The 57,671-nt window shown below is 24.7% G+C and carries 53 protein-coding genes, 4 tRNA genes and 2 pseudogenes (1 of these 59 running past the window's edge); 32 read left to right on the top strand and 27 right to left on the bottom strand.

The window, feature by feature from the left end; genetic code table 4:
• The first annotated feature begins 4 nt into the window (after positions 1-4).
• Positions 5-469, top strand: coding sequence for a hypothetical protein (locus AAHM79_RS06980; RefSeq protein WP_342257472.1), 465 nt, complete (start codon positions 5-7; stop codon positions 467-469).
• 73 nt (positions 470-542) lie between these two features.
• Here the strand turns inward: AAHM79_RS06980 and AAHM79_RS06975 are convergent, their stop codons facing one another.
• Both AAHM79_RS06975 and mnmA read right to left on the bottom strand, forming a co-directional pair.
• Positions 543-815, bottom strand: a complete 273-nt coding sequence (locus AAHM79_RS06975; RefSeq protein ID WP_342257471.1) for a hypothetical protein — start codon at positions 813-815, stop codon at positions 543-545.
• Positions 816-1,113: 298 nt separating this feature from the next.
• The gene (gene mnmA / locus AAHM79_RS06970; protein ID WP_342257470.1) at positions 1,114-2,229 is read right to left on the bottom strand and encodes a tRNA 2-thiouridine(34) synthase MnmA; all 1,116 of its coding nucleotides are present in this window, start codon (positions 2,227-2,229) and stop codon (positions 1,114-1,116) included.
• Positions 2,230-2,468: 239 nt separating this feature from the next.
• On the opposite strand from mnmA, the gene AAHM79_RS06965 reads away from it, so the two are divergent.
• Both AAHM79_RS06965 and AAHM79_RS06960 read left to right on the top strand, forming a co-directional pair.
• Positions 2,469-3,269 carry a hypothetical protein gene (locus tag AAHM79_RS06965; RefSeq protein ID WP_342257469.1) on the top strand — a complete coding sequence of 267 codons (801 nt, stop codon included), beginning with the start codon at positions 2,469-2,471 and terminating at the stop codon, positions 3,267-3,269.
• Complete coding sequence (locus AAHM79_RS06960; RefSeq protein ID WP_339039993.1) at positions 3,235-3,492, top strand: hypothetical protein; 258 nt, start codon at positions 3,235-3,237, stop codon at positions 3,490-3,492. Before AAHM79_RS06965 ends, AAHM79_RS06960 begins: the two co-directional genes overlap by 35 nt.
• A 37-nt stretch (positions 3,493-3,529) precedes the next feature.
• Here AAHM79_RS06960 and AAHM79_RS06955 read toward each other — a convergent pair whose 3' ends face one another.
• The 4 genes from AAHM79_RS06955 to AAHM79_RS06940 all read right to left on the bottom strand — a co-directional run bounded on the left by AAHM79_RS06955 (position 3,530) and on the right by AAHM79_RS06940 (position 8,420).
• Positions 3,530-4,906, bottom strand: coding sequence for a Sapep family Mn(2+)-dependent dipeptidase (locus AAHM79_RS06955; protein ID WP_342257468.1), 1,377 nt, complete (start codon positions 4,904-4,906; stop codon positions 3,530-3,532).
• A gap of 229 nt (positions 4,907-5,135) precedes the next feature.
• On the bottom strand, positions 5,136-5,429 hold the full coding sequence (locus AAHM79_RS06950) for a hypothetical protein (RefSeq protein WP_342257467.1): 294 nt from the start codon (positions 5,427-5,429) through the stop codon (positions 5,136-5,138).
• Between the two features lie 405 nt (positions 5,430-5,834).
• Positions 5,835-6,785: an IS30 family transposase gene (locus AAHM79_RS06945; RefSeq protein ID WP_342257466.1), complete on the bottom strand. Its 951-nt coding sequence runs from the start codon at positions 6,783-6,785 to the stop codon at positions 5,835-5,837.
• A 111-nt stretch (positions 6,786-6,896) separates the two neighbouring features.
• A complete protein-coding gene (locus tag AAHM79_RS06940; protein ID WP_342257465.1) occupies positions 6,897-8,420 on the bottom strand; it encodes a hypothetical protein in 1,524 nt (507 codons plus the stop codon).
• A 540-nt stretch (positions 8,421-8,960) separates the two neighbouring features.
• Between AAHM79_RS06940 and AAHM79_RS06935 the strand changes: the two genes are divergently transcribed.
• The 13 genes and pseudogenes from AAHM79_RS06935 (at position 8,961) to AAHM79_RS06875 (ending at position 23,933) form a co-directional block, all read left to right on the top strand.
• Positions 8,961-9,545, top strand: a complete 585-nt coding sequence (locus AAHM79_RS06935; protein ID WP_342257464.1) for a hypothetical protein — start codon at positions 8,961-8,963, stop codon at positions 9,543-9,545.
• A 571-nt stretch (positions 9,546-10,116) separates the two neighbouring features.
• Positions 10,117-11,226, top strand: a complete 1,110-nt coding sequence (locus AAHM79_RS06930) for an AEC family transporter (protein WP_342257463.1) — start codon at positions 10,117-10,119, stop codon at positions 11,224-11,226.
• A gap of 148 nt (positions 11,227-11,374) precedes the next feature.
• Positions 11,375-12,360 (top strand): annotated as a pseudogene (locus tag AAHM79_RS06925) (NAD(P)-dependent oxidoreductase).
• A 182-nt stretch (positions 12,361-12,542) separates the two neighbouring features.
• Positions 12,543-13,049, top strand: a complete 507-nt coding sequence (locus AAHM79_RS06920; protein WP_342257461.1) for a hypothetical protein — start codon at positions 12,543-12,545, stop codon at positions 13,047-13,049.
• Between the two features lie 287 nt (positions 13,050-13,336).
• Complete coding sequence (locus AAHM79_RS06915) at positions 13,337-13,870, top strand: helix-turn-helix domain-containing protein (protein ID WP_342257460.1); 534 nt, start codon at positions 13,337-13,339, stop codon at positions 13,868-13,870.
• A gap of 20 nt (positions 13,871-13,890) precedes the next feature.
• Positions 13,891-14,943, top strand: coding sequence for a spermidine/putrescine ABC transporter ATP-binding protein (gene potA, locus AAHM79_RS06910; protein ID WP_342257459.1), 1,053 nt, complete (start codon positions 13,891-13,893; stop codon positions 14,941-14,943).
• 1 nt (position 14,944) lies between these two features.
• Positions 14,945-16,048, top strand: coding sequence for a spermidine/putrescine ABC transporter permease (gene potB / locus AAHM79_RS06905; protein ID WP_338957161.1), 1,104 nt, complete (start codon positions 14,945-14,947; stop codon positions 16,046-16,048).
• Positions 16,048-18,450, top strand: a complete 2,403-nt coding sequence (locus AAHM79_RS06900; protein ID WP_342257458.1) for an extracellular solute-binding protein — start codon at positions 16,048-16,050, stop codon at positions 18,448-18,450. Before potB ends, AAHM79_RS06900 begins: the two co-directional genes overlap by 1 nt.
• Positions 18,451-18,538: 88 nt before the next feature.
• Positions 18,539-18,823: an HNH endonuclease signature motif containing protein gene (locus tag AAHM79_RS06895; RefSeq protein WP_252319983.1), complete on the top strand. Its 285-nt coding sequence runs from the start codon at positions 18,539-18,541 to the stop codon at positions 18,821-18,823.
• A gap of 197 nt (positions 18,824-19,020) precedes the next feature.
• Positions 19,021-19,971, top strand: coding sequence for an IS30 family transposase (locus AAHM79_RS06890; RefSeq protein WP_342257457.1), 951 nt, complete (start codon positions 19,021-19,023; stop codon positions 19,969-19,971).
• Between the two features lie 100 nt (positions 19,972-20,071).
• A complete protein-coding gene (gene yihA / locus AAHM79_RS06885) occupies positions 20,072-20,686 on the top strand; it encodes a ribosome biogenesis GTP-binding protein YihA/YsxC (protein ID WP_338959507.1) in 615 nt (204 codons plus the stop codon).
• Positions 20,687-20,933: 247 nt separating this feature from the next.
• The gene (locus tag AAHM79_RS06880; RefSeq protein WP_342257456.1) at positions 20,934-21,332 is read left to right on the top strand and encodes a hypothetical protein; all 399 of its coding nucleotides are present in this window, start codon (positions 20,934-20,936) and stop codon (positions 21,330-21,332) included.
• Between the two features lie 303 nt (positions 21,333-21,635).
• Complete coding sequence (locus tag AAHM79_RS06875) at positions 21,636-23,933, top strand: cation-translocating P-type ATPase (protein WP_342257455.1); 2,298 nt, start codon at positions 21,636-21,638, stop codon at positions 23,931-23,933.
• A gap of 39 nt (positions 23,934-23,972) precedes the next feature.
• Here AAHM79_RS06875 and AAHM79_RS06870 read toward each other — a convergent pair whose 3' ends face one another.
• Positions 23,973-24,923: an IS30 family transposase gene (locus AAHM79_RS06870; protein WP_338979395.1), complete on the bottom strand. Its 951-nt coding sequence runs from the start codon at positions 24,921-24,923 to the stop codon at positions 23,973-23,975.
• 154 nt (positions 24,924-25,077) lie between these two features.
• Between AAHM79_RS06870 and AAHM79_RS06865 the strand changes: the two genes are divergently transcribed.
• Positions 25,078-25,350, top strand: a complete 273-nt coding sequence (locus AAHM79_RS06865; protein ID WP_342257454.1) for a hypothetical protein — start codon at positions 25,078-25,080, stop codon at positions 25,348-25,350.
• A 165-nt stretch (positions 25,351-25,515) separates the two neighbouring features.
• Here the strand turns inward: AAHM79_RS06865 and AAHM79_RS06860 are convergent, their stop codons facing one another.
• From AAHM79_RS06860 to AAHM79_RS06835, 6 genes are all read right to left on the bottom strand, one after another.
• Positions 25,516-25,668 carry a hypothetical protein gene (locus tag AAHM79_RS06860; RefSeq protein ID WP_281749279.1) on the bottom strand — a complete coding sequence of 51 codons (153 nt, stop codon included), beginning with the start codon at positions 25,666-25,668 and terminating at the stop codon, positions 25,516-25,518.
• Between the two features lie 103 nt (positions 25,669-25,771).
• Complete coding sequence (locus AAHM79_RS06855) at positions 25,772-26,590, bottom strand: Cof-type HAD-IIB family hydrolase (RefSeq protein ID WP_342257453.1); 819 nt, start codon at positions 26,588-26,590, stop codon at positions 25,772-25,774.
• 213 nt (positions 26,591-26,803) lie between these two features.
• A tRNA-Leu gene (locus tag AAHM79_RS06850) sits at positions 26,804-26,888 on the bottom strand.
• A gap of 4 nt (positions 26,889-26,892) precedes the next feature.
• A tRNA-Lys gene (locus tag AAHM79_RS06845) sits at positions 26,893-26,968 on the bottom strand.
• Between the two features lie 56 nt (positions 26,969-27,024).
• A tRNA-Glu gene (locus AAHM79_RS06840) sits at positions 27,025-27,099 on the bottom strand.
• Between the two features lie 24 nt (positions 27,100-27,123).
• Positions 27,124-27,198, bottom strand: a tRNA-Asn gene (locus tag AAHM79_RS06835).
• A gap of 217 nt (positions 27,199-27,415) precedes the next feature.
• Between AAHM79_RS06835 and AAHM79_RS06830 the strand changes: the two genes are divergently transcribed.
• From AAHM79_RS06830 to AAHM79_RS06820, 3 genes are read left to right on the top strand one after another with little or no spacing between them, the layout of a single operon-like run.
• Positions 27,416-28,366 (top strand): IS30 family transposase, encoded by a 951-nt coding sequence (locus AAHM79_RS06830; RefSeq protein WP_338979395.1) that lies wholly within the window; start codon positions 27,416-27,418, stop codon positions 28,364-28,366.
• A 33-nt stretch (positions 28,367-28,399) separates the two neighbouring features.
• The gene (locus AAHM79_RS06825; RefSeq protein WP_342257452.1) at positions 28,400-29,026 is read left to right on the top strand and encodes a hypothetical protein; all 627 of its coding nucleotides are present in this window, start codon (positions 28,400-28,402) and stop codon (positions 29,024-29,026) included.
• 8 nt (positions 29,027-29,034) lie between these two features.
• Positions 29,035-29,523: a hypothetical protein gene (locus tag AAHM79_RS06820; protein WP_342257451.1), complete on the top strand. Its 489-nt coding sequence runs from the start codon at positions 29,035-29,037 to the stop codon at positions 29,521-29,523.
• 416 nt (positions 29,524-29,939) lie between these two features.
• Here AAHM79_RS06820 and AAHM79_RS06815 read toward each other — a convergent pair whose 3' ends face one another.
• Positions 29,940-30,890, bottom strand: coding sequence for an IS30 family transposase (locus AAHM79_RS06815; protein WP_342257450.1), 951 nt, complete (start codon positions 30,888-30,890; stop codon positions 29,940-29,942).
• 106 nt (positions 30,891-30,996) lie between these two features.
• Here AAHM79_RS06815 and AAHM79_RS06810 point away from each other — a divergent pair, with 106 nt between their 5' ends.
• The 5 genes from AAHM79_RS06810 (at position 30,997) to AAHM79_RS06790 (ending at position 35,134) form a co-directional block, all read left to right on the top strand.
• Positions 30,997-31,281 (top strand): hypothetical protein, encoded by a 285-nt coding sequence (locus AAHM79_RS06810; RefSeq protein ID WP_342257449.1) that lies wholly within the window; start codon positions 30,997-30,999, stop codon positions 31,279-31,281.
• A 17-nt stretch (positions 31,282-31,298) separates the two neighbouring features.
• Positions 31,299-31,934 carry a zonular occludens toxin domain-containing protein gene (locus AAHM79_RS06805; protein ID WP_342257448.1) on the top strand — a complete coding sequence of 212 codons (636 nt, stop codon included), beginning with the start codon at positions 31,299-31,301 and terminating at the stop codon, positions 31,932-31,934.
• Between the two features lie 127 nt (positions 31,935-32,061).
• On the top strand, positions 32,062-32,799 hold the full coding sequence (locus AAHM79_RS06800) for a hypothetical protein (protein WP_342257447.1): 738 nt from the start codon (positions 32,062-32,064) through the stop codon (positions 32,797-32,799).
• A gap of 623 nt (positions 32,800-33,422) precedes the next feature.
• A complete protein-coding gene (locus AAHM79_RS06795; protein WP_342257446.1) occupies positions 33,423-33,809 on the top strand; it encodes a hypothetical protein in 387 nt (128 codons plus the stop codon).
• A gap of 149 nt (positions 33,810-33,958) precedes the next feature.
• Positions 33,959-35,134 carry a TIR domain-containing protein gene (locus AAHM79_RS06790; RefSeq protein WP_342257445.1) on the top strand — a complete coding sequence of 392 codons (1,176 nt, stop codon included), beginning with the start codon at positions 33,959-33,961 and terminating at the stop codon, positions 35,132-35,134.
• Positions 35,135-35,210: 76 nt separating this feature from the next.
• Here AAHM79_RS06790 and rpoC read toward each other — a convergent pair whose 3' ends face one another.
• The 7 genes and pseudogenes from rpoC to AAHM79_RS06755 form a co-directional block, all read right to left on the bottom strand.
• A complete protein-coding gene (gene rpoC / locus AAHM79_RS06785; protein WP_342258246.1) occupies positions 35,211-38,963 on the bottom strand; it encodes a DNA-directed RNA polymerase subunit beta' in 3,753 nt (1,250 codons plus the stop codon).
• A gap of 36 nt (positions 38,964-38,999) precedes the next feature.
• Positions 39,000-42,698: pseudogene (locus AAHM79_RS06780) on the bottom strand (DNA-directed RNA polymerase subunit beta); the annotation flags it as partial.
• 182 nt (positions 42,699-42,880) lie between these two features.
• Complete coding sequence (gene rplL / locus AAHM79_RS06775; protein WP_342257443.1) at positions 42,881-43,261, bottom strand: 50S ribosomal protein L7/L12; 381 nt, start codon at positions 43,259-43,261, stop codon at positions 42,881-42,883.
• 40 nt (positions 43,262-43,301) lie between these two features.
• Positions 43,302-43,793 (bottom strand): 50S ribosomal protein L10, encoded by a 492-nt coding sequence (gene rplJ, locus AAHM79_RS06770; RefSeq protein WP_252320296.1) that lies wholly within the window; start codon positions 43,791-43,793, stop codon positions 43,302-43,304.
• A 364-nt stretch (positions 43,794-44,157) separates the two neighbouring features.
• Positions 44,158-44,370 carry a hypothetical protein gene (locus AAHM79_RS06765; RefSeq protein ID WP_252320294.1) on the bottom strand — a complete coding sequence of 71 codons (213 nt, stop codon included), beginning with the start codon at positions 44,368-44,370 and terminating at the stop codon, positions 44,158-44,160.
• 152 nt (positions 44,371-44,522) lie between these two features.
• Positions 44,523-46,115 carry a hypothetical protein gene (locus AAHM79_RS06760; protein ID WP_342257442.1) on the bottom strand — a complete coding sequence of 531 codons (1,593 nt, stop codon included), beginning with the start codon at positions 46,113-46,115 and terminating at the stop codon, positions 44,523-44,525.
• A 543-nt stretch (positions 46,116-46,658) separates the two neighbouring features.
• Positions 46,659-47,609, bottom strand: a complete 951-nt coding sequence (locus tag AAHM79_RS06755; protein WP_338979395.1) for an IS30 family transposase — start codon at positions 47,607-47,609, stop codon at positions 46,659-46,661.
• A gap of 404 nt (positions 47,610-48,013) precedes the next feature.
• Here AAHM79_RS06755 and alaS point away from each other — a divergent pair, with 404 nt between their 5' ends.
• Positions 48,014-50,740 (top strand): alanine--tRNA ligase, encoded by a 2,727-nt coding sequence (gene alaS / locus AAHM79_RS06750; protein ID WP_342257441.1) that lies wholly within the window; start codon positions 48,014-48,016, stop codon positions 50,738-50,740.
• 330 nt (positions 50,741-51,070) lie between these two features.
• The gene (locus AAHM79_RS06745; protein WP_342257440.1) at positions 51,071-51,937 is read left to right on the top strand and encodes a hypothetical protein; all 867 of its coding nucleotides are present in this window, start codon (positions 51,071-51,073) and stop codon (positions 51,935-51,937) included.
• A gap of 12 nt (positions 51,938-51,949) precedes the next feature.
• Here AAHM79_RS06745 and AAHM79_RS06740 read toward each other — a convergent pair whose 3' ends face one another.
• A complete protein-coding gene (locus tag AAHM79_RS06740; RefSeq protein ID WP_342257439.1) occupies positions 51,950-52,900 on the bottom strand; it encodes an IS30 family transposase in 951 nt (316 codons plus the stop codon).
• A gap of 111 nt (positions 52,901-53,011) precedes the next feature.
• On the opposite strand from AAHM79_RS06740, the gene AAHM79_RS06735 reads away from it, so the two are divergent.
• Together AAHM79_RS06735 and AAHM79_RS06730 are read left to right on the top strand one after the other, a co-directional pair.
• Positions 53,012-53,311, top strand: coding sequence for a hypothetical protein (locus AAHM79_RS06735; RefSeq protein WP_342257438.1), 300 nt, complete (start codon positions 53,012-53,014; stop codon positions 53,309-53,311).
• 168 nt (positions 53,312-53,479) lie between these two features.
• On the top strand, positions 53,480-53,755 hold the full coding sequence (locus AAHM79_RS06730) for a hypothetical protein (protein WP_342257437.1): 276 nt from the start codon (positions 53,480-53,482) through the stop codon (positions 53,753-53,755).
• 251 nt (positions 53,756-54,006) lie between these two features.
• On the opposite strand, the gene AAHM79_RS06725 is transcribed toward AAHM79_RS06730, so the two are convergent.
• From AAHM79_RS06725 to thyA, 3 genes are read right to left on the bottom strand one after another with little or no spacing between them, the layout of a single operon-like run.
• The gene (locus tag AAHM79_RS06725) at positions 54,007-54,744 is read right to left on the bottom strand and encodes a lysophospholipid acyltransferase family protein (protein ID WP_342257436.1); all 738 of its coding nucleotides are present in this window, start codon (positions 54,742-54,744) and stop codon (positions 54,007-54,009) included.
• A 5-nt stretch (positions 54,745-54,749) separates the two neighbouring features.
• On the bottom strand, positions 54,750-55,238 hold the full coding sequence (locus tag AAHM79_RS06720; RefSeq protein ID WP_338959497.1) for a dihydrofolate reductase: 489 nt from the start codon (positions 55,236-55,238) through the stop codon (positions 54,750-54,752).
• Positions 55,238-56,107, bottom strand: coding sequence for a thymidylate synthase (gene thyA / locus AAHM79_RS06715; protein ID WP_342258245.1), 870 nt, complete (start codon positions 56,105-56,107; stop codon positions 55,238-55,240). The genes AAHM79_RS06720 and thyA overlap by 1 nt, the downstream gene beginning before the upstream one ends.
• A 227-nt stretch (positions 56,108-56,334) precedes the next feature.
• On the opposite strand from thyA, the gene AAHM79_RS09670 reads away from it, so the two are divergent.
• The 3 genes from AAHM79_RS09670 (at position 56,335) to AAHM79_RS06705 (ending at position 57,245) form a co-directional block, all read left to right on the top strand.
• Positions 56,335-56,574: a hypothetical protein gene (locus AAHM79_RS09670; RefSeq protein ID WP_425289543.1), complete on the top strand. Its 240-nt coding sequence runs from the start codon at positions 56,335-56,337 to the stop codon at positions 56,572-56,574.
• Positions 56,550-56,684, top strand: a complete 135-nt coding sequence (locus AAHM79_RS09665) for an IS3 family transposase (protein WP_425289558.1) — start codon at positions 56,550-56,552, stop codon at positions 56,682-56,684. The genes AAHM79_RS09670 and AAHM79_RS09665 overlap by 25 nt, the downstream gene beginning before the upstream one ends.
• A gap of 108 nt (positions 56,685-56,792) precedes the next feature.
• Positions 56,793-57,245: a GNAT family N-acetyltransferase gene (locus AAHM79_RS06705; protein WP_342257435.1), complete on the top strand. Its 453-nt coding sequence runs from the start codon at positions 56,793-56,795 to the stop codon at positions 57,243-57,245.
• Between the two features lie 70 nt (positions 57,246-57,315).
• Here the strand turns inward: AAHM79_RS06705 and AAHM79_RS06700 are convergent, their stop codons facing one another.
• Positions 57,316-57,618, bottom strand: a complete 303-nt coding sequence (locus tag AAHM79_RS06700; protein WP_342257434.1) for an integrase core domain-containing protein — start codon at positions 57,616-57,618, stop codon at positions 57,316-57,318.
• Between the two features lie 51 nt (positions 57,619-57,669).
• Positions 57,670-57,671 carry a 2-nt sliver of a hypothetical protein gene (locus AAHM79_RS06695; protein WP_342257433.1) on the bottom strand. 298 nt of this gene lie beyond the right edge of the window, so just 2 of its 300 coding nucleotides fall inside the window; its start codon lies off the right edge, out of view — the gene reads right to left on this strand; its stop codon straddles the right edge of the window (only 2 of its three bases are visible, at positions 57,670-57,671).

Raw genomic sequence — 57,671 nt, 5'->3', positions numbered from 1 at the left:
TCAAATGGCAAACAAATCATATTATGTTAATGATAACAATCAATTAAAAAATTATAAATTAGAAAAATATAAAATTGATAATGATTTAAAAATTTTATATAAAGTAACAACAACTTATAATGATACTGAACCTAAAATTTTAAAAGCATTACCAATTGAAGAGTTGGATAATAATACTATTAATTCTTTTTTTATGTTGATCAAACAAAATCAATGTGATAATTTTGCTTTGTATTATGAAAATAATTATGATATTAAAAAAATTAATGATTTGATTACTAATCAAGAACTAAATTTTACATTTGAACAATTAGATTTTTTAAAGCAATTTTTTATTAGTATTAAAAATGTTGCTATTACTATATTTGATATGCGTATTAAGCCAATTATAAATAATACTGTTGATAGTAATAGTAGTAATAATGGTATTAGTAATACTTTTCAATCTAAACCACGAATTTTAAATTAATATTTTTTTAAAATTTAATTTTAGAAAAAAATATCAAAATAAAAACTAAATATTGCTTAATTATAATTAGGTTTTACTGATTAAATATTCCCATATTATCATTTTTATTGACTAGACATTTATAAATGTCATTAATTTTTAAAGCATTAATCTTATCTTTTGCATCAAATTTTAAACTTATTATTAATCCATTTATGCCTTTCATTTTTATGAATGTATTTTTATCATTAGTATATTTATAAATACCATCATTAGTTATTACATATATTTTGCCTTTATTATTTTTATATAAATCAGAAAAAATAAAATCATTATTGCTTTGATGAACATTATTTTTTTTAAACAATCATTTTGTAATGTGATTGTGCTTAAGTTAAAATTACTAATACAATTTTCAATAGTTATTGTAAATGCTAAGGTAGTTAATATTGTTAATATTTTTTTTCATTAAAATCTCTTTTTGTTTTTTTCTATAACTTTTATAATAATAGGTTATTTTATATTTTAAAAACGTAAAAAAGAAAATGCAATAAAAGTATCTAAAAACTAAAAAAATAGTTTAATAGTAATTTTTGAATCTTGAAAATTATAAAAAAATATGCAATTAAAAATTTTATCATTTATATTAGTTTTTTAATAATTGATTAGCGAAATATTTGATCAATAACTCCACCACCAAGACAAATATCACCATCATAAAAAACAGCGGTTTGACCGGGCGTAATAGCGCGTATCTTTTCTGAAAATTCAACCTTAATTTCATCGTTATTAATAAAATTAATAATAACAGCAATATCAGATTGACGATAGCGAAATTTTGCATTACATTTTAAAGAGTTTTTTAATGTACTATTATTAATTCAATTCAATGATTTAACAGTACAACCGCTATTCATTAGTCATTTATTTTCATTATCATTAGCAACATAAAGGATATTATTAGTAACATCTTTTTCAACAACAAAATACGGAACTTTCATTCCTGAAAGATTAATACCTTTTCTTTGACCAAGTGTATAGTAGTAAACACCATTGTGATTACCAATAGTAGTTTTGGTATTAATATCAACAATTTTGCCAGGATTAGCTGGTAAATAATTTGTTAAAAATGTCTGAAAATTACGATTACCAATAAAACATATGCCAGTAGAATCTTTTTTTGTTGCTGTTGGTAAATTATATTTTTTTGCTAATTCCCTAACTTCGGTTTTAGTTTTATTACCTAAAGGAAATAAACTATATTTTAATTTTTTTTGTGTTAATTGACATAAAAAATAACTTTGATCTTTATTATCATCAATTCCTTTTAATAACTGATATTGTTTAGTAATTGGATTGTAGTTAATTCGTGCATAGTGCCCCATTGCAATATAATCTGCTTGTAAATTTTTTTTTGCATATTTTAAAAAAGCATCAAATTTAATATATTGGTTACATAGAATATCGGGATTAGGAGTACGACTTTTTTTAAATTCTTCAAGAAAATAAGTAAAAACATTATCTCAATATTCCTTAACAAAATCAATTCTTTCTAATTTAATATTTAATTTTTGGCAAACAGCTAAAGCATCAAGATAATCTTGTTCTTGTGGACAAATATCTTGATTATTGTTACCTTGTAAATCATTATTTAAAAGTGAATCTCAATTACGCATAAAAAGACCAATAACTTCATGGCCTTCTGCTTGTAAAAGTGCTGCTGTTACTGATGAATCAACACCACCACTCATACCAACAACAATGCGTTTTTTTTCTGTCATTTTTTACTCCTTAATACTTTTCATAAATGCTTAATAATTGTAACAAATATATAATAAATACCCAAATAAATATTTTTAAATTATTGAATTTATATATTGATTATTAAGTGATAATCCTTTATACTAATGTTAAAAAACATAAAAGCAATTTAACAAAATATGGTTTATAACCACTTTTGTAAAGTTTGTTACTAATGTGTTTTTTATGTTTTAATAAAGAAATAGAGAGAAGAGAAAAAATGCCACAAGAAGAAGAGTTATTAATAAATAATGATATAGATAGCAATATAGAAGCAAATACTATTAATAATAGTTGAAGTAGTTTAATATGATCAGATACTAAAAAAATAATTGGAACAGCTAGTTTATTAACAGCAGCAGTTGGTTTGAAAACTGTACAACGAGTATTTCAGGTAGCAGTTACTAGTATTGGATCATTTGATTGAAATAAAGTAAATCCTTTAAATAATTTAGTTGATTTTGGAGTAACTCCAGTACAATTGGTAATTAGTACACAAGCAATGAATTTATGAAAATGGAGCGCAGAAAAAATTTGACAAGAGGGAAGAACAATATTTAATAGAACTGCTGATCAAGAAATGAGTCCGCTTTTATCTTTATATCCCGAAATTGGTGTTGAAGAAGGTTATTCATGTCTTTCAAAAACAGCTATCTTTGGAAAAATGCTAATAGCAAAAGCTGGATATTGAATTTCTAATCATTTTATGATTACGGCTTCTAGTATGTATTCAGTTGGTTCTTTAACTAGTTTAGCTGAATATTGAAGTAAAATTATTTATGGCCCAAATATTTTATCAACAATTATACGAGCAGAAGTTTTATGTTATACTTCTATCTTAATAGATAAGGGTATAGAATATTTAACAAAAACACATATGTGGTTTGCTTTCAAAAGATATTTTAATTGTTTAAATAATAATAATGAAAATGATGAGTTAGAATCATTACTTTCTCAACAATCAAAATGTATGAGTCTTTTAAATTATGTTTGGTTTAATTATCAATGATACTATTGGTAATAAAGTATTAAATAAATATGCTAAAAAACAATGACAGAAATTTTTTACGTCTACTCCAAATAATGAATTAGAGGAAATAGTAACTAATAGTAATTATATGAGTATTAATAGTAGTGATGAACGACAATTAAGTAATAACTTTAATGATGAATTGGTAAGTGTTATTAATAGTATTAATGGTCCTGCTTTTGTTGGTTGTCCTAGAACTCTTTCAATTGCATAAAATTTATTTGAATGAAAATATAAAAAGTCAGAATAAACTATTCTAACTTTTTATATAATTTACCAATTTCTAAACTTCCCAGTGTACTAATAGCACGTACATAAATTAAAATTGATTTTCATAATTCGTCAACTTTAATACATTCATTATATTGATGTTCAGTTGAGTTAGTATGATCAAATATCGCACCAAATGCTACACAATTTGGCATTGCTCTAGCATAAGTTCCACCACCAATTGCAATTGGTTTTGCTTTTTTATCACCAGTAACTTCTTGATAAATTTCCATTAATTTAATAACAATTGTTGATTCTTGTGGCATATATAATGGTTTATCATAATGTTGTTGTTTTATTGTTAAATTATAAGGTTTTAATATTTTTGTTAATCTATTTAAAATTTCTTGTAAATCAGTTTTAACTGGAATACGGATATTACATCCTAATTTTGAACTTTTGCTATTAATTTCAACAATGCCAACATTAATAGTAAAACTTCCAGATTCATCATCTAAATCACCAAAATATTTTGTTAAAGCAGTATCTTCTTGTAAAATATCACCAACAAATTTAATTAGATTATGTTCAACTTTAAGTTCATTTAAAATTAATAAACTTCTTAATCCTGCATTAATTCCTTCATCTGGTCGTGACCCATGTGCTGGTTTACCATGAATGGTAATTTGTTGATTATTATTTTCAATTCGATATTTCTTATTTTTCCCAATTTTAACAAATGATTCAATATCAACACCATTAATATTACTAGTAGAACAAGTGACATTGTAAGCATCACCTGCATTAATAACAATGGATTTATGACCTGTACCAATAATATCTAAGTTAATAATTCCTTTTTCAGCATATACTAGCGGAAACATACCATCAGGAGTAAAACCAAAAGTTGGAGTACCTTCTTGCTTCATATATGTGTTAATTGAATCTCATGTTGTTTCTTCAGTTAAAACAAAGATAACTCTAATTCGACGATTTGGTTGATAGCCATGATCTTTTAAATATTTTAAACAGTATAGAATAATAATTGTTGGACCTTTATCATCTAATACACCTCGTCCATATAAAATATCATTAATAATTTCTGGCGAAAAAGGTGGAATTTTTCATTCTTCTAAATTACCTGGTGGTACAACATCAAGATGACCTAACATGGCAAATATTTCTTTACCATCACCATATTCTAAATATCCATACTTATTGTTTTTATCACGATAAGTTTTAAAACCTAATTCTTGTCCTAAATTAATAGCATAATCTAATACTTCCTTAACACCAGGCCCATAAGGTGCTGCTGTTGTGGGTGGTTGAGCATATGATTGAATTTTAACAATTTCTTTTATTTTTGTTAGTGCTTGTGGAAAATATTTTTCTTTTAGCAATTTTTCATTGAATTCCATATTTATTCACTCCTTGATATATAAATTTAAATAGTAGTATTAGTTATAATATCAACTATTAAATCATTTAACAATAATCAGGAACTATTTGTGCAAGATAAATGATTATTTTTTATTTTTATTTGTTTATTTTTGATTAATTTACTAATCAGTGGCTGCTCTAGAATATTATCATTTTTGTTAAATTTTATTCCCTTTTTTAGTAATAAACCTTGTATTAATTTTTGGATTAAAACTTCATTTGTTGATAAAATACTATTTTTTTGATTGTTATTATTAATGTTATTGCTTTATCTTCTTTTTTAATATATGAAACAGCATTTGGACCAATTCCATAATAGTTTTCTAATAAACAATATGCAATAATATATTTTGATTGATTATTAGTATTTTTACTATAACTATAGTATTCATAGTTATCATATTTGTGCTTTTTTAAGAAATTATTAATATATCTTTTAATAGTAAGATTTTGTTTGTGATTATAACTATCATAGCTAATGTGAGGTGTTTTTAATTGCATACATATTTGTAAATCATTATTAACATCAATTACTGTTTGATGAGGAAGATTATATTTTAAATCAATTGAGAAATTATTAATTTTTAAGTTAATAGCATCATTAATAATTTTTGGCGGTTGTCAAAAATCCGGAATAAATTAAATCGTTGTAGTCTTATTATAAATTTAGACAAGAAATAATTTGGATTTTTATGAAATTGTAAATTTATCTTACTACTAATTTAAAAATATTACAATTAAAATACTCAATTTTATAAATTATAAAAACATTTTAATAATTTAATTAACATAAATATATAACAAAAATTCTTATTAACTTTTAATTTAATAAGTTTTTTTAATTTTTTATTTTAAAATAAGTAAAATTATGTTTTTAAATTTGCTAAATTGTAAAGGTAAGTGCAACTAAATTATTTTTCTATCCAAATATTCGATTGGTGAAAGATAATTTAGTATTTTTCTCGGTCTTTGATTTAAAGACAATATAAATTTATGAACTTCATTTTTATTAGTTTTTGAAAAAATAAATTTTTTAGGAAATTTTTCTCTAATTAAACCATTAGTATTTTCATTAGTACCTCTTTGTCAAGGTGAATATGGATTGGCAAAATAAATTTTTACATCTAAATTTTTTTCAAGTTGTTGTCAATTTGAAAATTCTTTGCCACGATCAAAAGTAATAGTTTTAACAATGTTTTTAGGAAGAATTGATAAATAATAACTGACATTTTTATTAATAACTTTAGTAGTTCTGTTTTTAACTAATATTGCTAAAGTAAATCGTGATACTCTTTCAACTAAAGTTATTAAACATGATTTGCTTTTACCTCGTGATGATACTATAGTATCTCCTTCTCAATGACCAAGTGTTATACGATCATTAACATTTATATCTCGTTCTTTAATTGATTTACCATTAAACTTGCCACGATTTTCTTTAGATTTTCGTTTTTTACCTTTTCTGCTTAAATTTTTACTAGTAACTTTATCAAGCATTCCAAAATAAATTCAAGTATAAATTGTTTTAAAACTAATAACTCACTCTTTATGAAAATTTTTAATTCTGCCATAAATTTGTTCAGGTGATCAACCTAATAGTAATTTTTGTTGTACATATTTTACTAAATTCTTATTTTTAAACTTATGAAAACTAATATGTGATTGTTTTCGATTTTCAGCTTTATTTTGTGCAATTAATGAAAAATAATGATTATTATCTTTATTTCTATTAATTTCTCGAATAATAGTACTAATACTTCGATTAAGATTTTTAGCTATTTCACTAATTTTAAATTTAAATTTCAATTGATTCTCAATATAAATCCTTTCATCTATACCAAGATGTTTATAACTCATATAAAAACTCCTTACTTTTTTCTAAACTAAATTTAGCATTATGAAATTTTTATATGAGAATTTTTTGCAATTTTATTTACTTGCACTTACAAGTATAATTCAGCATTATATTTATGTTCGTGCTTTTCAATGTTGTTCTTTTGCAATATTTTTATTTCCTTTTGAAGAAATTTTAGTTTTTCAAGAAGGGTAATTTTCACCTTTACTTTTTGCATTAACAATATTCATTGGATCTAGATTATATAATTCAGTTGTTCCTTGTTGACTAGTAGGACGATGTAGAACAATAGTTCAAGAGTAAGTTTCTAAGTTATCTGCTGCGCTATAATCAGTGGTAAATGAATCACGAAACATTCAAGCACCACCATAATCTTTACGATATAATTTATCACTAACACCATCAATTATTTCCGCTTTTTCTCAAACAGCTTCAATTTGTTCTAATGTTCAATGGTGAGTAGTAACTTTTTGCACTTCGATTGTTTCTTTTTTTGTATTTGTATTTGTTTTCTCTATTATTGGTTGTGTTTCTTCAACAGTTATTGTTGTTGCTTGTTCATTAAAATTAGATGTTTCAGATTCAGAATAACTACTGTCTTTAACATCAAAACCACCTTGATTTTTTGGTTGGTAATTAGTTTCGCTATTAATATTACTTTCTGTTGTTGGTGATTTTGAATATATTGTTGTATCTTCTACACTTGTTTTTTCAACTGTTGGTTCTGAATATATTGTTGCATTTTCGATATTATCATTAATTTCTTCTTCATTTGTAATAGATTCGGATTTAAGATTAGTAAGAGTACCTGGTGTTGGTGAAACAGTTTCGGCATGATAAGCACCTTGCGTTGGTGTTTGTGATAGTTCATGATTAGTATAATGGACAGTTGCTGTTGAAGGGTTAGTGATTATTTTTTCTTGTGTTAGATCTTGCTTAAGAACAGTATTGTTAGTTTCTTGGTTTGCTACTTGTTGTTCTTCATTATTTTGAGGTACTGGTATTGGTACGACGTTAGGAAGCGTTATCGTATCATCAACTTCTTGTTTTGCTATTACTGTTTCTTGTTTTGCTTTTGGTTTAGCAATAGGCATTAATAGTGTATTTGATTTGTATTTAGAGGTAATATTAATAATTAATCAGAGACTGTGGATTAATAAAAGTATTGCAAATAGTTCAGCCAACATTCATGGTAAAAAAGCTATTAGAAAGTTACCAGTTGTATTGATTATTTCGCCGTCTTTTTTATTAGCTAAGAAAGTAAAAGTTTTAAATCTAAAAATAAAAAATACAATAAGAAAGATAACAAATATTGCTGAAAAAATAAAACTTATTAAACAAAAAAGTGCTGATACACTATTTTTAGTTTTTAAAAAAATAAAAGGTACGACTACTAATGCTAAAGATAAACCAGAGACTATGAAAACAATAATACTTATTATATTGAAACTAATTTGTAAATTAGAATTAGGTTGTTGTGGATTATTGAATCATTTAATATAGTTATCAATTGCATCTCGACCAATAGTTGCTCATAAAGCCCAACCTATCATTAAACTCGTAGTAATTAGAAGGCCATTAATAAGAATTGTTAATTTGCTATATAGACCAATACGATAAATTTTTGGTTCTTTCATTGAACTAGAATTTATTTCCTCTATCATAAAAATACCCCAATCTATTTTTAATATACTTACTCTTTTTATAATTATATCAAATTAAAAATTAAGATAGTGTCGTGTAATTAATTGGACTGGAAAAATTAATAATATTAATATATTATTGACTATTAATATTAGTTTTTAAATAAAATGAAAGTCTTTTTATTAAGATGATAATATTTACTTACATTTTATAGTGTTAATAAAATTAGTAATAAGCATATTTATTGATAGACTAAAAAAATAAACTATAATCTTAATTACTAATTTAATAAAGTTAATTCCTAATATAGAAATTTATCTATATTAGGAATTTTTATTAAATTAAAGTTTTAGAGAAAAGGAAGATAAAAAGATATGTTAAATAAAACAGTAAAATAAATAAAAATAATAATTTTCGAATAACTATGTTATTTAAATAATGAATTTATTAATAGTTAAAATATTAGGTATTAATGGAGAACTTGGTCATATAATAAAATTAAATAAGATTATTAATTTGAATGGAGAAAATTTATGAATAAAGAAAAAAGTCAAACAAAGATTAGTCATTTAGATAGATTAAAGTTAAAAACATCACCTAATAAAAAAGCGGCTGCGTTAAAAATACTTTGAGTAGCAGCAACACAAGTATTTCGTAAAGAATTAACAACAGAAATAACTATTTCAAAGCAATTATTAGGATTAGAAAAAGAATGTTTACAATCAGTAGTATTGAACTGTATTAATAAAGATTATAAGCAAATAATTTGAACTAAAAATATTTCTTTACCCCTTGATGAACTATGTTTATCATTTGGTATGTATAAATTAAGTGTTACTTTGAAAAATCCAAATAAAGAGGAATCTAATTATTCTGGTTTATTAAATACAAATGATAAATCTGAAGAAACAATAGTATATGAATTATTATTTGATGGAAAATGATTTAAAATAAATGATATTGAAAGTTCCAATATGAATTTGGCAGAAAGATTAAAATACAAAATTAATGAATTAGAAAGTAATTTAGAATGTGATAGTGATTTTGATGACATCGAAAAAAAGAAATTAGTGCAATTGATTTACAAACTCAATAATCAACAGTTAAATCTAAATTAAACTTACCAAACTTGTAAAAAATATTATATGAAAAAAAGATTTCAATTGAAATCTTTTTTTCTATATTTGTAAAATATTAAAAAGTTTATTGCATAATTTTAAAACTTTAGCAAAAATAAGTGTAAACTAAATAAACCTATTGTTTTTTATTTTCAGGCTGAATTATACTTGTAAGTGCAAGTATAATTCAGCCTGAAAATAAAAAAGAAAAGTATCAAATTGAATCCGAAGAAAAAACAAAAGAAATATGATCAGAATTTCAAGAATGAAAAAATAAACTAAAAGAATTAGAAAAAGAAGCTAGTGAAACTAGAGTAAATGGATTTATTCCAGAAGAAGATAATAGACAAAAATCACCAGCTAGAACTATGAAAAGAATGGGTCTATAACTTTAAAAAAAATATTATAATTTTAATTTACCAAATTTATTACTCTATACACAATATTGAAAATTTGGTAAATTAGTTTTATTTTTTATTTGAAAGTTATATAATAACACATAAGTAGTTACAAAATACTTAGATTTTAGAGAAAGGAGAAAGTATTAAAGAAGGGAGAAATAGAAAGAAATATGCAATTTTATTTACAAGCTGATGTTGGTCAAGCTGTTATAAATACATTAAAAGCTTGAGGATTTTGAAGTGCAATTTTAGCAACGATATTTGTAATTTTTTTAGGTTGATTTTTAACGAAGAGAGGGACATTTAAAAAAGACTGAGAAGCAGTTTTAATTAAAATTGTTATGGTTGTTGGTTTACCATCTTTAGCTTTTGATGGTTTTATGACAAATACAACAACAGAGCAAGTTAAAAAGCAAGTTGCAATTTTACTAGTTGGTTTTTTATTCTATATGATACTGGGAATAGTTGCTAAATATTTTTATATTAAATATGATAAGGATATTCAAGATACATTAGCAATGTGTACTGTATTTGATTCAACAACATTTTTTGGAATTCCTGTAGTAACAGCACTATTTGATAATGGAGCTGCCACCTTACCAGCTAATATTTTTAATATTCCATATCGAATATTTTTATATTCATTAGGGTTTATTGTAATGAGCAAACCTATTAAAGCAGCAGTAGTAACAAAAGGACAAACTGGTGCTGATTTTATTGTTGATACAAAACTAAATACTGATGGATATGCACAAATTAAATCAGAAATGAAAGTAATAAAAAGAGAAAATTTAATAAAGAATGTAAAGCAGATTTTTTTAAATCCAATTTTAATTGCAACTATGGTTGGATTTATTTTTTGAGTTACACAATTAATTCCTGGAATTGCTATTGTTCCTGATCAAAATGATATTACTAGTGGTCAACATTTTTTACCATTACGATTAGATAATACATTTCCACCATTGTTTAAAGTAACAAAAACTTTAGAGGCATTATGTACGCCATTAGCATGATTGGCAATTGGAATTACTTTAGCAAAAGGTAATTTTAAAGATGCTGCACAAGATAAAAAAGTATGATTTGGAATGGTAATGAAAATTATTTTTGCACCATTATTTGGATTAGCATTAGTTTGTGCAGTTGCGGCAATTGGAAAAGAAACCGGAGCATGAAAATTAGATACTGTTGGATTAGGCGTTATTGTAATTATGTTAGCAGCCCCCCAGCATCAGTTATTGTTGCCTATTCAATTGCTTACAAAAAACAGCCATTGTTAACAAGTAATTTAACATTAATTGCTACATTATTTTCAATTATTTCATTACCATTTTGAGTAATTATTACTACAGCGATTGGCACAACACCGTTATTTAGTTAAAATATAAACAAAAGAAAGGGAATAAAAATATTGCAAAAAAAATTAAAATGGTTTGTTATGGTGTTCGTAAAACAGAAAAGCTTTTTTTTGAAACATTAAATAAAAATTATGGATATGATTTAAAGTTAATTGAAGAGTATTTAACAAAGGATAATATTGAAACGGCAAAGGGACATGAAGCAGTAATGGTTCGTGCTAATTGTGACTGTTATGAGCAAAATTTATTAAAAATGAAAGAATATGGCGTTAAATATTTATTAACTAGAACTGTTGGTTATAATCATATTGATTTAAAAAAAGCTCATGAATTAGGTTTTAAAATGGCATATGTACCTGGTTATTCGCCCAATGCTGTTAGTGAATTAGCAGTAAGTATGGGAAACGGCTTACTTCGAAATTTATTTTATAGTGCTAATCATCAACAAAATCATAATTTTAAAATTGATGATTTTATGTTTGCCAAAGAAATTCGTAATTCAACAATAGGAATTATTGGAACTGGCCGCATTGGTTATCAAGCAGCTAAGGCATGACATGGAATGGGAGCAAAGGTATTAGGATATGATATTTATGAAAGTGATCAAGCAAAAAGTATTCTAACTTATTGTGATTTAAAAACTTTACTTAAAGAATCGGATTTAATTTCATTACATTGTCCATATATTAAAGAAGAAAATTACCATTTAGTTGACAAGAATTTTTTAGCAAAAATGAAACCTGGATCAGTTTTAATTAATGTAGCTCGTGGTGAATTAATGGATTTACAAGCAGTTTATGATGCAGTTAAAAGCGGTCATTTAAAAGGTGTTGGTTTGGATGTTTTAGAAAATGAAAGCAAAGTTTTTTTAAAGATTTTGCTGGAAAACCAACTCCCGATAATATTACAAATAAATTATTATCATTATATCCACGTGTTATTGTGACACCACATATTGGATCGTATACTGATGAAGCTGTTAAAAATATGATTGAAATTACTTATGAAAATTTAAAAGTAATTTTATCTGGTCAAGAATGTAAAAATAAAATTTAATTTAATAATTGATTATAGTTATTTTACATATTGTATATGAAAAAAATAATATGAATATTAATATATACTAATGTATTATGTTATAATAACATCAAACTTAATATAAGTTTTTTACCTATTTACTTTATTTTAAAGTAAATAGGTTTTTTATTCTAAATTTCAAATAAGGAAGATTAAAAGATATGCCCATTATGGAAAAAAGAGAAAAATTAAATAATAAAGTAAAAAATAATGTTACTCCCATTGAACTTATTGCAGCGGGTGTTGCAGCGGGTAGTACTATTGGAGTTGTTACTGGCGCTGCAAAAGTTGTTGGTATTGGTGTTGCGGCTGTTAATTTAGTTGCCTCTACGGTTGCTAATGCTGCTACTATTGTTACTGGTGATGATGGGGGTGATGTTGCTAATATTGTTACTAATGTAGCCTCTATTACTTGTGCAGCCGGAGGGGTTGCTATTCTTGGTACTCCTACTATTATTGGTTTAGTTGCTGGTGGAGCTGCTGTTGGTGCCATTAGTGGTGCTATCGATGGTGGTTTTGAAATAACTCAAATGTTAGCAAAAAAAGATGATGAAAAACAAGAAGAGCAAAAATTAGATTTTGAAGGTTCAAAAAAAATTATAAATTCAAATTTAGAAAATTTATATTATTCAACAAGTGTATACAATTCTAATACATCAACAATGTAAAAGGTAATTTATTAAAACACATCAATTTCTTCTTTACTAAAAAAATAAAATATATTTTTTAAATTTATTACTTTAAAATAAAGTAATAAATTTTATTTTAATTTTATAGTAGAAAAATGAAAAAAATATTCTTTTTATTACACATTTTTACACTAATAATTTTATATTTATTTTATTTATTAAAAATAAAATAAATAATTGTTTTTTTTTTAAAATATTATATAATTTTATTTTTATTATTTAACTTAAAGTTTAGTATAAATAAACAAAAGGAGAAAATAATCAATATGCAAATTGGAAGAAAGTTAAAAACTTTAAGATTGAAACACAATTTAACTATGGAAGAGTTAGGGAAACGTTGTGATTTATCAAAGGGATTTATTAGTCAGTTAGAGCATGATGTTTCTTCACCTAGTATTGAAACACTAAAAAGTATTTTAGACATTTTTGATTGTCCATTATCAACCTTTTTTGCTGGTGAAGTAAAAGAAAAAATAGTTTTTAAATCACAAGATGTTACTGTTAGTGACGAAGAATATTATCAAATAAAATGAATTATTCCTAATGCTCAAAAATTAACATTAGAACCAGTAATTTTAAGTTTAAAACCATTTGGTAATTCAAATAAAATTCCGCCATTTCAAGGTCAGATCTTTGGATATGTATTAAGTGGAACAGTATTTGTTCATTATGGTGCAACTAGAGTAAAAGCAGTAGCTAATGAAGCATTTTATATTAAAGGTAATGAAAAACATTATTTAGAAAATCCCAATAATTCAATTGCAACTATTTTATGAGTTTCAAATCCACCAATTTTTTAAACCATTTAAAGGAGGAAATTATGAGTGTAAATATTTTAGAATTACGTAATATTACCAAAGAATATGATGGTAAAGTTGTTTTAAAAGGAATTAGTTTAAATATTCATGAAGGTGAATTTCTTACCATTCTTGGTCCTAGTGGTTGTGGTAAAACAACATTATTAAGGATTATTGCTGGTTTTGAACAACCAAACAATGGTCAATTATTGTTTAAAGGTAAGGATTTAACTAAAATTCCAATTCATAAAAGAGAAATAAATACTATTTTTCAAAATTATGCTTTATTTCCGCATTTAAATGTTTTTGATAATATTGCTTATGGTTTAAAGTTAAGAAAAATTGATCGTGAAAAAATCAAAAAAGAAGTTAAAAAAGCTTTAGATTTGGTTAAATTAAATGGTATGGAAGATAAAGATGTTAATGATTTATCTGGTGGTCAAAAACAAAGAGTAGCAGTAGCTAGAGCATTAGTTCTTAATCCTAAAATTTTATTATTAGATGAACCTTTTGCTGCTTTGGATTTGAAATTACGTCAACAAATGCAAGTAGAATTAAAAAAAATTCAAGAAGAAATTAATATTACTTTTATCTTTATTACTCATGATCAAGAAGAAGCATTTATTATGTCAGATCGGGTAGTTGTTTTAAATCAAGGTCAAATTCAACAAATTGGGACACCACAAGATATTTACAATGAGCCTGAAAATAAATGAACATCACAGTTTGTTGGTAGCTCGAATGTTATTGAAAATGGTGTATTTGTTAATGATTATTGTGTTCGTTTTGACGGTAAAAAATTTGAATGCTCTGATACTGGTTTTGGTGAACAAGAACGTAATATTGATATTGTTATTCGACCAGAAGATATTGATTTAGTTAATGCAGGTAGTGGTTTTTTTGATGGAACTATTAAAACTATTGCTTTTAAAGGATTATTATGAGAAATTGAAATTATTGCTAATAAACGCAAATGGATAGTTCATACTACTGATAATTTTGAAGTAGGTAACCGTGTTGGTTTAAAATGAAATGTTGAAGATATTCATGTTATGTGAAAGGAAATTGAAGAGTAAAATGAAAAATTTGTTTAAACGTAATATTAAAACACAAATTTTAAAATCACAAGATATGTTAGTTAATAATTCAAATCCAGAAAAAATTATTGATAATCAAAATAAAAAAAAGTATAGATTTAAAAAATGGTTTAAGCTTAAAAAAAATAATGTTTCTTTACAAGAAGTAGCAAAAAATAAATCGAAAATGAAACGAGTAAAAAAGAAAAAAGCATTGTTATGTTGAAAAAAAACAAACCAAAAAATAAGTTTTATTAAAAATAAAATCAAAGATAAATCAGTAAATTTTGGTTTTAAATCATGAGTTACGCTTGCTTATCCATATTTATTGGTGATGGTAATTTTAATTGTATTGCCATTATTAATTGTAATTTTATATTCAATTATTAAAGCAACTAATAATGCTTGAATATTTCGTTTTACATTTAGTAATTTTAATGTTTTTTTTAAAGAAAATAGTTATGTTATGGTTTTATTACGTTCAATTGGTTATTCATTTGTTGCCACTTTAATTGCTGTTATTTTTGGTTATCCCATTGCTTATATTATGGCTTTTATGTCAACAAAAATTGCTTCAAAAAATATTTGAGTTTTAGTTACTTTACCAATTTGAATTAACATTTTATTACGTACAATTGGATTACAAATTATTTTTAGTATTTTAGGTCCTAATGTTTTATTAGGAACTCCAATTGGTATTATTTTAGCAATGGTTTATATGTTTATGCCTTTCGTTATTTTACCAATTTATAATTCTTTAGAAAAAACAGATCGCAATTTATTAGAAGCAAGTCAAGATTTAGGAGCTTCTAAGATGAAAACATTTTGAAAAGTTACCTTTCGTTTTTCAGTGCCTGGTATTGTTTCTGGTTTTACTTTAATGATGTTAAGTGCTATGACTTCACTAGTAGTAGTTAAATATATTGGTGAAGGAAAAACTATTTTAATTGCAAATATTATTGAATCATATTTTTATCGTGGTGCTAATTTTGCTTATGGTGCTGCTATTTCTGTTATTTTAGGTATTATTGTTTTAATTATTATTTTTACTTTAAAAGCGATTGGTAGTTGAGCTACTGGTAAAAAAATAGGAGGTATTAATTAATGAGATCTTTTTTTAAAAATAGTTATTTAGCTATTATCTTTTTATTATTTTATACTCCAATTTTAGTTTTAATGATATTCTCTTTTAATGGTGGCGATTCAGTTCGTAGTTGAAATTCTTGATCATTGCAACCTTATTACGATTTATTTCAACAAAGTGAACTTTGAGAATCGGTTAGTGTAACATTAATTGTTGCTTTTATTTCTACTTTTGTTGCTGTTATTATTGGTACGTTTGCTGCTTTGGGTTTAAGTAAAACAAAAAAAATAACACGTAATATTACTTTAGGGATTACTAATATTCCTTTAGTTAATGCTGATATTGTTACTGCTGTTTCTTTAATGTTATTATTTATGGCATTTGGTTTTAGTTTTGGTCTTGGAACATTAATTTTCGCTCATATTTCTTTTAATATTCCTTATGTTATTATTACTGTTTTACCAAAAATTAGATCAATAAATATGTCACAATTAGAAGCAAGTCAAGATTTAGGTGCGACACCTTGATATACGTTACGCAAAATTGTATTACCAACAATTAAACCAGCAATTATTGCTGGAGCAGCTATTGCGTTTGCTATGAGTTTTGATGATTTTTTAATTTCTTATTTTACTGGCGGTAATACTTCTAACGTTTCAACTTTTATTTATTCTTTAAAACGAATTAAGCCTTATATTAATGCTTTTTCAACAATAATTATTTTATTAATTGCAGTACTTATTATTTCTTGAAATACTTATGTTCTTTGCAAAAAACAAATTAAACAACGTAATGAAAAAATTGATAAAGGTATTTATCATGATAAAAAAATTATTAAAACTGAGAAGTTGTTAACTAAATATTATTTACAATTAAATGGTTTTAACTATAAAAAGGTTAAGAGTAAAGGTAGAAAACGTAAATCATTATATAGTGATGGTAATTTTGAAATTGTAACTGAGCAAGATATTATTAAAATTCAGGATTATATTAAAAATCACCCGAAACTTATTCATCAAATTTCTAAACTTGAAGCAAAACTTGAGATGGAATCAATTTGAATTGAACATATAAAGAATAAGATTAAAAAAAAGAAAGAGTTAAAAGAAGAACGCTCAAAATCAAGAAGAGAGAAATATCGTTTTTTACTATGACCGTGAAAATTAATTATGATTAGTATCATCTTATTATCAAGTTTTATTAGTTTGGGTGCTTTCTACATTTATACTAATGTTTATGATTTATCAATTGCTAATTGAGGCGAATATATGAATCCCAATATTTTAAAAGAATTTGAAAATAAATATCAAGTTAAAATAAAATATTCAACTTTTGATGATAATGAATCATTGTATGCTAAATTGTATACTACTAGTTATGATGTAATGGTTCCTAGTGATTATATGGTGGCTAAATTAGCAAGTGAAGATAGACTTTTTCCAATTGCATCAAAAAATTATGTAGGTGATATTGAGTATGATAGTAGAATTGATTTTAATCCCAAAGAAGATATTAATCATGATTTATATGAATTAATGAATAATTATCGAGTTGAAAATAGTGATGGAATTTTAAATGAATTTGGTTTAAATAGTTATAGTATTCCTTATTTTTGAGGTGATGTTGTATTAGTAATTAATACTACTAATACAAATAATCTTAGTGATCTTGGTATTAAAGCTGATGGTTCAAATGTTCAATGAAGTGTTTTAACAGATGCTGCAAAATTAGGTAAACGTATCGTTTTAAATGATGATATGCATAACTTATTTATGACTGCGCTTACTGATTTACACTATAAAAATAAATGAGGAGAAAATAACGGTTCAGGTCAATATAATCAAGTAGGAAATGAATTTAGTGATAATATTAATGCTCATAGTCCAATTGAAATTAAAGATGCAAGTGACTGGTTAGAACCAGTTATCAAACATAAAAATACAAAATTATTAAATGATGATATTGTTGATGAAATTAGTAATGAAAATAAGTGGGATGTAGCAATGATGTATAACGGTGATTTATTATCTGCAATTGCTGATGATCCTGATTCTTATAATGGTAAGTACCTTGTTGTTAGACCATATATGGGGACTAATGTTTGAAATGATGATATGGTAATTAGTAAAGATTCTCCTCATAAAGATTTAGCTTTTAAATTTATTAATTATATAATGGAAAAACAAACACAAGTTGATTTAAGTAGTGAATTTGGTTATACCTCACCTTTACAAGCAGCCATGGATGAAGTTAGTACTAATTTTTCAGCAGAAATTTGAAAGCATGTATATATTCCAAAAAATGGCCAATTACCCAATCCATTAGATCCAAGTAAGCATCATGAAGGATATTTTAACGGTTTATATACTCGTAGTTTTGACCCACAAATGCAAACTGCTTATAATAGATTATTAGCACGTTAATAAAATAAATTGTAATATTAAGTTTAAAAAAATATAAAAAAATATTGTAACTTATAGTATAATTTAATACGAAAGGGGTTAATTCATTGTGGCACGTCGTAAAAAGTGAGAAAAAGAAGACAAAGAAAAAATATGAAACTATTCTATTCAAAAAATGGAGAAATATTTTAAAGGATTATCTGAATTTTGAACATTGAATGTGCAAGCTCCTTGTCCGTGGTGTTGTTTGCCAATGATAAAAGGTGCTTATCAAGGTGAACAACCAACTTCAGCATTTGCTTGAAATATTGATCACATTGATGGTGATCCAAATAATAATAGTTTAGAAAATTTACAACCAATGCATGTTGAATGTAATATTAAAAAAAATTAATCATAATTTAAAAATTCAATGACTATTTAATTTAATTTTTATCTTAATTAAGAAAAATTAATCATAATTTAAAAATTCAATGACTATTTAATTGCTGAATTATACTTGTAAGTGCAAGTAAATAAAATTGCAAAAAATTCTCATATAAAAATTTCATAATGCTAAATTTAGTTTAGAAAAAAGTAAGGAGTTTTTATATGAGTTATAAACATCTTGGCATAGATGAAAGGATTTATATTGAGAATCAATTGAAATTTAAATTTAAAATTAGTGAAATAGCTAAAAATCTTAATCGAAGTATTAGTACTATTATTCGAGAAATTAATAGAAATAAAGATAATAATCATTATTTTTCATTAATTGCACAAAATAAAGCTGAAAATCGAAAACAATCACATATTAGTTTTCATAAGTTTAAAAATAAGAATTTAGTAAAATATGTACAACAAAAATTACTATTAGGTTGATCATCTGAAAAAATTTATGGCAGAATTAAAAATTTTCATAAAGAGTGAGTTATTAGTTTTAAAACAATTTATACTTGAATTTATTTTGGAATGCTTGATAAAGTTACTAGTAAAAATTTAAGAAGAAAAGGTAAAAAACGAAAATCTAAAGAAAATCGTGGCAAGTTTAATGGTAAATCAATTAAAGAACGAGATATAAATGTTAATGATCGTATAACACTTGGTCATTGAGAAGGAGATACTATAGTATCATCACGAGGTAAAAGCAAATCATGTTTAATAACTTTAGTTGAAAGAGTATCACGATTTACTTTAGCAATATTAGTTAAAAACAGAACTACTAAAGTTATTAATAAAAATGTCAGTTATTATTTATCAATTCTTCCTAAAAAAATTGTTAAAACTATTACTTTTGATCGTGGCAAAGAATTTTCAAATTGACAACAACTTGAAAAAAATTTAGATGTAAAAATTTATTTTGCCAATCCATATTCACCTTGACAAAGAGGTACTAATGAAAATACTAATGGTTTAATTAGAGAAAAATTTCCTAAAAAATTTATTTTTTCAAAAACTAATAAAAATGAAGTTCATAAATTTATATTGTCTTTAAATCAAAGACCGAGAAAAATATTAAATTATCTTTCACCAATCGAATATTTGGATAGAAAAATAATTTAGTTGCACTTACCTTTACAATTTAGCAAATGAAAATAATAAATAATAATTAGTTTAAATTTTAACTATTGACTATAATATATTTTTGAATAAGAGGTAAAAAATGGAACGAATTAAGCAAGCACAATTTTTAACTAGTGCTATTAAAGAAGAACAATGGCCGCAGGATGAAATTCCTGAATTTTGTTTTGTTGGTCGCAGTAATGTTGGTAAATCAACATTTTTAAATACAATTTGTAATAATGGTAAGTTAGCTAGAGTTTCACAAACACCTGGTAAAACACAAATGCTAAATTTTTTTACAATTAATAATAATATTTGTCGCTTTGTTGATGTTCCTGGCTATGGTTTTGCTAAAGTATCAAATGAAAAAAAAATCCAATTTGCGACAATGATGGATGAATATTTTCAGTCACGAAAAAATTTAAAAGCAGTTTTTTTATTATTAGATTTAAGACATGCACCCAGTAAAGATGATATTGATATGTTGGAATATTTACAACATTATCATTTAAAAATTCATTTAATTGCTACTAAAGTTGATAAAGTGAAAAATAGTCAATTAGTAAAAAATAAAAAATTAATATTATCAACTTTAAAACTTAGCACTAATACTCCTATTATTTTATTTTCTAGTATTAGTAAACAAGGAATTGATTTAGTAATTAGTAAATTAACAGATGATGTTAATACTGATGAAGTTGAAGTAGAAACTTAATAGTATAATATTTGTTGCTATAAAAAAGATAAAAGTTGTTTAATATGTATATATTCTTATCTATTTTTTATTTATATTGATTATAAACCAGTATATCTATAAATTGTATATGATAGTTTGCAATTATTAAAAATATCAATATTCAGTATAGAAAATAATATAATAATAATTAAACTTAATATAAGTTTTTAACTCATTATTTTGATAAAAATAAATGAGTTTTTATTTGAAAGGAAGATTAAAAGAAATGCCTATAAAAAATGAAATTTTACAAAATCTTGAAGCAAAATCAGAAGAAAATGTAGAACAAAAACCTACAAAATGAAAAAAATTTAAAACAAAACATCGAACAACCGCAAAAATTATAAAAGTGACTAAAGGTGCTGCTGTTGGTGCTTTGTATATTAATCCTATTGCTCAAATAAGCGCTTTAGTTACTGCTACTGTTGCGGGTGGTGTTAGTGTTGTTAGTGACCGTTCTGAAGAACAATTAAAAACTGATATAATAACTGCTGCTGCTAGTGCTGGTGCTGTTGGTGGGATTGCCAATGCTGTAATATTACCTGTTTGTATTCCTGTTGGTGCTATTACTTTTGGCATAGATGCAGCAAAAAAATTTGATGAAAAACAAAGAAGACAAATTTAAGTTGACAATGATAAGTTTGCAGATAAAAAAACCGCTATAAATAATATAGATTCACAAATTGAAGTAAAAATAGAATCAAAGAAAATGGCCAGTTTATAATTAATTTTTAGATTTAAGATAGTCTATGTTATAATATAAATATATTACTTTTGAAGGTAATAAATCCCCAATCATGTTATTGGGGATTTAGTTTTTTTAATATTTTTTAACATTAAAATGTGTATAATTTATTTTTGTATATATTGTGTGTTAAAAAATAATAAAAAAGATTAAAATATTAAAATTTGAGGAGATGAAGTTAATATGAATAATACAAGTGATATAAATGATAATTTTGTTATTAGTAGAGCAGTACTGTCAGATGTTTCATGTACCTCTTGTGCTAGTGTCATCGAAAGACATTTTACCAAAGAAGATGGTATTACTGTTAGTATCAATTTTGCTACTAAAAAAGCACAATTTAGTTATGATCCTAAGTTTTGAAATGAAAAAAAAATTAAAAAAGCAATGTATCATTTAGGATATGAAATTTGTAAGTTTGAAACTGAGATTAAAGATATAAAAACGAGTCACCAAGTTGATATGAAAGATATTACAGATGATCATAGTAGTCATAGTCATATTAGTGAACAACATCAATCTCATATGTCAGAACAACATCATAATCATCAACATAATGTTAAATTACGTGATTTAATTGAACTTATTATTGGTTGAATATTGTTACTACCATTATTATTAATTATGATACCTAATACTTCATTTTTTGATAGTTTACGTAATCCTTATGTCCAACTTGCACTAGCACTTCCAATTCAATTTTATTTTGGTCGTAAATTTTATATTGGTATTTATCGAGAATTAATTAAACAAAAATGACCCGGTATGCATACTTTAGTAGCACTAGGAACAACAACGGCATTTATTTTTTCTATTTATTTAATGATAATTAATAAAACCGAACACTTATATTTTGAAGTTAGTGCTTCAATTATTATGATTGTTTTACTTGGTGATTTAATTAGTGCTGTTGCACAGAAAAGATCTACTAGTGGCTTAGAAAGTTTAATGTCATTAAAGCCAAAATCAATCTTAAAATATGATTATAATACCAAAACAGAAACTTTTATTAATATTGAAGATGTACAATTAAATGATATTTTAATTATTCGAAAAGGTGAAAATATTCCTACTGATGGTCAATTAATTAGTGAAGAAGCATTTATTAATGAATCAATGTTAACTGGTGAATCGCAAGTTATTACGAAACAAGTTAACCAAAATTTAATTGGTGGAACTAATAATGTTGGTGATAGTTTTAGAATGAAAGCAACTAAAATTGGTAAAGACACAGTATTAGCAAGTATGATTAAGGCAGTTGAAGATGCACAATCTCAGAAACCAAAATTACAAAAATTGGCTGATAAAATTTCTGGGTGATTTACACCAACTGTTATTTTAATTGCCATTTTAGTTTTTCTTATTCGTTATTTTGCAGTAGGTAATGGTGTGCAAGAATCATTAGAAATTGCAATTGCAACTTTAATAATTGCTTGTCCTTGTGCATTAGGGATTGCAACACCATTAGCAGTTGCTGTTGGAATTAATAAAGCAGCAAAAATAGGAATTATTTATAATAAGGCTAGTGCTTTTGAAAAAATTACTAAGATTGATACCATTTGTTTTGATAAAACAGGAACATTAACTACTGGTAATTTGGTTATTACTAAAATTTATGGTCAAGAAAAACATGTTAATAAGGCAATTGCTATGGAAAAACATTCAACACATCCTTTGGCTTTAGCTTTTTCTTTATATGCTAATACTAATAATGTTGGACAATCATTGACAATTACCGAAGTTAAAGAACAAATTGGTTTTGGTATTAAAGCAAAATATCAAACTGAAGAATTACAAATTTCATCACTTGAAAATTTACAAAAAGCAAAAATGCCATTTAGTCCATTTCTAAAAACATTTGATTTTGAAACAGTTACTCCTAGCCAGAAAGTATTGGCATTGGCAATTAATAAAGTTTTTACTAATATTTTTATTTTAGAAGATGAATTACAAACAAATGCATTATTAACAATTGAAAAAGTTAAAAAACAGGGAATTGAGGTTATTTTAATTAGTGGTGATAATGAATCACAAACACTTGCTATTGCTAATCGTGTTGGGATAGAAACATACTTTGCTAATGTTACACCACAAGGTAAATCACAAATTGTTGCTGATTTACAAGCAAAAGGGAAAAAAGTAGCGTTTGTTGGTGATGGTATTAATGATGTTATTGCCTTAGAACAATCTGATTTAGCAATTGCAATGGGCTCTGGTAGTGATATTGCTAAAAAAATTGGTGATATTACTATTCTTGATAATGATATTAGTATTATTTATAAGGCTATTGTTTTAACTAAAAAAACTAAAAATAATATTTGAATGAATTTTATTTGAGCATTTAGTTATAATATTATCATTATTCCATTAGCTGCTGCCGGATTTATTATTCCACCGTTGGCTGCAATTGCGATGGCTCTTTCTGATATAACTGTTGTTGGAAATTCATTAATTTTTAAATGAAGAAAATATAAATATTAGATAATATATAAATTAGCTAAATTGTAAAGGTAAGTGCAACTAAATTATTTTTCTATCCAAATATTCGATTGGTGAAAGATAATTTAGTATTTTTCTCGGTCTTTGATTTAAAGACAATATAAATTTATGAACTTCATTTTTATTAGTTTTTGAAAAAATAAATTTTTTAGGAAATTTTTCTCTAATTAAACCATTAGTATTTTCATTAGTACCTCTTTGTCAAGGTGAATATGGATTGGCAAAATAAATTTTTACATCTAAATTTTTTTCAAGTTGTTGTCAATTTGAAAATTCTTTGCCACGATCAAAAGTAATAGTTTTAACAATGTTTTTAGGAAGAATTGATAAATAATAACTGACATTTTTATTAATAACTTTAGTAGTTCTGTTTTTAACTAATATTGCTAAAGTAAATCGTGATACTCTTTCAACTAAAGTTATTAAACATGATTTGCTTTTACCTCGTGATGATACTATAGTATCTCCTTCTCAATGACCAAGTGTTATACGATCATTAACATTTATATCTCGTTCTTTAATTGATTTACCATTAAACTTGCCACGATTTTCTTTAGATTTTCGTTTTTTACCTTTTCTTCTTAAATTTTTACTAGTAACTTTATCAAGCATTCCAAAATAAATTCAAGTATAAATGGTTTTAAAACTAATAACTCACTCTTTATGAAAATTTTTAATTCTGCCATAAATTTGTTCAGGTGATCAACCTAATAGTAATTTTTGTTGTACATATTTTACTAAATTCTTATTTTTAAACTTATGAAAACTAATATGTGATTGTTTTCGATTTTCAGCTTTATTTTGTGCAATTAATGAAAAATAATGATTATTATCTTTATTTCTATTAATTTCTCGAATAATAGTACTAATACTTCGATTAAGATTTTTAGCTATTTCACTAATTTTAAATTTAAATTTCAATTGATTCTCAATATAAATCCTTTCATCTATGCCAAGATGTTTATAACTCATATAAAAACTCCTTACTTTTTTCTAAACTAAATTTAGCATTATGAAATTTTTATATGAGAATTTTTTGCAATTTTATTTACTTGCACTTACAAGTATAATTCAGCATTAATAATAAATAAAAAAGTACTTTATTTTTTTGAAAGGGGAAATTTAAATGGCTAGAAAAAATGAAGAAAAAAGAGCAGAGCTTGATCAAAAGATATCTATTTTACAGGAAATGATACGTATTATAGAAGAAAAAAATAATGTTGAACCAAACCCTGATGAAAAGTTGATTAGAATTAATCAACTGATAATTGATGATTATAAGAACAAACTTTCTCTATTAGTAAAAGAAAGAGAAAATAATGATTGAGAAACAATTAATTTAGAAGATATTGATAAACCATCTACAAGTCAAAATAAATGAAGTTTATCAAAAATATAAAAAAAGTTACCTTTCTCTATAACCCTACTAGGTAAGTATTTTGATTATACTTTATCATTGTTGATTTGTATAGCAATTTTAGTGTTTTTTTAAAATTTCAATATTTTTTTATATTTAAAAGAGTCAGATTTTAAATCTGACTCTTTTAAGGAATTATCTTTTTATCTATTTGTTTTTAGGATTTTCTTCAGCATTAGCTCATAATGCTGCTGCTTTTCCAAAAGCCTCAGTATGTTTTAATTCTGGGTGTTCTGCTTTAACTTTTGGCAATGTAGTTTTCATAAAAATATTAAAAACAGTAGGTTTTTTTGCTGCCATATTTTCCTTCTCCTTTCACTTTTCTTATATTATTATTATAATATATTTTAATTATTAGTGTGTTAATAAACTATAAGAGTATATTTTTAAAAATATTAAGTTTTTATTTTTTAAAAACATAATTATTAATAATATATCCAACTCCATGTTCATCATTATTTGGAGCAATAGTTTTACCATATGGTTTTAAAGCAATATTAGCATTTTCCATTACTATTGGATGACCAGATACTTCAAACATTGGTAAATCATTAAATCCATCACCAATCGTTAATGCATCTTTAGTGTCAATATTTAAATGATTACATAATCATTGTAGTGCTGAACCTTTATTAATGTTTTTATTACCAATTGAAAAAACATTTGTATAATATTGAACAATTGTTAAATCCGGAAAGTTAGTTTCAAAATTATTAATGAATTTTGTAATTTCATTAGCCTTTCAATATTTTTCTCAAATAACCATTACTTTTGAAATTGGCATTTTAATATCAGTACTATTAGTTAACTTAATAATTTTAATTTGCAGATTTTCAACTCATGTACTTCAACTATTAGCCGCATGGTTAACATACAAAGTATCAATACTATTAAAATGTAAAATCATTTGTTTATTATATTTGGTTAATCATTCATAAAGTTTAATTGTTGTTTCTGAATTTAATTGTTGTAAATAAATTCATTTTTGTTTAGTATATGATCAAATTTCAGCGCCATCATTACCAATAATATAACCATCATATTTTTCAGCATTAATCATTTTACCAACACGAATAGCATTTTCACCATATCTACCTGTATTAATTACAACTTTAATATTATTTTTTTGAGCTTTTAAACAAGCATTAAGATTAATTTCACTTAAGGCACTGCCACTATCAAATAAAGTACCATCTACATCAGTAAAAATTATTTTTACCATCAATCATTTCCTGCTTTCTTTTTTCTATTATTTTATTAATATTATAAAGATAAAATAATAAAATACTATATATTTCCATAGAATAAAATTTCTTAAATTAAAATAAAATATTATGTTTAAAATATAATATTTTATTTTAATTTTTATATAATAAAAATTTCAAAAAAGAAAAAAACCTTTAATGAAAAACATAAAGGTTAATAAAATAATGTATGGTGCGGAACAAGGGACTTGAACCCTCATGCCTTTCGGCGCCAGAGCCTAAATCTGGTGCGTCTGCCAGTTTCGCCAATTCCGCATTTTGGTGTCCCGTATAGGCCTCGAACCTACAACCCTCAGATTAAGAGTCTGATGCTCTGCCAATTGAGCTAACGAGACATCTAGGGGAATAAAAAACAAGTAATTATAATACTTGCAGTCTAAATATTAATTAATGGTGACTCGTACGGGGATCGAACCCGTAATGTAGGAATGAAAATCCTATGTGTTTACCAATTCACCAACGAGCCGTAGAAAACAAGAGTTTAGAATGATGGCGCCCAGTATAGGATTTGAACCTATGACACTTCGATTAACAGTCGAATGCTCTGCCGCTGAGCTAACCGGGCATTTACTAAACCTTAATTATTATATTGAAGAAAAGTATAATTTGCAATAACTAATAAAGTTTTTTTTATTTTTTTCTTGATTACGGCAATGTATATGCTTTATTAATCATTTTGCTGAATTATACTTGTAAGTGCAAGTAAATAAAATTGCAAAAAATTCTCATATAAAAATTTCATAATGCTAAATTTAGTTTAGAAAAAAGTAAGGAGTTTTTATATGAGTTATAAACATCTTGGCATAGATGAAAGGATTTATATTGAGAATCAATTGAAATTTAAATTTAAAATTAGTGAAATAGCTAAAAATCTTAATCGAAGTATTAGTACTATTATTCGAGAAATTAATAGAAATAAAGATAATAATCATTATTTTTCATTAATTGCACAAAATAAAGCTGAAAATCGAAAACAATCACATATTAGTTTTCATAAGTTTAAAAATAAGAATTTAGTAAAATATGTACAACAAAAATTACTATTAGGTTGATCACCTGAACAAATTTATGGCAGAATTAAAAATTTTCATAAAGAGTGAGTTATTAGTTTTAAAACAATTTATACTTGAATTTATTTTGGAATGCTTGATAAAGTTACTAGTAAAAATTTAAGAAGAAAAGGTAAAAAACGAAAATCTAAAGAAAATCGTGGCAAGTTTAATGGTAAATCAATTAAAGAACGAGATATAAATGTTAATGATCGTATAACACTTGGTCATTGAGAAGGAGATACTATAGTATCATCACGAGGTAAAAGCAAATCATGTTTAATAACTTTAGTTGAAAGAGTATCACGATTTACTTTAGCAATATTAGTTAAAAACAGAACTACTAAAGTTATTAATAAAAATGTCAGTTATTATTTATCAATTCTTCCTAAAAACATTGTTAAAACTATTACTTTTGATCGTGGCAAAGAATTTTCAAATTGACAACAACTTGAAAAAAATTTAGATGTAAAAATTTATTTTGCCAATCCATATTCACCTTGACAAAGAGGTACTAATGAAAATACTAATGGTTTAATTAGAGAAAAATTTCCTAAAAAATTTATTTTTTCAAAAACTAATAAAAATGAAGTTCATAAATTTATATTGTCTTTAAATCAAAGACCGAGAAAAATATTAAATTATCTTTCACCAATCGAATATTTGGATAGAAAAATAATTTAGTTGCACTTACCTTTACAATTTAGCAATTATATTTTGGTTAGTGCAACAAAAATAAATGTTATTGCTTGTAGGTGAGGTTGTACTAATAATGATTATGATTTAGCTGATGAAAATGAGCAAGATATTTCTGGTAATTATATTGTTCCTGATATCAATAAGAGAATTAATAAAGTAGTAAGTGATCGCATAAATTTTATTGAAGGTGAAGATGCTGCTAGTTTAAAACAATGATATTTAAAAAATCCGCAAAATTGATTTAATAAAACTAGTAAAAAACTAAACTTTGTTACTAATTTAGAAGAAAAAATTCAATATCAGGCAAAAAAAGAATCGATTAATGAATTTAACTTGTTAGCAAATAATAAGAGTAATTTTACAGATTTTTCTTATTTACAAAATCAAATTAATATTACTAATCTTGGCAAAACTTATACAAATATTAATTGGGATACATTAATTAATTCATCTACAATCAATGCTAATGAAAAAGCAGAGATAAAAGATAAATTAGTTCGATTTTATAATATATTTGCACAAATTTATGGTAAAAAAATGTTCTTAAACTTTTATATCGAGTGGCTAAAATTAATAAAAATGGCTTATTTGGTTTTGTTAAATCTGGTTATGTTTATGATTCACAATTTCAAAATTATTCATTAGTTCAAGTTATGACAATAAATCCAAATTCTCTTAGTAAAAGAACTCAATATTGGCAATATGTTAGTGGTTATAAAGCTTCAAAAAGTATTATTAGAACAATTGTTCATGAATATGGTCATGCTTTAGGTTCTTTTATTCGTTTAAATTTTCAAGGAAAACAAAGAATAAATTCACTTGCAGATAATGATCCTAAAAAATGATGAAATAATTATTTTAATTCATCTTATTTATTAAAAGATAATCTAGAAAAAGGAGAAATAACTGATGAAACTAATTATATGATTTCATCATTAGCAAATGGTACAAAAATTAACGATCCAATTTATCAAAAACTTTTAGCATATGGTATTGTGAGAAGTGAATATGGCCGAGAATCACATCTTGATTTATTTGCCGAAGCCTTTGATCAGTGAATAGATACTGAAGAAAGTCAACGTAATATTGCATGAGAAAAATTAGATAATTTTTTTAGAATTGATTTGCCTAGAATATTATAAAAAATATGAATCTAAAATTTAAGTTCAAATTAATAAAAGAAAAAATAAAATATCTTATTAGAAACAATAATAATTTATATAAAAAATAGGGACGGTAACAAAAACGGAGGATATAATTACTTTTTAAACATTTCTTTAAAATTATAGACAAGAAATAATTGTAATTATATGCAATTGTAAATTTATATTACTACTAAATTAAATGAATTGCAATTAAAATACAAATATTAAAAAAATGAAAAATAAAATTAATATTTATACACAACAAAAATTCTTATTAACTTTTAATTTAATAAGTTTTCAAAATTTTAATAAAAAATAAATTAAGTTATGTTTTTAAATTTATTTGATTACATTTAAAAATAACAATTTTAATATAAATATTTATGTTAGCTAAATTGTAAAGGTAAGTGCAACTAAATTATTTTTCTATCCAAATATTCGATTGGTGAAAGATAATTTAATATTTTTCTCGGTCTTTGATTTAAAGACAATATAAATTTATGAACTTCATTTTTATTAGTTTTTGAAAAAATAAATTTTTTAGGAAATTTTTCTCTAATTAAACCATTAGTATTTTCATTAGTACCTCTTTGTCAAGGTGAATATGGATTGGCAAAATAAATTTTTACATCTAAATTTTTTTCAAGTTGTTGTCAATTTGAAAATTCTTTGCCACGATCAAAAGTAATAGTTTTAACAATGTTTTTAGGAGGAATTGATAAATAATAACTGACATTTTTATTAATAACTTTAGTAGTTCCGTTTTTAACTAATATTGCTAAAGTAAATCGTGATACTCTTTCAACTAAAGTTATTAAACATGATTTGCTTTTACCTCGTGATGATACTATAGTATCTCCTTCTCAATGACCAAGTGTTATACGATCATTAACATTTATATCTCGTTCTTTAATTGATTTACCATTAAACTTGCCACGATTTTCTTTAGATTTTCGTTTTTTACCTTTTCTTCTTAAATTTTTACTAGTAACTTTATCAAGCATTCCAAAATAAATTCAAGTATAAATTGTTTTAAAACTAATAACTCACTCTTTATGAAAATTTTTAATTCTGCCATAAATTTGTTCAGGTGATCAACCTAATAGTAATTTTTGTTGTACATATTTTACTAAATTCTTATTTTTAAACTTATGCAAACTAATATGTGATTGTTTTCGATTTTCAGCTTTATTTTGTGCAATTAATGAAAAATAATGATTATTATCTTTATTTCTATTAATTTCTCGAATAATAGTACTAATACTTCGATTAAGATTTTTAGCTATTTCACTAATTTTAAATTTAAATTTCAATTGATTCTCAATATAAATCCTTTCATCTATGCCAAGATGTTTATAACTCATATAAAAACTCCTTACTTTTTTCTAAACTAAATTTAGCATTATGAAATTTTTATATGAGAATTTTTTGCAATTTTATTTACTTGCACTTACAAGTATAATTCAGCATATGGAAGAAAATTTTTATATTAAAAAAGTTTATTATGGTGCTTATGTTAAAAATATAGTTTTGCCTATGAGTGCTATTTTAAATAATAAACGTAATGAAATTGGTATTAACAATTTAGGGATTAATGATAAAAAATTACGTAATAATGCAATTCGGACTAAAACAAAATTAATACATAAAGCGTATCATAATTTTTATAATTCAAAGGTTTTAAGTTTTGTTACTTTGACTTATGCTGATAATATGCAAGATATTAATAAAGCAAAACATGATATTTCTATTTAAAAAATGGTTATTCTTATTTGGTTAATTATAATGATGTTTTTACTTTTAATCAGTTAGCAAGTAATTATGATTTTGAAGAAGAAGATTTAATAATTTTAGATGAATTAGCATTAAAGATAAATTCTAATGATTTAGGAGTACAGTTTAAAAATCAACAAGAAAGTTTAGGACAATTTTGTAAGTTAATAGGTCATATGTTTAATGGTACTATGTATTTGATTGAACAACATCCTAATAGAATACCAGTACAAGCAAGAGAAAAAGTAGAGTATGTTGTGCAAGTTAAAAGAATGCGTTTTTTGGGCTTTGTTGTTATATTTAATCTTAATTTATATACTAATATTGATGATTATAATAAATTAGTGTTTTCACGATGTAGAACAAAGAAAATGATTAAAAAAGGCATTATGCCTCCAAGTTATAGTGGTGAAGCAATGGCTATGACTTTATTTTTTCCTAGACACTGGTTAAAAAGGTATAATTCACGTGCTTTACATTATGTGCATGAACTTAAAAGTGAATTATCACCTAAGAAATATCTTAAAGAAGCAAGTAGTATTGATATGACTTATAGTGATATTAAGTCTGCTGGTTTAGATAAATTAGATAATATTTTAAAGAAAAAAGATAAACCTAAAAATAAAGATAAATAAAAATAGTTATAGTCCCAGTGAACCTACTGGGACTATAATTTGGGTGAGCCACGTAGTGGCGAGGGACGTAGTCCCTATATACTGGATATCAATATCATATTTCATGTTATTTGAAAGGAAAATTAAATTGAGTCAAAATGAAGTATTTAGTTGAATAGGTGTTATTTCTGGTTCTAGCTTACTTATTTCTTTTATATTACTTTTAATGTTTTTACTAATAAAATTTTTATTAAATTATAAACAAAAAAACAAAGTTAAAAGAATACTTTCTTCAAATGATTTTAGTCAAATCATAGGAACGAAAAAAGAATTAAAAATAAAACTAAGAAAATATTTTAAAGAAATATTTATTAGAGATGTTGATATAAATTTATTTAAAAAATTTCTAAAATCAGAAAGTGGAATTAATAAAAAACCAACAAAAATTGCCTGCAATTTTTTTATAATTTTGACAAGTTCAATATTAGTAAATAAATCCGAAGGAAGAGTTTCTGAAGCAATTAAAAGTATTAAAAATACTTTTGATGAAAGTAAACAATTATTATTAACTTCCGATAAGAATAACTTAGTAACAGATGTAATTTTAAAAATTATGAATTTAAAAATCAGACCAATCTTAATTGCTAGTAGATCACTAACAAAAATAGACACTAATGGTAATTTCATCATTAATGATGAAAATTTAAGCAAAGAAGAAATCGAAGATTTTTGAAAAAAAATTGATAAAGTTAGAAAAGATTTAATAGAAAACAAATATTTATATTTTATTTCAATACTTTCACTTTCAACTGCAACTAATGAACAACTCAAAAAATTATTAAACTACACAAATCAGTATAAAATACATAAAAAAGAAGCATTATAACAATAATTTTTTTAAAAAATTCTTATATTATGTTGCTTTTTAATAGATTTTTTAAATTATATATGTATATAATTAAAATGGAATATTATTATTAATATCATAATAATTTTCAACAAATATTAATAAGAATCTAAAATAAAATTAATAACTAACAGAAAACAAGTAACTATTTAATTCAAAAATTATAATACTAAATTTTTTTATTTTTTTAAACTAATACCCCAAATTATAAATATAAAAGTTATGTATTTTTTATACTATTATGTTTAACATTTTATGGATAAAACTAAGGAAAAGCAAATTGACTACAACTAAAATATTTAATTGAATAGCTTATATTTCAAGTATCGCTTTACTTATTTTTTTCATATTACTTTTAATGTTTTTACTAATAAAATTTTTATTAAATTATAAACAAAAAAAACAAAGTTAAAAGAATACTTTCTTCAAATGATTTTAGTCAAATCATAGGAACGAAAAAAGAATTAAAAATAAAACTAAGAAAATATTTTAAAGAAATATTTATTAGAGATGTTGATATAAATTTATTTAAAAAATTTCTAAAATCAGAAAGTGGAATTAATAAAAAACCAACAAAAATTGCCTGAAATTTTTTTATAATTTTGACAAGTTCAATATTAGTAAATAAATCCGAAGGAAGAGTTTCTGAAGCAATTAAAAGTATTAAAAATACTTTTGATGAAAGTAAACAAATATTATTAACTTCCGATAACAATAACTTAGTAACAGATGTAATTTTAAAAATTATGAATTTAAAAATCAGACCAATCTTAATTGCTAGTAGATCACTAACAAAAATAGACACTAATGGTAATTTCATCATTAATGATGAAAATTTAAGCAAAAAAGAAATCGAAGATTTTTGAAAACAAATTGATAAAGTTAGAAAAGATTTAATAGAAAACAAATACTTATATTTTATTTCAATACTTTCACTTTCAACTGCAACTAATGAACAAATCAAAAAATTATTAAACTACACAGATTAAAATATTAAATGTTTAAATAAAATATAAGTAAAAAACAAATTTAAATTTTTAAAACAATATCTTTAAAATTACCTATTAAGACTTATGTTTTATAATCAAAAAAATTATAAAACATAATTTTTAATAATGTTAAAAAAAGGAGTTAAACAGTGAGAAAAATTTTTATTTCATATCATCATCTAAGAGAACAAGAAGAAAAAGACCAATTAGCAGAGTTAATTAAAAAGTATGCTAATTATTTAAATATAAAAGACATGTCTGTAGAAATAGGGGATATTGATACCACATGATCAAATAATGAAATCGCTAAAACTATTAGACAAAATCATTTAAAAGATACAACTATTACTATTCTTATTCTAGGAATACATACAAAATGTAGACAACATATTGACTGAGAAATTGAAGCTTCATTAAATAAATATGGAAGTTTAAATAGAAGAAAGAAAATAAATAGTTTTATAATACTTTTAACTGCTGATTTTATTAAAAAAGCAAAAACAAATTGTAATTTTCATAACACTTGTGATTATTCTTCTTTAATCACCCAAGAAAATGCTGGTCAAAGAATATATGAAACCGTAATAAATAAACATGCAATTATTGCTACTTATGATGAAATCTTTTCAGATATAATAATTCTTAAAAATTTACTTGATAAAGTTCAATCTAATCATAAAAAAGAAGAAATGTTTTATCAAAATGTTATCAGCCCTAGTTTTTTAAAACCAACTGTTTTAAAAGATAATACTAAAGATACTGTTTTTAATGAAAAAAAAGAAATAGATAATACAAAATTATCTTCAAATAAAGATAATGGTTTTAAAGAAGAAGATAGTGATATTGAAATACTTTCTGAATCAGACGAAGAAATAGATAATGCAAAATTAACTTCAAATAAAGATAATGATTTTAACGAAGATGATGATAGTAATATCGTAGTACCTTCTAAATCAGAGGAAAAAATAAATAATGTAATATTAACTTTAAGTCAAGATAGTGAAATTAACAATCAATTACTACAAGAAATTACAACGGACTTTACTAAAGATGATAATAAAAGTAATCTTTTAAGAAAATTATCTTTAAAACATAATAGTAAAGATAATGGAATTGGTAGTGAACTACAAGAAACAAGTATACTGAAAGACGAAAATTTTAAAAGAATACATCTCCATAAAAAAGATAATTCAGAAGAATGTGAAGCAAAAGAAAAATCTGAAAAAACAATGCAAGTGTTTAATAAAAAAACAAAAAAATTTATAAATTCTGGTAAAATTAATTATACACAAGAATTTCCAGAAATATATTTATCCTATCTTTAAAACATACAACTAGTAAAATAAAATATAAATATTTAAAAAGTGAGAATTTTATTCTCACTTTTTATTTTAATTTAATTTAGTATTCTTCTTCAAGTGAAGAATTACCCATACCTATTAACTTCTCAGTTGGCATTAAACCAGTACCGGCCGGTATCAAGTTTCCTAAAATAACATTTTCCTTTAAACCACGTAAATTATCTTGTTTTGACTTAATAACAGCATTAGTTAATACTCTTGTTGTATCTTGGAAAGAAGCAGCGGCCAAGAATGATTCTGATTCTAATGGTGCTTTTTTAATCCCTAAAATAATTGGATGACCAAAAGCAGGTTTTTTACCAGCAACAATAATTTTGGCATTAACATTCTTAAATTCTTTGATATCAACAATCGCTCCAGGCAATAATGGTGAATCATTACCTTCAACTACAAAAATACGATTCAACATTTGTTTTACAATAATTTCAATATACTTATCCGAAATTTCAATTCCTTGTAAACGATAAACACGTTGTACTTCTTTTAAAATATATTGTTGAACTTCAATGATTCCTGCTACTTCTAGTAATTGTGTAATATTAATTGCACCTTCAGTTAGTTTTTGGCCAATCTTAACATTATCACCAATTTTAATTCTTACCTGCGCATTATATTGAGTTTTGTATTCTTTATAGTCAAGTTTTGACTTTACAGTAATTGTATAAATTCCTTGCTCTTCACGAATATCTGTTACTTTACCATCAAATTCACTAATAATAGCAACAGCACCTTTGGGATTAGTAATATCTAATAATTCTTTAATTCTTGGTAATCCTTGGGTAATATCACTACCACCAGCCACTCCTCCAGTATGGAAAGTTCTCATCGTTAGTTGAGTTCCTGGTTCACCAATTGATTGCGCTGCAATAATTCCAACTGCTTCGCCAATAGCAACAATAGAACCTGTTATTAAATTAATACCATAACATTTTTGACAAACACCATAACTTGCTTCACAAGTTAAAACTGAACGAATATTTATTTTTGTAATTTTTGCCTCTAATATTGTTTCTACTAATTTTTCAGTAATTAATTCATTATTTGCCACAATTACATTATTTTTACTATCAACAACATCACCTTGAACAAAACGTCCAAATAAACGGTCACGTAACGGCACAATAATATTATTACGTTTTTGGTCAACAACGTCACTAATTATAAAGCCATTACCGGTATTACAATCTTCTTCAGTAACAATAATATCTTGTGAAACGTCAACTAGTCTTCTTGTTAAATAACCTGAGTCAGAAGTTTTAAGCGCCATATCTGCCATTCCTTTACGAGCACCATGGGTAGAAATAAAGAACTCTGAAACATTTAATCCTTCACGGAATGAAGATTTAATTGGTAATTCAATAACTTCTCCTTTTGGATTATTCATTAAACCACGCATCCCTACTAATTGAGTAAAGTTACTAATATTAGTTCTAGCACCTGAATCTCACATCATAAAGATTGGATTTTCAATATCTTTTCTTAAAACTGTTTCTAGTTCAACTTGAATATTGTTTTTAATACCACTTCATTTATTAATAATATGGTAATGACGCTCACGATTAGTTAACATACCTTGTTTATAAAACTTGTTAATTGTTTTAACATATTCATCTGCTTCTTTAAATAATCTTGTTTTACCTGAATAAGATACAACATCGCCTGCAGAAATTGTTGTTCCTGAAATTGTTGAAAATTTAAAACCAAGATTTTTCATTTTATCTAACATTTGTGCAGTTAATTGAGTTCCAAAAGTTTTAAAATATTTATGAATAATATCTGCTAAAGCTTTTTTCTTAAATGGTTCAACAATAACTCTTTTTTTAATAAATTCACGAAAATCAACATCAGTGGCAACTAAATCTTCATTATGAGTTTCAGTTAAATTAATAATATTTGGGCGATTAATAAATGGCATTCTTTCTGAAAACATTTGATTAAAAATAATCTTACCAATAGTAGTAATTAAAAATTTATTTTGATCGGTAGCAGCAAATTTACTTGCACCTAAACTAGCAACACGAATTCCAATAATAGCATGTAATGAAACCTGTTTTGTATCATAAGCTTTAATTGCTTCATTAACATCTTTAAAAATTGAACCTTGACCTAATTCATCTAATTTTTCAATAGTTAAATAATAATTACCAAGAACCATATCTTGAGTTGGCGTAACAATTGGTTTACCATCTTTAGGACTTAAAATATTTTTTGAACCTAACATTAAACTTCTTGCTTCAGCTACTGCTTCTTGAGTAATTGGCACGTGAACAGCCATTTGGTCACCATCAAAGTCAGCATTAAAAGCAGGAGTTACTAGTGGGTGTAAACGAATAGCTTTCCCTTTAACTAGAATTGGTTCAAATGCTTGAATTCCTAAACGGTGTAAAGTTGGAGCACGGTTTAATAAGACAGGACGATCTTTAATTACTTCTTCTAAAACATCTCAAATTCGTTCATCTTGAATTTCAATTAATTTTTCAGCAATTTTAATATTTAAAGCTAATTCTTGATGAACTAATCTTTGCACAACAAAAGGTTTGAACAAAATAATTGCCATATCACGAGGAATACCACATTGATACATTTTTAATTCCGGACCAACAGCAATAACGCTTCGACCTGAATAATCAACACGCTTACCTAATAAGTTTTGACGGAAACGTCCTTGTTTTCCTTTTAATGTTGAAGTTAAAGATTTTAATGGACGTTTATCTCTTCCTGTTACTGGACGTGCTTTACGTTCATTATCAAATAAAGCATCAACTGATTCTTGCAACATTCTTTTTTCATTATTAATAATTAAGATTGGTGCTCCCATTTGTTTTACTTTTTTTAAGCGTTCATTACGAATAATAATTCTTCGATATAAATCATTAATTTCTGATGTTGTAAAACGACCACCATCTAACTGAATAATTGGACGAATATCAGGTGGAATCACCGGAATAGCATGTAATACCATTCATTCTGGTTTATTTCCTGATTTAGCAAATGAATCAATAACATCTAAACGACGTTCTAGTTTTCTACGATCAGTTTGTGATTTCTTGTTTGTCAATTGTTTTTTAATGGCAAGAAATTCTTTTTCTAAATTAATATTTTTTAATAAATACTCAATAGCTGAAGCACCAATTCCAAATTTTGTTCCAGTATGTTTAGTAATAAATTGAGCACATTCATCCATTGAAAATGGACGTGAAGTATCTGCTAAAGTATCAGTTAACATTTGAGCACGAGTATAAGCAAAAGAAGAAGGTTCTAATTGTTCTAAAATTTGTGCAAATACTTTACGTAAACGATTACGAGTATCAGTTGAAGATTTAGCATTACCTAAATCCATAATCATTTTTTGTTTTAAACCTTTAGCAGTCCCTGGATCTAAAACAATATAAGAAACAAAATATGCTACTTCTTCTAAGTCTTTAGCTTTCATATCTAATGCTAACGCAATTTTTGAAGGAGAAGCCTTTAACATTCAAATATGAGTTACTGGTTCTTCTAACTCAATGTGTCCTAAACGTTCACGTCGAACAATTGCTTCAGTAATTTCTACTAAACAACGTTCACAAACTTTACCTTTATTTTTTATTTTCTTATATTTACCACAAGTACATTCATAATTTTTAGTTGGTCCAAATATTCGTGCATCAAATAATCCATCTTTTTCAGGTTTTAATGACTTATAATTAATTGTTTCTGGCTTTGTAATTTCTCCATGTGATCATGAGCGAATTTGATCGGGAGAAGCAAGAGAAATTTTAAGGGCAGTATAATGTTTTGAATTTTTTTGCATTTGCATATATTTATTACTCCTTTTCTAATCCTCAAGATAACTTTCGACTTCTTCATCGTAAGTTACCACTTTTTGTTCTTGACCTTTTTCGTCAATTAACACAATATTTATTCCTAAACCTTGTAGTTCTTTTGTTAAAACATTAAATGATTCAGGGATACCTGGCGTTGGAATTTGTTTATTACGTAGAATCGCTTCATAAGTTTTAATTCTACCTTTAATATCATCAGATTTAATAGTTAGGATTTCTTGTAAAGTATGAGCAGCACCATAAGCTTCTAATGCTCAAACTTCCATTTCTCCAAATCTTTGTCCACCATTTTGTGCCTTACCACCTAATGGTTGTTGAGTAATTAATGAATATGGACCCACATTACGAGCATGTAATTTATCATCTACCATGTGTGATAGTTTTAACATATACATCACACCAACTGAAATTTTCTTGGCAAACTTTTCACCAGTTAAACCATCATATAATGTTAATTTATCAAAGTCATTATATTTTGCTTCTTTCATAATATCTAACAAGTCTTGATTTTTTGCACCATCAAAAACAGGGGTTGCTACTTTAATTCCTAAAGTTTTAGCAGCCATTCCTAAGTGTAATTCAAGAATTTGTCCAATATTCATCCGCGATGGTACTCCTAATGGATTTAACATAATATCAACCGGTGTTCCATCTTCTAGGAAAGGCATATCTTCAATTGGTAAGACTTTAGAAATAACACCTTTATTTCCGTGTCTTCCAGCCATTTTATCTCCTTCTCGAATTTTACGTTTTTGTACAATAAATACTTTAACTACTTCTTCTACTTCTGAAGGTAAGTCAAAACCATCTTCACGTTTATAACGTTTAATACCTTGAACAATTCCACCACCACCATTAGGTACTCGTAATGAATTATCTTTAACATTACGTGATTTTTCACCAAAAATAGCTGCTAATAATTTTTCTTCAACAGTTGATTGTGTTTGACCTTTTGGTGTAACTTTACCAACAAGAATATCTCCTTCTTTAACTTCAGTTCCAATTAAAACAATTCCTTCATCATCAAGATAACGTCTTGATTGTTCAGAAGTATTAGGGATTTCACGTGTAATTTCTTCTTTACCTTGTTTTGTTTTTCGACATTCTAAATTATCTTCTTCAATATGCATTGAAGTATAAACATCATCTTTTACTAAACGTTCACTAATAATAATAGCATCTTCATAGTTATAACCATGTCAAGTCATGAAAGCAATAATTACATTTTGTCCTAATGCAAGTTCACCATCTTTCATTGAAGGTCCGTCTGCTAAAATTTGATTAACTTCAACTTTATCACCAACTTTTACTAATGGCACATGAGTTACTGCTGTTCCTTGATTACTACGTTCAAAACGACTTAACTCATAAGTTGTTATTTCATCTTCTGATTTAATAATAATTTCATGAGAATCAACATATTGTACAACTCCCGGTAAATTAGCAACAATAGCTAATCCTGAGTCACGAGCAACAGCATACTCAACACCCGTACCAACAATTGGTGTTTGTGGTTTTAATAATGGAATTGCTTGACGTTGCATATTAGCACCCATTAAAGCACGGTTAGCATCATCATTTTCTAAAAAGGGAATACAACTTGTAGCTATTGACACAATTTGTTTTGGTGAAACATCAATATATTCAACTTCGTTTGGTCCAACAATAATATTTTGACCATTACTACGAGCAATAACATTATTATTTTTAATAACATTATTAGTATCTAATTCAATATTAGCTTGTGCAATGATATAATTCTTTTCTTCACCGGCAGTTAAATATTTAATTTCATTAGTAATTTTACCTGCAATTACTTGACGGTAAGGTGTTTCAATAAAACCGTATTCATTAATACGAGCATAAGTGGCTAAATTATTGATTAAACCAATATTAGGTCCTTCAGGAGTTTCAATTGGACAAATTCTTCCATAGTGAGAATAGTGAACATCACGAACTTCTAAACTAGCACGATCACGTGATAATCCACCAGGTCCTAAAGCAGTTAAACGTCTTTTATTAGCCAATTCTGCTAATGGATTAGTTTGATCCATAAATTGTGATAATTGTGATAAGTTAAAAAACTCACCAATAACAGCTGTTAATGGTTTATTATTTGTAATATTTGCTGGTTTCATTTTATCACTATCAGTAGTTGACATTTTTTCTTTAACATTTTTTTCAATACGTCCCATTCCGATACGAAATTGGTTTTGTAGTAATTCACCAATTGTACGAATACGACGATTTGCTAAGTGATCAATATCATCAGCATTACCAATACCATGAACAAAATTTAAAATATAAGAAAGAGTTGCTAAAATATCAGCAATAGTAATAATTACTTCTTTACATTTAGGATTAATTCCAACAACATTAATAACTTCATTTAATCTTTCTTTATCATTATAAACTTTAATTAACTGCACATAATGTTTTGGTTCACTATCACTAATTGATGTTTTTAAAGGTACTAAACATGCTCCTTCTTCTAATACTGTTTTTAGAATTTCTAATTGTGATTTACCAATTACTGTTTTTTTGGGTAAAACAACTTTACCTCTAATATCTTTAATATCTTCAGCTAGAGTGTAATTTAAAACACGATCTGTAATAGCTAATTTTTGAATTAACTTATATCTTCCTGCTTTTGTTAAATCATATTTTTTTGAATCAAATAATAATCCAGTTAAAAATTTTGCAGCACCATCAACACTGGCAGTTTCTCCAGCTTTAATTTTTTTATAAATTTCTTGTACTGCTGCTGGTCAATTTTGATGTTCATCATATTCATAAGTATTCAATAAAACATCATCTTTACCAATTATATTAATAACATCATCTTTAGTTAATCCTAAGGCAGTAAGTAAAGTGGTTACTGCAATTTTACGTGATTTTTCAATTTTAACTTGAATAATATCTTTAATTGCATTTTTATTACCAACTAATTTATTACGTTTAGAATCAGTTTCAAATTCTAGTCAAGTTCCACGTGATGGAATTAAATCACCTAAAAATTTATATAATCCGGTTTTTGGATCAATTTCAATTTTAAAATATGCACCTGGTGAACGAACTAATTGTGAAACAACAACCTTTTCACTTCCATTAATAATAAAGGTTCCTTTTTGTGTCATTAATGGAAAATCACCTAAAAATACATCTCCTTCACGAGTTAATGTATAATCAACAATTAAAACATCTTCTTCTCTACTTTTAATAGTAACTTCAATAGTTGAAAATTCACTATTAGCATGAACATTTTTTTCTTCAAAATAATATATATTATCGCTAACTTTTGGTTCATTAATGTTTTTAATACCAAATTGGTCTTTAATTCAACGCATTAAATAATCTAAAATATTATCTTTAGCAGCAATAGTTAAATGACGATTATTTTCATGAATTGATAAAGATAATTTTGTATAGATTGGTGCTTCATAAGTTTTTGACTCATCTTTTGCTTCTTTTAATGTTCTTCTTGGTTTACGAAATTCTCAATCAATCAATGATAAAATAATACGATTATCATTATCAGTTACCGGAAATATTTCATTAAATACTTCTTGTATTCCTGTATCAATAAATCATTTATAAGTATCACGTTGAATTGAAATTAAATCAGGAAGATCTAAATTTCCTGATACTTTAGTATAGTCACGTCTTTTTGCATAATGACCAAATTGTTTTGTAGTATATGACATTGGTTCATCTCCAATTTTAAAAATTTATTAAAATCAAATAATTTGATTTCAGTTAATTAGTATTAAATTACTAATTAGTTTGATAAAATATTAAGTTTTAAGTTGATAATTTTTAGTTAAATAACAAACAGAAAACCAGTATTCATTAAAACTGGTTTTCATATAAATTTTTAATATTTGAACTACTTAACTTCAACAATAGCACCAACGGCTTTTAACGTTGCTTCGTGTTCTGTTGCTTTTGCTTTATCAATATTTTCTAAAATCTTTTGTGGTCCTGTTGCTACTGCATCAACCATTTTTTTAGCATCCATTAAAGACATTGTACCACCAACAATTGCCTTAACTGCTTTAATAACATCAACTTTTTTGTCTCCTACTTCTTTTAAGATTACAGAAACTGTTGATGGTTTTGTTGCTTCTTCTTTAGCTGCTGCTGGTGCAGAAGCAACTGCTGCAGTTACTCCAAAAGTTGTTTCAATTAATTCAACTAATTCTTTTAATTGAACTGCTGTCATTGTTTTAACATGTTCAATAATTTGTTTATTTGTAATATTTTCCATTATTTTTTCCTCCATATTTTTTTTATTTAATAAGTGTTAATTATGCGTTTTCTTTTTGTTGGGCTACTGCTTTAATTGCTAAAGCCAAATTGCGAACTGGTGCTTGTAAACAAGAAGCTAACATTGAAATTAATTCTAATTTTGATGGTAATGAAGCTATTTTTTGTAACTCACTTTGGTCAATAACTTTCCCTTCAAAAATGCCACCTCTTAATACTAATAATTTATTAATTTTAGCATAATTAGAAACTATTTTAGCTGTTTCTAAGTCGTTTTCAAATCCAAAGATAAAACCATTTGGGCCAACTAAACTACTTTCAAGCGATGAATATTCTTTTTTTAAAGCACGAGCAACTAAATTATTCTTATAAATAGTGAATGTTGCACCTTTAGCTCTTAATTCCTTACGTAAAGAACTAATTTCTTCAACATTCATACCTTGATATTGTACAACAATTGTTGTTTTGGAATCATTAATTTGCTTAGCAATTAAATCAATAGTTTTTTGTTTTTCAACCATTGCTGGGCGCATAAGTACACCTCCTTATTATTCTGAAATAACTAGCAATAAGTAGTAAATAAAACTCGGAGCAAAACCGAGTAAATCACATGCATATATAATGATGGAAATTACCTGAGCAACATAATTAAGACAAAAGTCCGTTGCTGTCTTTGGCTTATTCTAGCTTGTATATTATATGATATATATATATTAAAATCAAGAAAAATTTACAAAAGATTAAATAAATAATTTTTTATTATATATCTTGTAAGTTATAAACACTATTTTTAATAACATAAATGCTAATTTCATCAATATCTTAATTAAGATTAAAAAAATAAATTAAAAATAAACTTCATATTGAAGTTTATTTTAATTAAAAAAATTGTTTTTTTTATAACTGGTTACTGTTTTTACTACTAGAGTTTTTGCTTTCACTTGAAGAAGATTCACTATTTATTTTTGATTTATCTAACTCAAGATTTTTACAAACTCTTTCTCTTCTTTCAGATTCATTTTTTTCTCCTCAAGCTTTATTTATTTTATCAGCATTTTTAGCATGTGCTTCTTGTTTTAATTTATTATTCTCAATAGATTTTCATGGCATAATTTATTATTCCTTTCACTTTTTGAATATTTTTTCTACCTTTAAATACTCAATAAAATTATATATTTTTTATTAAAAATATATATAAAAATATATAAAAAATTATTCTTACTTAATTAAGTAAGAATAATTAAACTAATTATCGTTATATTTTAAAATGAATAACGTCGTTGTCTTACATTTGTAGGAGGTTGCATATTGGCCATAGAATTTGCTTTATCTACATCAAACTGATTTTCAACTGGAATTATATTATTTTCAACATTTATTATTGTTTTATCATTCATTAGTTCATTTATAGTTTTAAGTTTTCTACCATCCAGTTCTGGTTTTAATATATTAAATTGTGTTTCTAACTTAGTTTCTAATTTATCACTTGTTAAATCCTTAGATACTGATTTAACTTCTTTTTTTTCTTTTTCTTTTTTATCTTTATTATTTTTAAATATTTTATTATAAATTCATGATTCAACTTTTTTTGATGCAGTTGAAAAAACTGATGTAATTGCTTTAAAACCTCCACTAATAAAAACTGAAGCAATAGCAATATCAATCTTAATTGCTGCCACTACTGCAGCAGCCAAATAAGGAGCTAAAATCACAGGAAGCAAATTTGGAAGAACAGCAATAACAATAGTAATGACTAAAATAATAACCCAAACTTTTCACTCGGTTTTAGATGGCTTTGATTTTAATTCCATTTGTTCTTTTAATAATTCTTTAACTGGCATTGTACTAATATTATTTGCATTTTCTTTATCAATTAAACAAGTGCTTTTTTTATATTCTTCAATACTCTGGTACTTTTTAGTCTGTTTTCAAACTTCAACCTCATTTTTTTCATTATTATCAAAATATATTATTTCTTCAAAAATTGATTCATAATTATAAACTAAAGTTGTTATATAAAATATCTTATCTTCAATTGGAAAAATTTCTTCATAAATTTTTTGAACATTTTGACTTTTAATATTTCATTCTTTTTTTATTTCTTTTTTTAACTTAGAAATATTAGAAAATATTTCTAGTTTTTGCTCTTCAGTTAAATTTTCTTCATCAATTTTTCTTTGTAGTTCTATTCTTCTATTAATATTTTCTTTTAATGATAACGGCATCCAATCATCACTATAACTATCTAGTTCACTATTTAAATTGCTTATAGTATTTTCTAATTCTTCAATTTTAGAATTATTTTTTTCAATATTATTATTCAATTCTTTTTTTATATTTCTTTGTTCTTCAATTTCTAATTCTTTATCTGATATTGTTTCTTTAAGCGCAAAATATTCTCTAAATTCACTATCGGTTGTATTTTGTTTCTTAGTTTTATTTATTTCCATTTTTCTTTCTTTACGTTTTAAATCATCAAGTAATGGTTTAAGTTGAATAATTTCTAATTCAAAAAGATTTTCTCTAATAATAGTTAATTTTTTATTTAAATCATCATTTGTTCTTTTGACATCTTCTAATTGTTTTGTAAAATTAAAAATTTCTTCTCTAAGTTTACTTATCTTTTGATCTTCTATAATTGTAAGACAATTATATTTATATTTATTTAAAACATTACTATCATTATTTGCTTCATTATTTGATTCATTTAAACTATTTTCACTTCTAGAAGATTTTATTGCTAAACCTCCATGTCTTTTTTTTATAGAACCATCGGTTTGAGCAAAAATATTTTCTGGATTATTTTCCATTATTCGCTGAAATGTTGTTGATTTTCTTTTATCATTATCACGCATTTTATACACCTTCTTAGTAAAATAAAACCCATTTACTTACAAACAAAGCAATGGGTTAAAAACTATATTTAGTTTTACACTTATCTTTTACCAAATTTTAGAAATTTTGACAATATTTTTTATTTTCATATTATATAAATAATTTAAATATTATTAAATTTTGAGGTATATAATAATTATTTAAAATAAAAGAGTTACCAATAATGGTAACTCCTATTCACTGTTAGGTGCCAACCGCAATGAATATTTACTTACCCTTAACTAAGTAAGTATTTTTATTATACTACTAAAATAAAGTTTTTTTAGTTTTATTTACTAAAAAAAATAAAACCTTTTTAATTTTATATATTTTTGATATTTATAATTAACTACTAATATACATCTGTATTCTTATTGGTATTTAATTATTTATTTTTTTCTAATTCAAAATATTATTTAAAACAACATTCTGATTACATAAAATTTTCTTAAATAATTGATAAAAAAGTATATTTTTTAATTTTTAACCTTAATAATAATGCTAAATTGTAAAGGTAAGTGCAACTAAATTATTTTTCTATCCAAATATTCGATTGGTGAAAGATAATTTAGTATTTTTCTCGGTCTTTGATTTAAAGACAATATAAATTTATGAACTTCATTTTTATTAGTTTTTGAAAAAATAAATTTTTTAGGAAATTTTTCTCTAATTAAACCATTAGTATTTTCATTAGTACCTCTTTGTCAAGGTGAATATGGATTGGCAAAATAAATTTTTACATCTAAATTTTTTTCAAGTTGTTGTCAATTTGAAAATTCTTTGCCACGATCAAAAGTAATAGTTTTAACAATGTTTTTAGGAAGAATTGATAAATAATAACTGACATTTTTATTAATAACTTTAGTAGTTCTGTTTTTAACTAATATTGCTAAAGTAAATCGTGATACTCTTTCAACTAAAGTTATTAAACATGATTTGCTTTTACCTCGTGATGATACTATAGTATCTCCTTCTCAATGACCAAGTGTTATACGATCATTAACATTTATATCTCGTTCTTTAATTGATTTACCATTAAACTTGCCACGATTTTCTTTAGATTTTCGTTTTTTACCTTTTCTTCTTAAATTTTTACTAGTAACTTTATCAAGCATTCCAAAATAAATTCAAGTATAAATTGTTTTAAAACTAATAACTCACTCTTTATGAAAATTTTTAATTCTGCCATAAATTTGTTCAGGTGATCAACCTAATAGTAATTTTTGTTGTACATATTTTACTAAATTCTTATTTTTAAACTTATGAAAACTAATATGTGATTGTTTTCGATTTTCAGCTTTATTTTGTGCAATTAATGAAAAATAATGATTATTATCTTTATTTCTATTAATTTCTCGAATAATAGTACTAATACTTCGATTAAGATTTTTAGCTATTTCACTAATTTTAAATTTAAATTTCAATTGATTCTCAATATAAATCCTTTCATCTATGCCAAGATGTTTATAACTCATATAAAAACTCCTTACTTTTTTCTAAACTAAATTTAGCATTATGAAATTTTTATATGAGAATTTTTTGCAATTTTATTTACTTGCACTTACAAGTATAATTCAGCATTTATAAAAATATTTCATAATTTTATCTTTTTGCTTGTAATAACTAATATTTATGGTTAATATTAAAATTGAAATTAATATTTATATTAATCTAAATTAGATAAGTATAATTAATAATAATTAGTTTTCAGCGAGAGTGAATAGTGTAAGCACTTAACCATTATTAATTAGAAGCTCCTAATTTAACAATTTTAATCATTAATTAAGTGCATTTACTTTGTAAGTGAATTAGGATGGTACCGCGTTAAAAAACGTTCCTATTTTGATAGGAATTTTTATTATTTTGAGGAGAAATTATTATGTCAATAAAATGAACAACAGATAAAGTTAGAACAACTTGATTAAATTTTTTTAAAAGTTATGATCATCACATTTTAGAAAGTGCATCACTTGTTCCAAATGATGATCCTTCACTATTGTGGATTAATTCTGGAGTTGCTACATTAAAACCATATTTTGATGGACGACAAACCCCAATTGCTAAAAGATTAGCAAATTCACAAAAAGCAATTAGAACTAATGATATTGAAAATATTGGTATTACAGCAAGACATCAAACTTTTTTTGAAATGTTAGGTAATTTTTCAATTGGTGATTATTTTAAAAAAGAAGCTATTGTTTGAGGATGAGAATTTTTAACTAGTAAAAAGTGATTAAATTTAGATGCTAATTTATTATATGTAACAGTTTTGAATGAAGATGAAGAAACATATAATTTATGATTAAATATTATTAAATTACCAAAAGAACGTATTATTAAAGGTACAAGATCTACTAACTTTTGAGATATGGGTCAAGGTTCTTGTGGTCCTAATACTGAAATTTATTATGATCGTGGTATTAAATATGATCCTAAAAATATTGGTATTAAATTATTAAAAGATGATATTGAAAATGATCGTTATATTGAAATTTGAAATATTGTTTTTTCACAATTTAATAATGATGGCAAAAATAATTATACTGATTTACCAAGAAAAAATATTGATACTGGTGCAGGATTAGAAAGACTAGTAGCAATTTTACAAGATGTGCCAACTAACTTTGATACTGATTTATTTCAAAATATTATTCATGAATGTGAAAAATTGACAAATTTTCGTTATGATATTAATAATTATTTTACACAAGAGATTAAACAAAAAACTATTAATACTGCATTTAAAATTATTGCTGATCATATTCGTTGCTTAGTTTTTGCAATTAGTGATGGTGTTTTTCCTAGTAATAAAGATCGTGGTTATGTATTACGAAGATTGATTAGAAGAGCTGTTGTATATGGACAAAAACTTAATATTAATGAACCATTTTTTTTTAAGTTAGTTTCAATTATTATCAAAGTTATGGGTCAACATTATCAAGAATTACATAAAAAAGTCGATTTAGTAACTAATATTATTAAAATCGAAGAATTAAAATTTTGAACAACATTGATAACAGGAAAACAATTATTATTACAAGTTATTAAAGATAATAAAAAAGTAGATGCAACTGCGGCTTTTAAATTATTTGATACCTATGGTTATCCTATTGAATTAACATTAGAGATTGCAAATGAAGAAAATGCGACTGTTGATTTAAAAGGTTTTCAAAAGTTATTGGATAACAGTAAAGATAATACAAGAAAGGTAAGAATTAATCATCAAGCATTAACAATTCAATCTTCATTACTAACTAATTTAAAAGTTCCTTCAACCTTTGTTGGTTATGATAAAGAACAAATAAATACAAATATTGTTTTTATGTTTAAATCAGAGCATGAGGTAAAATTTTTAAAAAATGAAAAAGGTTATTTAATTTTAAATGAAACACCTTTTTATGCAGAAAAGGGGGGGCAAGCATCTGATGATGGTATTATCAAAGGAGAAAATGGAACGGCCTCTGTTATTGATGTACAACAAGGACCACAAAAACAGCATATTCATCAAGTGGAAGTAAAAGGTGAATTAACACAAACAGAAATTGTTGAAGCACAAATTAATAGTTCACATCGTTTTTATACAAGAAAAAATCATTCAGGAACTCATTTATTACATGCTGCTTTAAGAAAATTATTAGGTTTACATGTTATGCAATCTGGAAGTTTTAATAATTATCAATATTTACGATTAGATTTTAGTCATTATGAAATGTTAACTTTAGAACAAATTATAAGTATAGAACAACAAGTAAGTAAATGAATTAAATGCAAATATCCTTGTGAAATTATTTATTGTACATATGAAGAAGCAATCAAAATTGGAGCTTTAGCTTTTTTTGGTGAAAAATATGAAGAAAAAGTTCGAGTAATTAAGTTTGGTGATTTTTCAATTGAACTTTGTGGGGGTACTCATTGTTATAATTCACAAGAAGTAGAACAATTATTAATAACTAATGTTGAGTCAAAAGGATCTGGTTCTTATCGAATTCATGCTTTAACATCATTAAAAACTATTAATGAATACTTAACACAACAAATAATGATGATTAAAGAACAAAGCAATAGTTTATTTATTCAATATCAAAAAAATAAAGATAATTGTATGCAAGAAGAAGAAATTGAAAAAATATATGATGCTATTAATAATTTAAAAGTGGTAGCTACTGATTGAAGAAAAGGAAAAATGTTATTACTAGAATTACATGGTTTATTTAAAAAATGACAAATTAATTTTGAAGAATTAAATCGTCAGAAGATAGTGAAAAAATATTTAACTTTAGTTCCAAAAAATGAAAATATTTATAAACTATTAATTGCAAATTTTGAAAATTTAGATATTAAAACATTAAGAGAAATAATTGAACATTATCGTAATCAATATCAAAATATTATTATTATTTTTATTAATAAAATTAATAATCAAGAATATTTAGTATTAGTTGCTTCAAGTAAAGAATTGCATAATAATAAACAGTATCAAAGTAATAATATTTTACAAAAAATATTAAAAACATATAATGGTAAGGGTGGCGGTAGCCCAATCTTAGCGCAAGGGAAGATTGATAAGTTTATTACAGAAAAAGAAATTAATAAAATTATATATTAAACTTAATGCTTATATGTATTAATTTATATAAATATTATATGATATACAATAATATATGTTCAACATCAATAATGTTTTACAATCATATATAACATTATTACAGTAATTGCATAATCTTTTATAATTTCTTATTGATGAAATATAGAAAATAGTAGTGATAATAATTTTAGAAAAAATACATTTTTTAATTAATAACTGTCAATATCGAGTGAAAATTTCCCAAAAATATTTATCAAAAAAAAATAAAAAAGAAGTAAAATTTAACAAATAAAAGTTGCTTGGTTTTGAAAGTAAATATTTTTATATTTACTTTCAAAGGAGAACAAAATTATGAAATATTTTAGTTCAAGTTATTGATTTAAATTGTGAGTATTAACTGCTCCACTTTTAAATAATAAAATACAAGGTATTAATGGTAAGTCAATTGATAATTCAAATATTAAAAATTGAGTTAGAAAAAATACGACTAGTTTAGATTTAGTAAATCAACAATTAAATTTTGCAAGTAATAATCAAACAGATTTTATTATTAACAACCCAACAACAAATAGCAAAATAAATATGAATAAACATCGTCATGAAAAACACAGAAATCGATTAAAAAGAACATTAAATGGTAAAAACGAAATAAGGGGTAGTTGAGGTAAAGTAACTTGTTCATTTACACCAAAAACTTTTGAAGGAATAATAGCTGATTATCATTATTGAAAAGATAATCCTGCATGAGAACTTGGCGAAAAATTTAAAGAGGATATGATGCAACGATATAATTCTAATGATATTTCAATTACTGCAATTTTTCCATGAACATGAAAAGAAATACAACAAGTAGGTAAAACAATTTGAGATAATTTTTCAAAAATTGAAAAAGTATATACAGATAGTTCTAGAAAAGAACGTATAGAAATTGTACTTTATGAAAAACCATTTAATTGATTTGATTTTGAATCAGTAAGAATAATAACAGAAGATGAGAAATATTATCCAAATAATCGTCTTGATAATTTAGAAAATGATTTTCCAGATTGAAATAAAGATATAAAAATTAATTTAGGAAAAATTAATCATAACGTTGATAACGAAATTAAAAGTGCCATAAAGAAAAAATATCATAATTTTAAATTATCAGAAGTTTATTTATTGGATAAATCTAATTACTCACACTTTATTGGCTATTTTGAAAAAGCTAAATTGTAAAGGTAAGTGCAACTAAATTATTTTTCTATCCAAATATTCGATTGGTGAAAGATAATTTAGTATTTTTCTCGGTCTTTGATTTAAAGACAATATAAATTTATGAACTTCATTTTTATTAGTTTTTGAAAAAATAAATTTTTTAGGAAATTTTTCTCTAATTAAACCATTAGTATTTTCATTAGTACCTCTTTGTCAAGGTGAATATGGATTGGCAAAATCAATTTTTACATCTAAATTTTTTTCAAGTTGTTGTCAATTTGAAAATTCTTTGCCACGATCAAAAGTAATAGTTTTAACAATGTTTTTAGGAAGAATTGATAAATAATAACTGACATTTTTATTAATAACTTTAGTAGTTCTGTTTTTAACTAATATTGCTAAAGTAAATCGTGATACTCTTTCAACTAAAGTTATTAAACATGATTTGCTTTTACCTCGTGATGATACTATAGTATCTCCTTCTCAATGACCAAGTGTTATACGATCATTAACATTTATATCTCGTTCTTTAATTGATTTACCATTAAACTTGCCACGATTTTCTTTAGATTTTCGTTTTTTACCTTTTCTTCTTAAATTTTTACTAGTAACTTTATCAAGCATTCCAAAATAAATTCAAGTATAAATTGTTTTAAAACTAATAACTCACTCTTTATGAAAATTTTTAATTCTGCCATAAATTTGTTCAGGTGATCAACCTAATAGTAATTTTTGTTGTACATATTTTACTAAATTCTTATTTTTAAACTTATGAAAACTAATATGTGATTGTTTTCGATTTTCAGCTTTATTTTGTGCAATTAATGAAAAATAATGATTATTATCTTTATTTCTATTAATTTCTCGAATAATAGTACTAATACTTCGATTAAGATTTTTAGCTATTTCACTAATTTTAAATTTAAATTTCAATTGATTCTCAATATAAATCCTTTCATCTATGCCAAGATGTTTATAACTCATATAAAAACTCCTTACTTTTTTCTAAACTAAATTTAGCATTATGAAATTTTTATATGAGAATTTTTTGCAATTTTATTTACTTGCACTTACAAGTATAATTCAGCTACTATTTTGTTAATAATAGTAGCAATTTTTACATGATATCTTATAAAAAATAGTTATTCACAATTTGATAAAGAACATATCCATAATTTTGAAGATAATTTTAAACAACGATTTTGAAAACTAGGAATAATTGGTTTTATTGCTGATTTTTGTGACACAATTGGTATTGGTTCATTTGCAGTAAGTATTATTTTATTAAAATTAACAAAACAGGTACGTAATGATAAAAAAATTTTAGGAATTATGAATGTTGGTAATAGTATTCCTACTTGTTTAGAAGCAATTATTTTTATTGCTTTAATTTAAGTAGCATGACCAACACTAGTTTCATTAATTTCTGCTGCAACATTAGGTGCCTATTTAGGCGCCATTATCGCAAATAAAATTAAACTTAGTTGATCACAACTATTTATTGGCGTTCTATTATTTATTGTTTCAATTATCATGCTTTTAGGTCAAAAACAAATTGGAATTATGCCAACAGCGGGTAATAATAATAGTCTTGATATTTGATGAAAATATTTGGTTGGTATTAGTATATTCTTTATCCTTGGTGCTTTCATGGCATTAGGCATTGGTATTTATGCTCCAGCAATGGCAACTACTTATTTATTAGGTCTTAACGCTGAATGTGCTTTTCCAATTATGATGGGATCTGCAGCTTTTTTAATGCCAGTTGCTGGTACACGTTTTATTAAAGATAAAAACTATGAAATTAAACCAGCAATTGCTTTCACACTAGGTGGATAAATTGGTGTTATTTGTGCTTACTTAAGTGTATTCTTATTATTACAAAATGGTCTTGGCTTAAATAAAGAACAATTTATTAATATCCTACTATGATTAATTATCGTAATAATTTGATATACATATTCTTCACTAATAATTACATCAGTAAAAAATTTACGTAATTATAAAAAACAAAAATCACATCAGAAATTAATTATTGACTCTTAAACATAATAAAAGGTTGTTAGTTAACAACCTTTTATTATTACTACTTAAATTTTATTATTGCTAAAATCATCAATTCCTTTTTTCATAATATTAAATACTTGCTTTGATAATACATCAGTAGATAATTTAATAAATTCACTTGGTTCAATTGCCTTATGAAAAATAAGATGAATATCTTTTTTGCCTTTATATTTTCGATCAAAAATTTGATAAGAATTAATAATAGTAACAGGAATAATTGGTACATAAGATTGATATGCCATATTAAAAGCACCTGCTTTAAATTCTTGCATTTCTTGTTGATGACTTCTTGTTCCTTCTGGAAAAATCATCATTGTACGCGGAATTCTAATTAATTCCTTTGCTTCTTGAAAAGTCGTAATTGCTGTGCGTGGATTATTACGATCAATAAATAAAACATCAATTAAAAAAATAAATCTTCGTGCCAAATGGCTTTTTTTTAATTCTTCTTTTGCAATAAAACCTAAAGGTGCATATAAACTATAATCATTTACCGATAATACTAATAATGGATCAAAATTTGATTGATGATTGGCAACCATTACACAACCTTTTCTTTTTGGTCAATTTTCAATGTTATGAACGGTTAATTTAATATTATATAATCATTTAATATAACGCACACGTTTTTTCAATCAAATATATCGTTTTGCTTCAGAAACTAAACTTGGGTCTTTTAATACCTTTCTTGTCATTGAACCTGATTTACTATAAGTTTGTAATAAATAAGGTCAAGTTAAAATTGCTTTTCAAATGTTCATTATTATTATTTTTCCTTTCTTTGATACACATTCGCTACAAATTCTGCAAATTCTGTTGTTTTGATTAATTTAAAATCAGAAAAATTACTAACAGGAAATAAAAGATCACCATTATATAAATTTTTAATGACTGAAACATATAAATAATCAGCATAATCTCATGCCTGCTTATAAATTTCAGCACCACCAATAATACAAATATCTCTTTTTTTATTACCTTGATATTGTTTTAAATATGAAATAATATCATTTGTGAAAGTAATATTATTATCATTTAGAAATTGTTGATAACGTTCTTGATGATTAGTAACAACTATATTGTAACGATTTTTTAGTGGTTTGCCAATACTTTCAAAAGTTTTTGAACCCATTAATACATTTTTATTTAAAGTAATGCTCTGAAAATATTGCATTTCTTCTTTAATTTTTCAGGGCAATTTATTATTAAAACCAATTACCTTTTCTTTGGTCATTGCTCAAACTAAAATTACCATTATACTGCAACCTGACCTCTAATCAACGGATATGGATCATATTGTTCTAATTTAAAATCTTCAAATTTAAAATTAAATAAATTAGTAATATTTTTATTAATAACTAAAATTGGCAATGATTTTGGTTTTCTACTTAATTGTTCATTAATTTGTGAAAAATGATTACTATAAATATGAGCATCACCTAAAGTATGAATAAATTCTCCTAACTGATAGCCACATATTTGTGCTAACATTATTGTTAATAATGCATAAGAAGCAATATTAAAAGGAACTCCTAAAAAAATATCTGCACTACGTTGATATAATTGACAAGATAATTTTTTATCATCAGAAACGTAAAATTGAATTAAAGTATGACATGGTGGTAGTGCCATATTCTTAATTTCTGCAGGATTTCATGCTGATAAAATGTGTCTTCGTGAAAAAGGATTGTTTTTTAAATTTTCTATTAACTCCTGCAATTGATCAACACCATTAAAATTACGTCATTGTCTACCATAAACAGGTCCTAAATCACCAAATTCAAGAGCAAATTGATTATCAGTTTTAATTTTTTCAACAAATTCTTCTAAAGTTTCATTTTGATATTTTTTACTTTCCATAAATTTCTTATAAGGTCACTCATTTCAAATTCTAACATTATTTTTAACTAAATATTCAATATTAGTATCACCAGCAATAAATCATAATAACTCATGAACAATAGAAGCAAAATGAACTTTTTTTGTAGTTAATATGGGAAAACCTTTTTGTAAATCAAAACGCATTTGATAACCAAAAGTAGAAACAGTACCAGTGCCTGTTCTATCAGCTTTTTTATATCCTTTTTCTAAAACATATTGACATAAATCTAAATATTGTTTCATAATCATTACCTCTTTCATAAATCAAATTAAATCAAATTAAATCAATTATATTTTAACAAAAAATATTTTTTTATCTAAGTTTTAATTTTAGTTCCTTACTATATCTTGTCATAAAAAAAGTCTCCTTACTAAATTAAAACATTGTTTTTTGCAACTTAGGGGCGACCCTTTCCTATTTAACCGTGAAATTATTGTAGATATAGTGTAGGTACTAAAAAGATGCATCATTGGTACATAAAGCATTTAAGCAATCAAATCGCTTTTTAAAAGATATCCAAATATTTCATACTGATCGCGGTAATGAGTTTAATAATAAAACTCTTAATAAACTTTTACTAGCATTCAACATTACCCGCTCTTTAAGCAAAAAAGGCTGTCCTTATGACAATGCTGTTGCTAAGGCAAATTTTAAAACTTTCAAAACTGAATTTATTAATAACAAATTTTTACATCATTTATCCAATTAAAACTACAATTATTTGATTATATCAATTGATATAACAACATAAGAATTCATAGCACTCTAAACTACTTAACTCCAATTAATTATCAAAAACAAATGTCTACCAAAAAATAGTCCTAAAAAGGGTTGCCATTCCACTTATCTAACCAATGCCATTTTAGTTGAAAAGGCAACACTTTATGTGATAAAATTTAAAAACAGTACATAAAGGAAGAAAAATTTGTGGAAAATCTTAAATATATAATAGTAAAAGAAAATAAAGATTTTAATTTGGTTCATAAAATTTGGAAAAAAAATGTTTTAAAAACACATGTGTTTTTAAAACATGAACATTTTTTGTTATTTAATAAAACACTAAAAGAAAATTTAAATAATTTAAATGTTCAATTATTATATAAAAATGATTATAACCAAGTTATTGGATTTTCGATTATTTTAGAACAAAAATTAGAAGCTTTATTTTTAGATATAAATTATTTAAATCAAGGATTTGGTTCAAAAATATTAAAAAAATTAATTAAAGAATTTAATATAAATCAAGTTGATGTCAATGAACAAAATACTAGAGCTTACAGTTTTTATTTAAAAAATGGATTTATATTTAATGATAGAAAAGAATTGGATAATTTTAATTTACCTTATCCAACAATAAATTTAATTTTCAAAGGTGATTAGTTCCTAATTTACTGGACCACTTTTGATATTTTGAGGGAAAGGGTCACCCCTAAGTTGCAATAATTACACTCTAGTGAAAAAGTAATTGAAACACTTTTTCTGGGATATTTTTTATTTTTGTATGGAATCTTGTATTGTTATATTTTCAAATACCATGATTCATATGTAATAAAAATACATTTATATTTTTGAATTTTTGTCTTTTAAAATAAACAACTTTTAAAATTTTAAATACAGTTTCAACAATTGCATTTTGATATGAAGCATAGCCATCTGTCATGCTTAATTGAATATTATTTTTTTTAGCATAATTTCAATAATCATGAGTTCTAAACTGTATTCCGCGATCAGTATAAACGATTGTATTATGCAAATTATATTTATTAGACATGTTTTTTAAAGATTTTATAAGATGTGATTTTTCTT

The sequence above is a fragment of the Spiroplasma endosymbiont of Nomada ruficornis genome, assembly GCF_964030795.1.
Classification (GTDB): domain Bacteria; phylum Bacillota_I; class Bacilli_A; order Mycoplasmatales; family VBWQ01; genus Spiroplasma_E; species Spiroplasma_E ixodetis_A.
This window is presented reverse-complemented; position numbering and strand designations above follow the sequence as displayed.